The organism is Acinetobacter sp. SK-43, assembly GCF_015351505.1.
Lineage (GTDB): Bacteria > Pseudomonadota > Gammaproteobacteria > Pseudomonadales > Moraxellaceae > Acinetobacter > Acinetobacter junii.
Map to the genome: position 1 here is coordinate 1 of NZ_JADKPY010000085.1, position 57,671 is coordinate 57,671.

The following is a 57,671-nucleotide window of genomic DNA, read 5'->3' on the forward strand; positions in this document are numbered from 1 at the left end:
TATGTTTTATTGCGGAAACACCGCTCCATGAAGTGATTGCGCACCTTCAGGCACAGCACATTAAAATCATTGAAGGTCCAATCGAAAGAACAGGTGCGATGGGAAAAATCCTTTCGATTTATTTTCGTGATCCAGATCAGAACTTGATTGAAATCTCAAACTATCTTTAAAGCCTGATCCATGACTTTTTACCCAACAAGCATAGCCAACCTAAGCCACAAACGCTACACTAACGGCTTTCCACTCAATGGATTTTTCACTCATGTCAAACTGGTTAGATGAAGTTAAATTTGATTCCAATGGTCTTGTTCCAGCCATTGCCCAACATCATCAAACTGGTCGAGTGTTAATGGTTGCATGGATGAACCGTGAAGCATTACAACTGACGGCTGAAAAGAATCAAGCGGTGTATTACTCACGTTCACGTCAAAAATTGTGGCACAAAGGCGAAGAATCTGGACACTTCCAAACAGTGTATGAAATCCGTCTAGATTGCGATGCTGACGTTATTATTCTACAAATTGAACAACATGGTGGTATTGCTTGTCATACAGGTCGTGAATCTTGTTTCTATCGCAAACTGACCCCTCAAGGTTGGGAGATTGTAGATGCCCAGCTGAAAGATCCAACGGCGATTTATGGTGTATCAGCGAAAGTAGAAACTCACGAGCATAACCACAGTGAACAAGTCGATGTACTTGCGTATTTAGGTCGCTTGATGCAAGAGCGTAAAAATGCTGCCGCAGATAGTTCTTATATTGCAAGTCTATACAAAAAAGGCATCAATAAAATTCTAGAGAAAGTCGGTGAAGAAAGTGTTGAAAGCATTATTGCAGCCAAAGATTATGCCGCACTAGCCTCTCTCGAAAACAAACATGACCTCATTTATGAAGTTGCCGATTTATGGTTCCACAGTATTGTCATGTTGGGCTATTTCGATCTTGATCCGCAAGAAGTTTTAGATGAACTTGCTCGCCGTCAAGGTCTATCTGGTTTGGTTGAAAAAGCAAATCGTAGCAAAGAAGCGTAATTAGAGCCTGTGTCAAATCACGAGAAACCCAAAGCTACCTACGAGCAAGCGATTGCCATAGATAATGCTCGTTTAGGACAATCATTTAAAGTGATTGCGTATGCTGGCACAGGTAAAACCACGACATTACAAATGATCAGTGATGCCATGCCTGAACGGCGTGGTATGTATTTGGCATTTAACAAAGCCATCGCATCTGAAGCGCAAAATAAATTTCATGGCAATGTGAATTGCAGAACCTTTCACTCCCTTGCCTTTCGCAGCGTTCCTCGTGGCGTGACTGATAAATTACGCTTACCACGTTTAAGCCCAAGTTTTATCGCTAAAGAATATCGTCTTGAGCCGATTACATTACGTCGCCTTATGGGGGGACGTTATGAAAAATATGTACTCATGCCTAGTCGACTTGCAAGTTTAGTGGCAAATGCGGTCAGTTATTTTTGCTCGACAAGTTCGCAATATCCTGCGCCTCGTCACATTCAAGCACCTAGCTGGTTGCACCAAGATGATATTGAGTCGTTACAACAACACCTTTACCCTGCAGTAGAAAGACGTTGGTTAGAATCGATTGATCCAAATCATCAAGCAGGTATTGGGCATGACATTTATTTGAAATTATGGGCTTTATCAGAACCCAATATTCCAACAGATTATGTCTTGTTTGATGAAGCACAAGATGCAGATCCTCTGATGCTTGGCATATTACTTCGTCAAAAAAGTACCCAAGTGATTTATGTTGGTGATGCACATCAGCAGATTTATGCATGGCGTGGCGCAGTCAATGCAATGCAGCAAATGCCCTTACATGAAAGTCGCTTGACGACTTCATTCCGTTTTGGTGATGCGATTGCTGATGTAGCAAACTCCATACTAGGTGCGTTGAATGAAACTGTCCCTTTACTCGGCAATCCAAATGTTAAGTCCAATGTCGTCAACAAACCGCATACCAAAATGCGCGATGCGATTTTATGTCGGACGAATGCACGAGCGATGGAGTTATTACTTTCAGGTTTAGTCCATGGCGATAAAGTCAGCTTACAAGCTGATCACCAAAAACTGAGTCGTTTTGTTGATGCTGCCAGTTTACTCAAACAAGGTAAACGCATCACCGATGTACCAGAGCTTGCTTGGTTTAACTCATGGCATGATGTACATGAATACTGTGAAACGAATGATGGCAGTGATATCAAACCCTTAGTGAAACTAGTTGATGATCATGGGACTGAGCCACTCAAACGCGCTTTAGCTAAAATCACCCCGATTGAACAAGCTGATTATGTCATTTCAACCGCTCATAAAGCTAAAGGCTTAGAGTGGAATCGCGTACACATCGAAGATGACTATCAATTTAAAATAAATGGCTTGGAACATAAAATTACAGATGAAGAGCTGAGATTACTTTACGTTGCGTGTACACGTGCTAAAGTAAGTCTAAATATTCATCATCTATATGACTTAATACAACAATTAAAACGATGCGCTCCCTCAACTCTTCGCCAGTCCGCAGGATAAAGCGCTCAGGATTGAGGTGAGCTTATGCAACTCGAGTCGGTTCAATTTAAACATGTCGGAATGTTCCGAGATTTAACTGTTGAATTTCACCCTGCAAAACGCCCAATTACCTTAATCCTTGGTGATCAGGCGACAGGCAAAACCACAGTTTTAAAAAATATTTACCAAGCCCTGACTTGGTTTTCAGCACGTTTCAAAGATATTCGAACCGCAGGCGTAGTGATCTCTGATCAAGATATTATGCTGACTCGACTTCAAGCAAAAGTTCAAGTCAACATTAGGATCAGTTCTGAGTTAAATGGTGCTCTTGCTGAAAGTAGTTCTGCTCTAGAAACAGATACGTATAGTTGCTCATGGAAATTATTTAAAACATTTAATAGTCAAGGCGTTGGTATCAGTCAGGTTGAAACTCAACAACTAGATCAAGTGGTGAATCTTTATCAGAAAACCAGCCTGCAAGATCCTTTGTTCGGCTTACCCCTGATTGCCTACTATCCTGCTGAACGCTTCGTCCAAGAAGTCAATCTACAAAGCAAAAATGTTCCAGGTATTTTGCAAGAAATTGCGGCATATGATTTAACAGCACTTCCCTACACAACCTTTGCACGTTTTTTTGAATGGTTACGAGAAATCAGTGACGTGGAAAATGCGCACTCTGCTCATATTGTTCGACGCTTAATGGGGAATGATTTCAAACAACAAAATCAGTCTGAAATTTTACAGCAGCTTCAACAAGAACTTGCCAATCATCCCAAACAACTATCTGCACCAAACTTATATGCTCTGAAAAAAAGTCTACATACAGTTTTCCCAGAAGTTACTGATTTATTTATACAATATGTACCAAAACTGCAATTGATGGTGCGCTACAAAGAGCAACTCATTCCATTTCAACAATTATCAGCCTCCCTCAAAACATGGATCGCACTGATCGGTGATGTGACACGTCGCTTATGTTTGCTTAACCAACATTGCTTCGATCCATGCTTAGAAGGTGATGGGATTTTATTAATTGATCAGGTTGATCATCAACTTGATCAAAACTTCTCAGCAGAAATTCTACAGCGACTACATCTTGCATTCCCTAGACTACAAATCATCGTAACAGGTAACCGAGATGAGCTTTTAGAACATGCGCTTGATTATCAATGTTTACGTTTGGATGCCAACGAAATCTACGAAATCAATCTTGCACAATCTCAAAACCAACTCTCGCAACTTTATAATCAACTGGTATGGAGTGAAGGAACTAACGTTGCTCATACGCATAATTTGTTAGAAACAGAAACCCTTGTAAGTAAAGTGGATGAGTTATTTCATCAAATACAGGAACTTAATCCACAAGAAAAAACTGATTTATTCAATCTGTTAAAAATAGATGATACCCCTCAAGAGACTTCACTTTAATTGATTGTTTTGGTGAACGATTTTTGGCTTTTGAGTTGCTAGAATGTTGTTACTTCATGTAATACCATCGGGTTTTTGTTGATGTTTTATAGTAAGATAAAACTCATTTTTTATTTTCAAGTTGTGCAATACAACTTGCTGCCTCCGTTAACTTGATTGGGTTTCGAGATTTGAAACTTTGGCAATCTCTTTGAATGCCTGTGAATCTTGGAAGAAAATTCACCCTTAGGTCCTTTGATCTAAATCATCGACATGGATACCAGTGTGCTACCGATTATTATCTTATTACCGCTTATACTCGGCACCACCCTTGTCTCACAGCTGCAACGTTTTTCACGTGGTGTGACGGCACTAGGGGCGATAGGCATTAGCCTGAGTTGTTTTTTATTACTGCTAACTCAAGCAGAAACGGTTCTTCAGGGCACACCGCTCGTACAAAGCTGGGACTGGCTTCCGCAATTTGGGATCAATCTAAGCTTTCGTTTAGATGCTTTAGGTTTATTGTTTAGTTTACTGATTAGCGGTATCGGTACGCTTATTTATATTTATGCCTATTATTATTTAAGTCCTAAAAACTCGTTAGCTAAACTGTATCAACTTTTGATGTTGTTCATGGCAGCGATGCTCGGGATTTCACTCTCAAACAACTTGATGATCCTTTTAGTTTTTTGGGAGCTTACCAGTATTTCATCATTTCTTTTAGTGGGTTACTGGAGTCAGTACGATGCTGCTCAACGTGGCGCACGTATGGCACTCACCATTACAGGGATGGGTGGATTAGCGATGCTAGGCGGATTTGTTCTTTTGGGGCAAATTACAGGGACCTATCAAATCGATCAACTGGTGTTGATGAAAAATGAAATTCAACAACATGCCTTATTCGTTCCGACACTATTATTAATTTTATTAGGTGCATTTACCAAAAGTGCCCAGTTTCCATTCCACTTTTGGTTACCAAATGCGATGGCTGCACCAACGCCTGTTTCTGCATATCTACATTCAGCGACTATGGTAAAAGCAGGTATTTTTCTACTTGCTCGTTTAGCACCTATTTTTATTGGTGCTGCGCTTTATCACAATATCGTAACTTTTGTTGGTCTGTTTACCTTGTGTATGGCAGCAGGTTTTGCGATTTTCAAAGAAGATCTCAAAGGTTTATTGGCTTATTCAACAATTAGTCATTTAGGTTTAATTGTTTGTTTACTTGGTATTGGTTCTCCTCTTGCTCTAGCAGCCGCAATCTTCCATATCATTAACCATGCCACCTTCAAAGCTGCATTGTTTATGCTAGCTGGCATTATTGATCATGAAAGCGGCACACGAGATTTACGCAAGCTTAGTGGTCTTTGGCAGTTATTACCATTCACTGGCACATTAACTATGATCACAGCTGCCTCAATGGCAGGTGTTCCACTGACCAATGGTTTTATTTCCAAAGAAATGTTCTTTACCGAATTGCTCGCTAATTTGTCAGGACCCGTGATGGTCATTTCAGCTATCGTTGCAACTTTGGCAGGCATATTTGCAGTCAGTTACTCGATTCGTCTAGTTCACGGGGTGTTTTTCGACGGCGAGCTTGGGAATCAAGTCTCGAATAAAGATGCGCATGAACCACCTTTAGGTATGCGTTTACCTGCAATTTTTCTTGCGACTTTATGTATTTTAGTCGGTATTTTCCCTGCCCTTCTTGCAGGTACGATGGTCAACAGCGTGACACGTGCTAGTCTCATGCAACCAAATTTTGAAGGTACACATCTCGCGATTTGGCACGGCATCAATGCTCCATTGCTAATGAGTGTGGTTGCATTAATTGGCGGTGCAATTTTCTATTTTAGCCTCGCCAAAGATGGTCGCATTCGTAAAATCGATTTAGATCCGTATTTAGGCAAGTTTCAAGGAAAGATTTTATTCGAGTTATTCCTTAAACATTTATTATTGAATAGCCGCAAACTTAAGCAAAAAACTGAAAATGGTTCATTACAAAGCTATTTGCTCTGGATCGTTTTGTTCAGCATCATCATGGTCGCCTTACCTTTGTTCAATCAAGGCTTAACCACTGGTACTAGAGAACTTACACATGCACCTTGGATCGCAATCGTTCTTTGGCTTACTCTATTCTCAGCATGTTGGATGATGCTGTGGTTCCATCATGAACGTATCAAGGCAGTGTTAATCAGCGGAGCCGTTGGTTTAGTCGTGACTATGGTTTTCGTGACTTTATCTGCTCCAGATCTTGCATTAACTCAGATCACAGTTGATGTTGTCACCACTGTATTGCTTCTCATGAGCCTATCATTACTTCCGCAATTAACACCATACGAATCAAGTCGTCCTCGTCGTTGGCGTGATGCAAGCTTGGCAATTGCTGGAGGTTTTGGCATCGGTTGGATTACATGGTTAATCCTAACCAGAGACCATAATTCTATCTCTTGGTTCTTCTTGCAACAGTCAATTCCATTAGGCGGTGGCTCAAATGTTGTCAACGTGATCCTAGTTGATTTCCGTGGTTTCGATACTTTTGGGGAAATTGCAGTACTTGGTATTGCTGCAATCGGCGCCCTATGTCTAATGGATGGTATGCGTGCTCATGGTACGACCATGACGCAAGGTCTTAGCTATCGTTTTAATCCGTCACCGTTAATGTTACGTATTACTGCTTCGTGGGTACTTCCTCTTGCATTAGTGGTTAGTGTTTATATTTTCTTGCGTGGTCATAACTATCCTGGTGGTGGCTTTATTGCAGGATTGATTACTTCGATGGCATTGATTATTCAATATATCGTTTTAGGTCAAGATCAGGCAGAGCAAATGATCAAAGCTAAATCTGGTCGCCTTTATGAGATATGGATTGGTTCTGGACTCACGATTGCAGGTTTAACTGGGATTGCCGCGTGGTACTGGGCACGTCCATTCTTGACCAGTGCTCATATTTATGTTGAGCCTCCGCTTCTAGGCAAAATGCATTTAGCTTCTGCGGCTGCATTTGATTTAGGCGTATACATCACTGTTGTGGGTGCCACGATGCTGTTAATTTCAGTTTTAGGTGACTCTCGCCACTCAAGTATGTCGGGTCCAATCCCAAGTGGAGATAAATAAAATGGTAAGTATTGAATTTTTACTCGCATCGGGAATTGGATTACTAACTGCAACAGGCATTTATTTGATTTTGCGTGCAAGGACATTTCCTGTCGTTCTTGGACTTGCCATGATTGGTTATGCAGTGAATTTATTTTTATTTGCAATGGGCCGCTTACAAGTCAACGCGCCTGCTATTTTAACTGAAGCAACCAAAGTAACCGACCCACTTCCTCAAGCATTAGTTTTGACAGCAATTGTAATTGGTTTTGCAACAACCGCATTTATTGTGCAATTGGCGTTACGCAGTCGTTATGAGTCTGGTACGGATCATGTTGACTCCAAAGAGGAACCAACCTTGACATATGACCCACGCGAGGATGAGCCATAATGTTCAATTTTTCAAATTTTTGGCTAAGTCACGCTCCAATTTTTAGTATTTTAATTCCTGCATTTACAAGTTTCCTTCTATTAATTTTAGGAAATCCTGGTTCTGGTTCTTTAAAACAAGATTGGCGTCAACCATGGCGACGGAGTATTAGTTTAGGTTCAATCACTTTGGGGCTGATTACTGCAGTGAGCTATTTACTGTTAGCGAGCACAGGTCAGATAACGGTTTATCAACTCAGTGAGTGGTCTGCACCTTTTGGTATTGTTTTAGTCTTAGATCGACTTTCAGCTTTCATGCTGGTATTAACTTATGGTTTGGCGCTCCCTATACTTTGGTATGCCAGTGATAATTGGGATACTCGTGGTCGCTATTTCCATGCAATGTTCCACTTCCTACTCATGGGATTATCTGGTGCATTCTTAACAGGTGACTTGTTCAACCTATTCGTATTTTTTGAAATCTTGTTGATGGCATCGTACGTATTATTACTGCATGGTCAAGGTCGTCCTCGCTTTCAACTTGGCGTTCATTACGTCACGATTAATTTACTTGCCTCGGCGCTTTTCCTCATCGGTTTAGGCATGATCTATGGAAGTGTCGGTAGTTTAAACATGGCTGATGTCAGCCGTCTTGTCCCTACCCTAGACAATGATCAGCACAAACTCGCGATTGCTGGTGGTTTTTTGTTATTCGTTGTCTTTGGTATCAAAGCCGCAATGTTGCCCGTGGGTTTTTGGCTACCGAAAACATATGCTGTAGCGAGCACGCCTGTTGCAGCGATTTTCACAATCATGACCAAAGTAGGTATCTATGCCATATTACGTGTCAATGGAACGGTATTCGATGATGCGATGGCAAAAGACATCTTAAAGCATGTCTTACTGGTTATTGGATTAATGACATCTCTATATGGTGTAATTGGTGCGCTTGGAGCAGATCGCTTACGTCGTTTTGTTGGGTTTATGGTGCTATCGTCAATTGGAACATTACTGATTGCGATCGCTATGCTAAACACCCAAGCTTGGGCAGCAGGTCTTTATTATTTAGTGCATAGTACATTAATCGCTGCAGCATTTTATCTATTCTGTGGCTGGATGACTTCACAACGTGGCGAGTTTAAAGATCATTTAAAAATCGCACCAAAAATAAAGCAAGAAAAAGCAGCTGCATTTACCTATTTCACCATCGCACTTATGATGGCTGGATTACCTCCGTTTAGCGGTTTTTTAGGTAAAGTCTTTATTCTTCAAGCAACAGCTGAAACAGCTTATCAAGGTTGGATTATTGCTGTGATTCTAGTTGTCAGCTTACTGAGTATCATCGCATTAACACGTGTAGGTTTTATTCTGTTCTGGCGAGCGACCTCACCTGAAGACAATCCTGATGAAGCAGCATTTGCTACTTATCAAGATTTACCTGAAAAAGCACCTAATCGTAATGACACCGTGATTTATGTCATTTTATTCGGCTTGATGAGTTATGTCGTTTTTGCTGCCCCAGTACAAAATTATATGACTGCGACTGCACAGCAAATTCAAAATCATGCACTTTATAATGAAGCAATATTAAAACTTGATGATCAAGGTCGCCCTATTAGCGTACAACCTTATGATCCTAGCTATTTGCCAGAAACGAAATATGGTGGTGAAGTAAAAGATCACAATGCCCTGTTGATTCCAAATGTGATTTCTAAACCAACATTGCAAGGTGAGCACATTTCGGAATACAAACAACGTCAGATTGCAGAACAAACACTTGAAGCACCAACAATTCCAAATGCCAGTCAATTAAAACCGATGGAGGAACACTAACATGCAAAAAATCGCTTTGCTTGATCGGTGGTTTCCACACCCATTTGTTTCATTTATGGTATTTCTCAGTTGGTTAATGTTGTCAGGAAGCGTTGAACTATCAACATTATTTCTAGCTACCTTGTTAGCCATTATTATTCCACGATTAGTACGCCCTTTCATCGCACGCACACCACATATACATTGGATACCTGCTATCAAATTATTCTTTGTTGTGTTTTGGGATATCGTGATTTCAAACTTTCGTGTTGCACGGATGGTGCTTGGACCAATAGATCACTTACAACCTAAATGGTATCGAGTACCGCTTGAAACGGAACATGAAGAAGTTAATACATTACTTGCGATGATCATCACCACAACACCAGGTACAGTTTCAGCAGGTATTGATCAAGAGCGAGGTGATATTCTAGTTCATGCACTCAGTTCAGATAATGCAGAACTTGATATTCAAGAAATCAAAAATAGATATGAAACACCTTTATTGGAGATTTTTAATGTCAAGCCAATGCAAGGAGTAGAACAATGACAATCTTGCCTTATGCTCTTGGTATTTGCTTAGTTGCGATTACGATCTCTATGTTTCTTTGCCTAATTCGCTTAATCATAGGACCATCAGTGATTGATCGATTATTGGCGTTGGATACGCTTTTCCTGAACGCGACTTGTCTGATTATCGTTTTAGGTGTGTATTGGGTCAGCACGAATGTCTTTGAAGGCGCACTACTGGTTGCCATGTTGGGCTTTGTGTCAACTGCGGCTCTTGCTCGTTACTTTACAACGGGTCATGTGATCGATTAAGGAGATATATCATGCAATTTGTTTTTGAAATAATTATTTCCTTCTTTTTGATTTTTGGTGCATTTTTTATGCTGGTGGGTTCCATCGGCATGATTCGTTTACCTGATTTATTTATGCGCCTACACGCACCCACAAAATCAAGCACACTAGGTTTAGGTAGTTTCTTAATTGCTGCGATGATCTTTGGTGCAACTCAAGGAAAGTTTGGCTTTGCAGAATTACTTATCACTCTATTCATCTTTATCACAGCGCCAGTTTCAGCCAATTTGATGGCACAAGCTGCGATACATTTACGATTACGTTCTATGAGTGGTGATGTGCCAGAAGCATTAAATCGTCCTCTACCGTGGCAACGTTATCGTCGTACAGCAAATAAAGAAGATCAAAACTAAACCTTGTGATTTAAACAATATATTCTCATCGTAAAAAAGCCACCCGAAGGTGGCTTTTTTAAATTTATTCTTTATCCTCTTGCCTTTGTTCAGGCAGATCCTTGACAGCTTCCGCGATCAAACCAAACATGTAGTTACCGTATGCATTGGTTTTATCATAATGGAAACGCAATCTAGGGGTAATACGTGTCTTAATACGACGACTTAGCTCATGACGCAGAAAACCAGATGCTTTATTTAACACATCTAAAGTTTCTTTATTTGCTGCTTCACTTTGCTCATCACCAAGCTCACGCCCCATCACGGTTACATAAACTTCAGCATATCCTAAGTCAGCACTGACTTTGACCGCAGAGATGGTCACTAGACCACCTAAGCGTGGATCTTTAAGCTCCTGACGGATCAACTCTGACAACTCACGTTGTACTGAATCCGCCATGCGCTTTAAGCGTTGGCTACCCGCCATTAAAGACTCCGTTTAACCAATTGAACATCATAAACTTCGATTTTATCAAGTTCTTTGATGTCGTTATAACCTTTAACCGCAAGACCACATTCCATACCAGCACGAACTTCTTCTACTACATCTTTATAACGACGTAATGACTCAAGCTCACCTTGGAATACAACCACATCATCACGTAAGACGCGGATTGGTTTGTTACGGTGGATTACACCTTCCATTACCATACAGCCTGCAGCAGCACCAAACTTACTTGAACGGAACACTTCACGAACTTGAGCAACACCCAAGATTGTTTCACGATGTTCAGGAGCAAGTTTACCGCTCATTGCTGCTTTCACGTCATCAATTAATTGATAGATAACGCTGTAGTAACGAATGTCGATACCATCTTGGTCAGATTTTTGACGCGCTGTGTTATCTGCACGAACGTTAAAGCCTAATAATACAGCTTCTGAAGATTCTGCAAGAGTAACGTCAGATTCTGTAATCGCACCAACACCTGAACCAATTACACGTACTTTCACTTCATCAGTAGATAACTCATCAAGTGCAACATGTAATGCTTCTAAAGTACCGCGTACATCAGTCTTAAGTACAACATTCACAGTCGGAACATCTTTCTTACCCATAGACGCCATGATGTTTTCAAGACGCATAGAGCTTGCACGTTCAAGACGTTTTTGACGTTCACGATCTGCACGAGCATCAGCAACTTCACGTGCTTTCTTCTCGTCATTTACGACTAGAACTTCATCACCCGCCATCGGTGCTTCAGGTAAACCTAAAATTTCAACTGGAATTGATGGTCCAGCCGAAGTAATACGTTGACCATTCTCATCTGACATCGCACGTACGCGACCATAAGATGAACCAGCCAATACAAGATCACCAATATTCAAAGTACCGTTTTGTACTAGGATAGAAGTAACTGCACCACGACCTTTATCAACACGCGCTTCAATTACTACACCTTGTGCCGCGCCTTCTGCTGAAGCTTTAAGCTCCATCAATTCTGCTTGGATCAAGATAAGGTCAAGTAAGCTATCGATACCAGCACCTGAATGCGCAGATACTTTCGCAACTGGAACATCACCGCCCCATTCTTCAGGCACGATACCTTTTGTAGTCAACTCATTAAGTACACGGTCAACGTCAGCTGATTCTTTATCCATCTTGTTGATTGCAACAATGATCGGCGTACCCGCTGCACGAGCATGATCAATCGCTTCCGCTGTTTGTGGCATTACACCATCATCAGCAGCAACTACTAGTACTACGATATCTGTTGCTTTCGCACCACGAGCTCGCATAGACGTAAACGCTGCGTGTCCAGGTGTATCTAGGAAAGTAATAATACCTTTCTCAGTTTCAACATGGTAAGCACCAATGTGCTGAGTGATACCACCCGCCTCACCAGCTGCCACTTTAGAGCGACGAATACGATCTAATAATGACGTTTTACCATGGTCAACGTGACCCATAATTGTTACAACAGGTGGACGAGTTGTTTGCTCACCACGTGCTTCTTCAGCAGCTTCAAGTAAGTTGTCTTCTGCTTGAGTATCAGAAACTAGTACTGGATTATGACCTAATTCTTCAACGACCAGTACAGCTGTATCTTGATCGATTGCTTGGTTCTGAGTAACTAACTCACCCATTTTCATGAGTGTTTTGATTACTTCACGGACTTTAACTGCCATTTTTTGAGCAAGATCAGCAACAATGATTTTCTCACCGATCTCAACATCATAAATCTGCTTCTTAACAGGTTTTTCAAAACCATGTTTATTCGCTTGGCTCGTTTTCAAACCACGCTTGTGATGGCTCTTACTGAAACTTTGCTCTGCTTGAGCATCGCCACCACGACCGCTTTTCTTACCAGCACGCGGATTTGCAGTTGCACCACCACGTTTGATTTCACGGTCTTCTTTGTTGAATGAATCTTCATATGCTTGACCAACAAGACCAGCAGCTAAAGGAGAGTCATCAATCACGCGAATCGTAGTCGTAGCATCATCATTTGAATATTTTGATGCCATTTTACGCATTTGCTCAAGTGTACGCTGTTGTGCTTCTTCAGCAGCTTTACGACGTACAGCTTCTTCAGTAGCTTTTAACTGAGCCGCTTGAGCTTCACGAGCTTTTTTCTGTTCTGGCGTTTCTGTTGGCTTAACAACAGGTGCTTTAATAATCTTGTCGCTGTTACGTTTTTTAACGACAACAGCTGTTTTAGCTGGTGCTTGTGTTGAACTGTCAGAAGTATGCTCTGCACGCATTGCTTCTAAAGTTGCATTAGCTTTTTGCTCAGCACTATCACGGGCTTTCTGTTCAGCTTCAACACGTGTTTTTTGTTCAACACGTACTTTCTGATCAGCTTCAGCTCGCGCTTTTACTTCTGCTGCAAGTAACTCAGGGCTCGGTTTCGCAAATACTTGTTTTTTGCGCACTTCAACATTAATGTTTTTAGCTTTACCCGATGTACTTGTTACTTTAGCAGTACTCGTTGTTTTACGTTTCAACGCAATTTTTCCTGTGTTACCACTTTCCTGACCGTGTACTTTTTTCAAATAATTGACCAAAGTATCTTGCTGTTCAGTGGTAATGATGTCATCTGCTTTACGCTGTGGTAGACCTGCATCGCGAACCTGCTCTAGGAGTTTCTCTACAGGACGTTCTACGCTGAGCGCTAACTCTTGAATCGACTTGTCCGTCATCTATTATCTCCTAATTAAACCATGATTCACGTGCTTTCATAATTAACTGACCTGCTTTGTCATGACCTAAACCTTCGATATCTGAGATATCGTCAGTCGCTTGGTCAGCCAAATCATCAATCGTAATCACACCACGCGCCGCCAATGCATATGCAATCTCAGTCGTCATACCTTCCATACCGAGAAGTTCTGCACTTGGCTCTTGAATATTTTCTTGCTGTTTTAACGCATCCGTCAATGCAGCTTCTTTCGCACGACTTTGTAACAATTCAACTAAATCAGCCTCAAGCTCGATTTCATCAAATGTTTCAGCTGGGACATAAGCAATTTCTTCTAATGAAGTAAAGCCCATCTCAACCAATGCCATTGCTAAATCTTCATCAATATCAAGACGAGAAACAAACATATCGAGATATTGTTGAGCTTCATTTTGCTGACGAGCACGATACTCTTCTTCTAACATCATGTCGAGTTTATAACCCGTCAATTCAGATGCCAAACGAACATTTTGCCCTTGTGAACCAATCGCACGCGCCAATTGATCATTTGTCGCAAAAATGATGTCTGCACTGCGTGCATCTTCATCTAATACGATACCAGATACATCTGCTGGCTCTAAAGCACTTGCGATATATTGTGCTGGATCATCAGACCACACCACAACATCGATACGCTCGCCATTTAACTCTTGTTGTACTGCTTGGATACGTGTGCCACGCATACCAATACAAGCACCAACAGGATCAATACGGTGATCGTTAGTTTTCACTGCAATTTTAGCACGAACGCCTGGTTGACGTGCTGCTGCTTTAATCTCAATGATTTCTTCTGAAATTTCAGGAATTTCTTTTTTCATCAATGCAATTAGCATCTCTGGACGTGAGCGAGACAACAAAAGTTGTGCGCCACGACCTTCACGATTCACGCTATATAAAATTGCATTGATACGTTGCTTAGGACGCAAAATTTCTTTATGGATCGTTTCTTCACGCGCCAAATAAGCTTCTGCGTTGTCGCCCAGATCAATGATAAAGCCATCTTTCGTTTGCTTTTTCACTTCACCGTAAATCAACTCGCCGACTTTCGATTCATAAGCATCAGCAACCAATGCACGCTCAGCTTCACGAATCTTTTGTACAATCACTTGTTTTGCGATCTGTGCAGCAATACGACCAAACTCGATTGACTCAACTTCAAGTTCGCGCACATCACCAATCGACCATTTCGATGGATCTACATCTGAAATTGCATCTTGGCAAGCTGGCATTTCATGATCTTCGTCCGCAACAACAGTCCATTGACGGAAAGTACGGTAATCACCTGTTTTACGATCAATCTCAACGCGAAGTTGAGCTTCTTCTGAATGTGTACCTTCGTAAAACTTTTTCTTCGTTGCTGCAACAAGGGCTTGCTCTAACGCTTGGAAGATCGCTTCACGACTAACACCTTTTTCATTACTAACCGTTTCTGCAACGGTAAGAATTTCGCGGCCCATAAGTCACCTACCGATTTCTTATAAAATTAAGTTAATATTAGTCTTGATAGATTAAATTTGCTTTATCAATGTTATTGCTATCAATTTCAAGCACGTGTTTACCTTCTACTTCAACTTGGATCAGTTCATTTTCCAAATCTACAGAAAGCAATTTCGCCTGAAACTTACGACGGTTTTCGACGGCAGCAATCAAGCGCAAAGCCACTTGTTGTCCAATATATGCTGGTAATTGATTTAATTGGAAAAATGGTCGATCCCAACCAGGTGATGATACTTCAAGAGCATATTCACCAGAAATAGGATCATGAACATCAAGCATTGCACCCACTTGTTGTGTAACGAGCACACAATCTTGAACGCCAATACCACGCCCTTGTTCTAATTCACCATCTTCATTCAGAATAGGTTCTGCGTTCTCATCGACAGGTTTATCGATATAAATACGTAATAAAGAACGCTTTCCTTGTGGAAGGAATTCAATCCCCCACAGATCTACACCACACGCAGCTACAGCTGGCGCGATAAGATCATGCAATGCTTGAGATTTATTTGATAATTTCATTTACTCTCGTCGCTCTCATGCGAGCCAATCAATCTTAACCGTATAGTGAAGCACGACTATTTGACCAATTGATGTCGAACACTACACGATAGCTAAACAACCAATAAAAAAGGGCGTAAATCGCCCCTATGTTACACAGAAAAGCATTGCCCACTGTGCAAAAAGGCCCACCTTATTGTGAGCCTCTTTTAAGAAACTTGGTAGCGGGAGCTGGATTTGAACCAACGACCTTCGGGTTATGAGCCCGACGAGCTACCAGACTGCTCCATCCCGCATCAACGTGCAAAAATTATATACAAATATGAAAAAAAGTCAATTCAAGTTTTCATACTTGCTTGATTAAGTTGCACCTTAATCAAATGGTAGCGGGAGCTGGATTTGAACCAACGACCTTCGGGTTATGAGCCCGACGAGCTACCAGACTGCTCCATCCCGCATCAACAAAACACTGCATACACCAAACTTACTGGTTATTAAGTTTGGTGCGGAAGGGGGGACTTGAACCCCCACGCCCGAAAGCACTACCACCTCAAGGTAGCGTGTCTACCAATTCCACCACCACCGCAGCTTTGTGGGACGCATTCTATTCGTTTAAAGCGAAAAAGAAAAGTCCTAAATCAACTTATTCAGTTGTTTTTGGCGCGTTTGATGAAGTTTCAGACGATGAGGCAGGAGCTGTTGTCGTCGTTTGAACTGATTTAAGCGTATATGCATCTGTCGTTTGTTTTTTAGCAAACACAGCCAAGGTCAAACTAGTTACAAAAAATAATGCAGTAAAAATAGCAGTTAAACGGGTCAAGAAGTTACCTGCACCCGAAGCACCAAATACTGTGGCAGCACCGCCACCACCAAAAGATGCGCCAGCTTCAGCACCCTTACCTTGTTGTACAAGAACCAGAGCAATAATCAAAATTGCCAAAATGATATGTACAACGAGTATAAAACTATACATTTCTATTCCTCGTTATTTGCTTTGAGCAAAAGCTTTTGCGATTTGGAAGAAGGATTGCGCATTGAGTGATGCACCACCAACAAGAGCGCCATTAATATCTGGACATGCAGCTAATTCAACAGCATTCTCAGCTTTCACACTTCCGCCATACAAAATAGCAATATTTGCTCCGAAAGGTGTGATTTGTTTTAAACCTTCACGAATTTTTGCATGCATCATTTGCGCATCAGCAGGAGAAGCAGTCTTTCCAGTGCCAATCGCCCAAATCGGCTCATAAGCGACCACAATATGCTGCCATTGATCAGGCTTCACAATCGCTGCGATATCACAAATTTGTTGTAATACAACTTGTTCAGCAGCGCCCTGCTCGCGCTGCTCTAAACTTTCACCAACACAATAAATCACAGTCAATCCTGCATTTAAAGCATTGTTGAGTTTAGCCTTGATGATTTCTACATTATCACCGAATAACTCTCGACGCTCAGAATGTCCAATCAGTACAAATTCGATTTGACTATCTTTTAGCAATTCAGCACTGACCTCGCCTGTATATGCCCCTGTGCCAGCAATTTTGGAAACGTCCTGAGCGACCGTATAGATTGTTCGATTAAATTCAGCTAAATGTGCTTGTATATTTGTAAGCGCAATCGATATTGGAGAAACACCAATATGACATGCCGCTTGAGAAATAGGTTCCTGTTGTAGTAACAGTTTAAATTCTTCTACTAATTTTAAAGCGTCAGCATGCATTGGATTCATTTTCCAATTGCCAACAACCCAAGGGGTAATGGTCGAATTCGACATACTCCGCCAACCTACGAATAAATTCTAAAAAATGCTGCATATTTTACACAGTTTTTTAGAAAATTCAGTTTTTTTATATCGTTTGAATTTAAAGCAGTGACTATGGGATGAAAAAGAGTATTATCAGTTTAACCAAAGTGGATTTGGTTGGCTGAGACATTTATTTATTCAAAACATCATAACTACAAGTTTATGATAAAAATAAATTTGCAAAAGATTCGATCAGTTCAAAGTTTTAAAGCTTAATCAAGTCAAAAACGACACTTTCAATGGTAGTAATTTTACGTAACGAAAGTATAATTTTGATATATAGCTATTATAACCATATTGTCATAAGGCGGACAGATGTCAGGAATACATACGTCTCCAAAATTTTCGGGGTTTATTCGACGCATAGTCGATGATGGTCACATTGCTGCATCAAATATGCAGAGTGCGATTGATGCTGCAAAAAAAGCACAACAAGATATTGTTGCTCACTTAATTGAACATCATCGTCTATCACCTCTGACAATTGCGGAAAGCATCTCTTTAGAGTTTGGTGAGCCACTCTTTGATCTTGCTGTATTTGATACAGCTCTATTACCTCGTGAAATAACTGACAGCAAACTGATTCAAAAACATCGTGTTGTTCCACTCATTCAACGTGGTCAGATTTTGTATGTTGCGACCAGTAACCCGACGAATATTGATGCATTAGACGCAATCAGGTTCAATACCAAATTAAATATCGAACCTGTGATTGTTGAGCACAATAAACTCGAAAAACTGATTGATCAGCAATTTGGAGATAGCGGCAGTTTTGATTTTGGGGAAAATGACGACTTTGACTTAGATAATGTTGATGTTGCATCGACTGATACAAACAACACGACTGAGGATGATGATACAAACCATCAAGATGAATCACCTATCGTCAAATATATCAACAAGTTATTGATTGATGCGATTCGCATGGGAGCCTCTGACTTACATTTTGAACCTTATGAAAAAATGTATCGCGTGCGTTATCGTGTGGATGGTGTACTCAGACAAATTGCAAACCCACCACTACAACTCGCAACTCGTTTAGCGTCTCGTTTAAAAGTCATGTCTCAAATGGACATTTCTGAGAAGCGTATGCCTCAAGATGGTCGCATCAAACTTAAACTATCTAAGACTAAAGCGATTGATTTTCGTGTTAACTCACTTCCAACTTTATTTGGAGAGAAACTGGTTCTTCGTATTTTAGATCCTTCAAGCGCAATGTTAGGTATTGAAGCATTAGGCTATGAGGATGAACAAAAAGAACTCTTTATGAGTGCATTAGAAAAGCCTCAGGGTATGCTTCTGATTACAGGTCCAACAGGCTCAGGGAAAACTGTATCGTTGTATACAGGTTTAAATATCTTAAATACAGAAGATACCAATATTTCGACCGCAGAAGATCCCGTCGAAATTAACTTAGAAGGTATTAACCAAGTTAACGTCAACCCTAAAACAGGTTTAACTTTCTCAGCAGCATTAAAAGCATTTTTACGTCAAGATCCTGATGTCATCATGGTCGGTGAGATTCGTGATCTCGAAACAGCTGAAATTGCAATTAAGGCAGCTCAAACAGGTCACATGGTGATGTCAACCCTACATACCAACAGCGCTCCTGAAACACTCACACGACTACGCAATATGGGGGTTCCCTCTTTCAATATTGCAACCTCGGTTAATCTAGTGATTGCTCAACGTTTAGCCCGCCGCCTATGCTCGGAATGCAAACAACCTATCGAGATTCCTAAGCAAAGCCTTTTAGAAATGGGCTTCACTGAACAAGATTTAGCCAACCCTGACTTTCAAATTTTTCAACCTGTCGGCTGCGATGCTTGTCGTGAAGGATATAAAGGGCGTGTCGGTATTTATGAAGTAATGAAAGTGACACCCGAGATTTCCAAGATTATTATGGAAGATGGAAATGCACTACAAATTGCAGCAGCATCTGAAAAGGCTGGTTTCAATAATCTACGCCGTTCTGGTTTAAAAAAGGTAATGCAAGGGATCACCTCTTTGCAAGAAGTTAACCGAGTAACAAGTGAATAAAATCAATAAAAAGGATTAATGGTCATGGCAGCGAAAAAAGCGCAAATGATGCCTACTTTTGCCTATGAAGGGGTCGATCGTACAGGGGCAAAAATTAAAGGGGAACTTCCAGCACGTAATATGGCTTTAGCAAAAGTCACCTTACGTAAACAAGGTGTGACAATTAAAAATATTCGAGAAAAACGTAAAAACATTCTCGAAGGTTTTATGAAGAAAAAAGTAACGACCTTAGATATTACGGTTTTCACACGCCAATTAGCTACAATGATGAAAGCGGGTGTACCCTTGGTACAAGGTTTCGAGATAGTTGCTGAAGGCTTGGAAAACCCATCCATGCGTGAGGTTGTCCTGGGATTAAAAAGCGAGGTTGAAGGTGGTAATACTTTCGCTGGTGCTTTAAAAAAATATCCTCAATATTTCGATACCTTATTTTGTTCACTGGTTGAATCAGGTGAACAATCTGGCGCGCTTGAGACCATGCTAGATCGTGTCGCTGTATATAAGGAAAAAAGTGAGTTACTCAAACAAAAAATTAAAAAAGCAATGAAGTACCCGATTACAGTGATTGTAGTTGCTGTGATCGTTACAATTATTTTGATGGTTAAAGTAGTCCCCGTTTTCCAAGACCTATTTAGTTCATTTGGTGCAGACTTACCTGCATTTACCAAAATGGTTGTCGGCATGTCCGAATGGATGCAAAAGTATTGGTTCATTCTAATTATCGTTATTGGTGCAATTATTGCGGCATTCCTAGAAGCTAAAAAACGCAGTAAAAAATTTAGAGATGGCTTAGATAAACTTGCTTTAAGACTGCCAATCTTTGGTGATCTCGTATACAAAGCAATTATTGCTCGTTACAGTCGTACACTAGCAACGACATTTGCGGCGGGCGTGCCATTAATTGATGCGCTTACATCTACAGCAGGTGCAACCAATAATGTTGTTTATGAAGAAGCTGTACTTAAGATTAGAGAAGATGTTGCGACTGGACAACAACTTCAATTTGCTATGCGTGTTTCAAACCGCTTCCCTGCTATGGCAATTCAGATGGTCGCAATTGGTGAAGAGTCAGGTGCACTTGATTCGATGTTAGATAAAGTCGCGACACACTATGAAAATGAGGTCGACAACGCAGTCGATGGTCTGACTTCGATGATGGAACCTCTTATTATGGCAATACTTGGTGTGTTAGTGGGTGGTCTCGTTATTGCCATGTATCTACCAATCTTCCAAATGGGTTCTGTAGTGTAATGCAATCTTTTTTCCTTTACTTTTTAGAAAATCCAACTGCACTTTACCTTGCAGTTGGATTAATCAGCCTGTGCATCGGCAGTTTTTTAAATGTTGTGATCTTTCGCACTCCAAAAATGATGGAGCAAGAATGGCATCAAGAATGCCAAATGCTTTTACACCCTGAACAACCGATCATAGATCAGAGCAAGTTAACATTAAGTCAGCCAGTTTCTACCTGCCCTAAGTGTCAAACGCCAATTAAATGGTTCCAAAACATCCCCCTTATTAGTTGGTTAGCGCTACGTGGTAAATGTGGCACTTGCAAAAATCCAATTAGCATTCGTTACCCGTTGATTGAACTACTTACTATGATCTGTTCATTGATCGTTGTAGCAGTATTCGGTGCAACAATTCAGATGCTGTTCGGCTTAATTCTAACGTGGACACTTATTGCACTCACTTTTATTGATTTTGATACACAATTACTACCTGATCGATTTACGCTACCTTTAGCAGCATTAGGTCTAGGTATTAATACTTTTGCAATCTATACAACGGCTAGTGCTGCGATCTGGGGCTATTTAATCGGTTTTCTATGTCTTTGGATTGTGTATTACCTATTTAAAATCATCACCGGCAAAGAAGGCATGGGCTATGGAGATTTTAAACTGCTTGCCGCCCTTGGTGCATGGATGGGTCCGATGATGTTACCCCTCATCGTATTACTCTCTTCTATGGTAGGTGCAATTATTGGTATTATGCTGATGAAAATGCGCGGTGAAAATCAACCTTTTGCATTTGGTCCTTATATTGCAATTGCTGGTTGGATTGCCTTTCTATGGGGTGAGCAAATCATGAAAGTGTATCTTGGGGGTTAATATGACATTTATCTTGGGGATTACGGGTGGTATTGGGAGTGGTAAATCTGCTGCAACCCAATGGTTTGAGTCCCAAGGTATTGTTGTAATAGATGCAGATATTGTTGCTCGAGAAGTCGTAGCACCAAATCAACCTGCTTTAAAAGAAATACACCGTGCTTTTGGAGATTGGGTTCTATTAGAAGATGGAACTTTAAATCGTCGAGCCTTGAGAGAACATATCTTCAGCCATCCTGAAGCACGTATGACATTAGAAAAAATCACACATCCCGCTATTCGCCAATCTATCATTCAACAATTACAACAAGCTGAAAGCCCCTATGTCATTTTAGTCTCACCGCTTTTGTTTGAAACTAATCAACATGAACTCGTTCATCATACTTTATTGATCGATGCAAGTGAGCACGTTCAATTGGAACGCGCAAGTCAACGAGATGGGCAAAGTGAAGAGCAAATTCGTCATATTATTGAAGCACAAATGTCTCGCTCTGAAAAGCAACGTTTGGCAAATGACATTGTGGTAAATGATGGGTTACTAGAACATCTACACCAACAATTAAAACCATTACATCTCAGTTATCTGCAACGCGCTGAATATTAATTTTTGTTTTGTTGTTCGAGCTGAGCCTCTAAGGTGTCTTTTTGAAACCATCGCCACGGTTGAAGTGCACCAATCGCCATTCCAATCAAACCACTGATAATGGCGAGATTGATTGGTTCATCTAACAATGGAACAGCGACAACAGCTGCTATAAATGGTGCTAAAGTTACAATACTTCCCGTTTTAAATGCGCCTAATCTTTGAATAGCTGCAACATAAGTCAAAGTCGCAACGATCACCACCAACACACCATGAAAAAGCCCTTGGATCAAGAGGTGAAGAGGTTCTGCATCTTGAAAATGTTTTGGAATAAATAAAATATAGATTGGTAGATAGATGATCGCAGACCAAATTACTACACCCGCTGTTGAATGCCAAGCAGATAGCTTCCATTGCTTTAGGAGAACGGTAAAAATACCCCACCACACCGCACTAATAAACAGCAACAGATCCCCCCAACCCAATACAGCACTTTGATCATGCAGCATTAAATAACTCATGACTAATAATGCACTCATCATAATTGCAATACTGAACCACGTATGTTTATCAAAAGGCTGTCTAAATAATAAATATGCAGCAATAGCAGTACACAAAGGGATACAACCATTTAAAAAAATAGCAGCATGTGCAGCTGGGGCATGCAGAAAAGCGGTATATACGGTAAAACAATAGCCTAGACCGCCGATCAGTGCCAAAATCAAAGGGCGTGGATGCCATAAAAAGGCAAAATCTTTTTTATAAATTAAAACAGGCACTAAAATAACAGAAGCAATTGCAAAGCGCATCGCAACCAAATCCCACATACTGACATGCCAATGCGCATTAAGTCGGGAAAAAATAGTAAATCCGCCCCATATACACATCGTGATCAGGACAAAAAGATAACCTTGCGAGCGAACTGTCATTTTTCAATTTTGAATAGAGCGTAACGATGATTATACAGTAGTACGCTGTCGACATGCCTCATAAAGTGCCATACCTGTTGCAACACTTACATTTAAACTCTGCAAATCACCTGCCATTGGGATAAACACTGTTTGATCACATTGCGATTGGGTAATTGGTCGAAGTCCTGTGTCTTCAGCGCCCATCACTATCACAACCGAACCACTAAAATCACATTGCTGAATAGGCAAAGCCTTCTCATCAAGCATTGTACCAATCACACGAGTATGAGTAGTCTCTTTTAAATGCGCTAAGGTACGAGCAAGATTAGTGACCTGAATAAACTTAACCTTTTCTGCACCACCTGCTGCAACTTTACGTGCTGTTGGCGTCAAACTTGCTGAACGATCTCTAGGTACGATGACTGCTTGAACTCCCATTGCGGCTGCAGTTCTGATGCAAGCACCTAAATTATGTGGATCAGTCACTTGATCAAGTGCCAACAATAACGCATCGGGATGCTGCTGCATTAATTGATCTAAATCTTTTTCATTAAGCGTTGGATGAGGACGTACAGCAGCAACAACCCCTTGGTGGAATGGCATTCCTGCTAGTTTTTCCAGACTGTCACGGCTTGCCTTTTGCACACTAATCCCGAAAGGTTCCGCAAGTGCTAAGATTTTTTGTAAACGCTGATCATCTCGACCTTTAAGCGTAAACAATGTGAGTACTCGCTCAGGCTCCAATTCTAATAATGACTCCACGGAATGAACGCCATAATAATATTCAGGTTTTGCCATGAGCGACCTCTTTTCTGCATTCCCACTTAAAGCAGGATATTTGGGGGGATTTTGAAAATAAAAAATCCTGTAAATGACTTTACAGGTGAGGAGCGAATAGCTCCGCAAGGGAATTTAATAAAAAAATCCTGTAAATGACTTTACAGGATTTTCTTCAGATATAGTGTACTCGATTTATGAAGGAAAAGGTTAACCTTCTAAATGACACACATAATCAAGTACTTCATCTGCTTCAATATGGAATACACTGTTTCCAGGGACATAGAATGACTGCCCCGCACGGAATAATTCACTTTCTGTACTATCTGCAATTTTTACACGACACTCACCAGAAATAATTTCCATACGCTCTGGGACGTGTGTTTCAAAAGTCAAAGGTTGTTCAGTAGGTAAAATAACGCCTAAAGTTTTTTTTGTACCATCTTCAAATTGTACTGTATGGCTAATACATGCCCCGCCAAAATACACATTCGATTTCTTAATGACCGTTACATGATCAAACTGCACTGAACTCATGCGTACTCTCCAAATTCTGCCGCATTTATATTAGGTTATGCTGGACGTAGTTTAATTGTGCCTTTACAACTAATCAATCCATTTTCTGGCGTAAATACAGCAATTTTCATACCTGAACGAGGAAAAAACAAAGCGAAGCTTTGTCCGAGTGCTAGACGAGTAGTTATGTTACGAGTGGCGAAAAAGCACAAAGTGTAACTTTGCCTGAGTGCAAGGCGAACAGCTATGCCAAATAAAGAAAAACTAGCAAAGGAACTTTTGCCCAATCACAAGGCAAACAACCATGTTACCAGTGGACAGAATGATCTTCGTTAATTTTGCCAAGCACAAAGTAATTTGCACCGCGATGAATAATGAATATTAAGAAAATCAAACTTCAATATATGATATCGACTTCAGAAATAAACCATCTGAAGCACTTAAAAAAACAACACCGCTAAAACATTATTAGTTTAAATTATGGATCAGCTTGAAATCATGCACTTTCAGCTCTTTGCTTATCAAACAATATGACTTATTCATTTTTCCAAATTCCAATAAATCGTTTTGTAGTGAAAGCAACAAAATAGGTGAATCACGACTTGTCGCCACTATAAAAACTCTCTATCTTTAAGCAAAACAATCTGTGCATTGGATGCGTTTATGCTCACCCATTTAACTTTAATTAATTTTGCACTCGCTGACCACTTAGCTTTAGATATTGAACAAGGCTTTAATGTTCTCACAGGAGAAACAGGCGCAGGAAAATCTTTATTGTTAGATGCCTTATCCGCATGTTTGGGTGAACGCACAGATACAAATTATGTCCGATATGGTGCAGATAAAGCTGACGTTACGGCTATTTTTAGCTACCAAGCTGATAGTGCTGAAGCCAATTGGCTCATAGATCATGAGCTTGATGATGAATCAGGCGAGATTCATTTGCGTCGCGTCATATTTGCAACTGGCCGTAGTAAAGCTTGGATTAATGGAAGACCTAGTAGCCTTGCTGAACTTAAAGAAATCGGGCGATTATTAGTCCAACTCTACAGCCAGCACAGCCAGCAACAACTTCTAGAACCACCTTATCCAAAACACTGGTTAGATCGTTATCACAATTTTGGTGATCAAGCACAAGCAGTTCGTGAATCGTATAGCATTTGGCAGCAAAATATTCGACAACACCAAGCCGCGTTAGATGCGCAAGCCACTCGCCTGCAAAAGATACAAAGCTTAGAAGCACAATTAGAGGAACTTGAAGAAATCGTACAAACAGACTATCGAGAAATTGAACAAGAATTTGATCGCTTAAGCCATCACGAACACATCATGCAAGACTGTGGTTATAGCCTAAATGTATTAGATGTAGCTGAACAAAATATTACTCAAGAAATCTCATCGATTATCCGTCGGTTAGAGTCTCATGCTGGACGCAGCGAACTGCTTTCAACCATTTATAATTCTTTATTAAATGCACAAAGCGAAATTGAAGATGCCACAGCAAGCTTGCGTCAGTTCATAGATCGCCAAAGTTTCGATCCTGAACGCATGGAGCAATTAAATTCTACACTTGAAATCTTCCATCGTCTGGCACGTAAATACAGAACTCAACCAGAGTCCCTCAAACAAGATTTTGAACAATGGCAACAGGAATTAGAACAACTTCATCAACTTGAAGATCCTGAAACTTTGGCTGAACAAGTTGAAATTGCCTATCAATCCTTTATTGAAAAAGCACAGCACTTAGATGATATTCGTCGCACCGCTGCGATTCCACTAGCCAAACAACTGACGGAACAAGTCAAACCTTTGGCTCTTCCTGAAGCTCATTTTGAATTCAAATTCGAACCATTAGAACAAGCATCATCAGAAGGCCTAAGCTTTATTCAACTGCTATTCACTGCAAATAAAGGAATTCCTCCACAACCATTAGCACGAGTTGCCTCAGGTGGTGAGCTTTCTCGTATTGCTTTAGTCATGCAAGTCATGAATGCTGAGAAGACCGAAGCAGAAGTTCTAGTATTTGATGAAATTGATGTCGGAATTAGTGGTGGAACTGCAGAAGTTGTAGGACGATTACTGGCTGATTTAGCACAGCATGTTCAATTACTATGTATTACTCACCAAGCACAGGTTGCGGCGCAATCCGATCAACATCTACTGGTCAAAAAACAACAAACTGATCCAGCTAGCAGTACCATCATCGAACTCGACGAAGAACAGCGTATTCTAGAACTTGCTCGTATGTCTGGTGGTGTCGAAATTAGTGAGACAACTTTGCAACATGCGAAGCAGTTGCGACAGCTTAAGTTTCAGCCTGCCTGATTTTTAGGGCAAAATATCAGAAAATGATTGGCGAAATCCGATTAACTCTTGTATGTTGATATAAAGAACCTATATAGATAGAAACGTACATTCTTTTGATGGAGAACCGCCTAGGTGACGAAACAATACTTAACTCACCGTTGTCTCATCGCTCCACCAGACATGGCAGATGACTTCTTTGCAAATACTGTCATCTATGTTGCGCGCCATGATGAAGACGGTGCACAAGGCATCATTATCAATCGTCCGTCTGATTTACAAATCAAAGAACTTCTCAATGATTTGGAGATTGATGCTGATAATGTTCACCCTCACGCGGTCTTGCAGGGCGGTCCTTTACGCCCAGAAGCAGGCTTCGTTCTACATACTGGTCAACCGACTTGGCACTCCTCTATTGCGGTAGGAGAAAATGTCTGCATTACCACCAGTAAAGATATCTTAGATGCGATTGCTCACAATGAAGGCGTTGGTCGCTATCAAATTGCTCTAGGCTATGCGAGTTGGGGTAAAAATCAACTTGAAGATGAAATCACTCGTGGTGACTGGTTGATTTGCGATTCAGATATGGATCTTATTTTTAATCTTCCATACGGCGATCGTTGGGATGCGGCTTATAAAAAAATCGGTGTAGATCGTACTTGGTTTGCTTCTGAGATTGGTCATGCCTGATATAGAAACTTCCCAGTCGATTATGGCATTTGATTTTGGTACACAAAAAATGGGCATTGCGATTGGTCAATCCGCGATTGAAAGTGCCAATCCACTGCCTTTATTTATAATGAAAGATGGCATCCCTGACTGGAACCAATTACTCAAACTTGTTAAAGAGTGGCAACCGAACTTATTTCTAGTCGGGCTACCTTTGAATATGGATGATAGTGAATCCGAACTCTCTGTACGCGCTCGTAAATTCGCTCGTCGTTTACGTCACCAGACAAATATCCAAACGTGGATGGTGGATGAACGCCTAACAACTCGTGAAGCGAGAGAAGAACTCGAATCTTATCAAAGTAAAGGTCAAGCAAAACGCTTATCAGCAGATAGCTTTGCAGCAGCGTTGTTGATACAAAGCTGGTATCGCGATCCTACAGGCATCACACCTTAATCAGACATCTTAGATATAAATGAATATCTTGGCGGGCGATATCCATATCGCCTTTTGAGCTGAATTAACATTGAAGGCGGAACGGAATAACAACGTTGAATTGAGCTTATGAGCTTTCCTAACCAATATCACTCTACAGGTTTCATTTATTAACAACTTCAAAGCTTATTTCTCAATCACTCTCACCGTTGCAGTGCGTCCAGAAACGAATGCCAATGGATTTTGTGGTGGTTCATCTAATACAATTTTCACAGGCACTCGTTGAGCCAATCGTACCCAACTAAAAGTTGGATTTACATTTGCCAATAAGTTTGAACTGCCCGAACGCTCGCGATCTTCAATCCCAGATGCAATACCTTGCACATGACCACGAATACGTTGTTTGTCCCCCATCAATTGAACTGTTGCAATATCTCCAACATGAATACGGTCAAGTTTTGTTTCTTCAAAATAACCAACCACATAAAGTTGCTGACGATCTAAAAGAGCTGCTACAGCTTGTCCAACTTTAACGTAATTACCCACACGTAAATCAAAATTTGATAAAGTTCCATCGGCAGGAGCAACAACTTCTGAACGATGTAAATTCAATTCTGCCAAGTGCAAATTACTTGTCGCCACATCCAGTAACGCATGTTGCTGTTCAATCGCAGCATTGGCTTGTTCAATACTTGCTTTTAATTGTTCGCGTTCAGCAAAAGCTTGATCACGTGCAGCAAAAACTTGATCTTGTTCCTGTTTGGAAATTGCACCATCCATAAGACTGGTATATCGAGCTGCATTCTTTTCGGCAAGTTTCATATTGGCTTCGGTCTTTACTAAGCTAGCTTTGGTACCCGCGAGAGTCGCTTGAGCTTGTGCTAGACCTGCTTTAGCTTTCGCAAGATCAGATTTGGCTTGCTCCACATCCAATGCTTGACGTGCGACATCAATTTTAAACAAGACCTGTCCTTTCTTTACAGTTTGGTTGTCTTGTACCAAAACCTCAGTCACCAAACCATTGACATCTGAAGCCACTTGAATGACATCGCCACGGACACGACCATCTCGCGTCCAAGGTGCCGCATTATAGTAATTCCATAAATGCACAACCGTGTATATCGCCACAATAATGGCAATGAAAAGAACCACGGGTCGTATGACTTTTCGCATATCAAATGCATTCATGTTCTTCACCTTTACTACTCATTTTTAAATCAGAGAAATTTAAACAATCAAAAATTTAGCTCAAATCCAAAGTCGGACAAAAATCTCATGCACACAAAGCATCAAAGCTAAATAGAAGCAGAGATTAAAAATACTGGGTAACCCGATCCATCCCATCTGAGCGAAACGGTCTACAAATGGACTCAACATCTTAAACAGCACATAAGCAATCACGGCTTGCACTAACAACGTTGGAATATAAATTCCATATAGATTGATTTCACCCATGAGCAACCTCAACGTTATTCATATTTAAATTCACCTCTAAATCTGAAGCATGCCCTATGCTTTTGAGAATATTATTCAGTGAAATCAATAATCTTTAATACAACTCATCTTCACTAATTGGCGTTGCAAGATGCTTGACCACTTCGATTTGCTGAAGGATTTTCGTTGGAAAAGTTTGAAGTGAAAGTTGCTCTGATTGTGTTTGAAAATATTCAGCAAGCTGCTGCTCTAAAAGAGCAATTTGCATTTGCAAGTCCACATAATGTGGAAGCTTTTGGCGGATTTCCTGTAATCGCACAAGATCAACAATCGATGCACTTTCAATTAAGGCATTTTGGATGGCATATTTCAGTTCAGCATTTTGTACCATCTTGCTATTTAGAACCCCAACTCGATCAAGCATGCTGCGTAAATGAATTTTGAAATCAATCCCATAACTCAGTGTTAAAGCTTGACGCATCGCTTGGTAATGCAAACTTAAAATACGTGTTGCGCTTGTATCGGGTGAAACAGCACGAACCAAATCAATCACAATTAATGAGACCAAAACACCTAAAATCATGGCAAAGGAGCTGTCTAAATAAGACACCGCATCCATTGAATATTTATTGTGTAAATTCAGCCCCATCATGGTATTAATGCCTAAAACCATACCAATCGGCATTAGCATTTGATTTGCCATCATGCTTACAGCCACAAGGAAAATTGGAAAAAGTACCAGTGCTAACTGCCAAAAGTGCGTAATGTGGGGAAAAATTCCAAACGCATAAATAAAAACCAATCCCGCTGAAACGATGCTCCCCCAGATAAATATGCGCAACACAGGCACAGGATTATCCAAAGCAGTCAAAATACACGCTGTGATCGCACCCATTTGCGCCATCATAAATCCAGCTTTCCAACCTGATAAAATCCACGCTCCTGTCACGATGAAAGTGATGAGAACCGCACTGATTCCACCGCGTACCGCGATACCATGATCACGGTGTAAACTTGGATATTTGGTGGTGATCGTAGTTATCTCTGATGGGATTTCTTTATAACCTTTCTGGATCTGTTGCCAAAGTAACTTCACTGCCAACATATTGGCGATAAAATGACGTACATCCATTTTTAAGGCAGCCAACACAGTCTTTTGTCCAGACGAAGCCATCGCAATCAATTCGCTAAAATCTTGTTCAAACTGTGGTGGTAAATCACGTAAGTTATCGGCAGTTAATTGTTTTTCTTGATTTAAAAACTGTAAGGTCTGTTGTCGTAGTTGGCTTAACCTTGGAGCTAATGTAGTTAATGGCATTTGCTCTAATTGTTTAATCCGTTGAGACATGGCAACTAGATTGGCTACAACAAGCGAGACCTGATGCAGCATTTCTTGTAGAGGTTTGGTCATACCTTGCAACTCGCCTTTTTCATAAGCGAGATGAACTGCTAGAGCATGAATATCTGATGCATCACGAGTGATCACCCCTAAAATTTGTGTGTAATTTTGGTTTGTATCTTGGGCTGAAATGAGTTTTTCAAAAATATTTTCCAGATCCTGCAAAATTTTGATGACACGTTGTTTAATCATGGCACCTACATGAACAGGAAAAAAAGTTGCTGAAACGACAGCGGTTGAAATCACACCTACAGAGATTTCTAAAACTCGTGCAAGAGCAATATCAAAAATATTATAGCTATCAACATAAGTGATGGCGTTATACACAATCATTGCGGTGGAATATCCAGCCAACATAAATACATAGCTACGTGGAGTACGATCCAAGAGCGATATATACAGTGCAAACCCGACCCACAGTGCCAAGATGATCGTAAACAACCACGGCGTATTGATAAAATGTGGTGTCAAAAGCAACGCGATAATTGCTCCTGCAGCCGTACCAACCAAGCGATAAATACATTTGGAAGAAACCATTCCAGAGTAAGGACTGGCAATAATTAATACCGTCCCTATCGACCACATTGGGTTAATCAAATCAAGCTCAAATGAAATAAACAGTGCCAACATCCCTGCGACAAAGGTTTTGCACGCAAAAATAATATCAAGTCGACTCGGCCTAAAAGCCAACAACTGTTTAAATAACATGAACTTTTCTCAATACTAACCGCGTTAGGAAACGCAAATTCACAACACAACTCAGCTGCATTTAGCTTCTTGATAGAGACTAAAAGAGCATTCAATTGACCGTGAAATAGAATGAACTGATCGGAATGGCAAACATTTCAGGGATAAATTTAAAACAAATTATCCAATGAAGAAATTGTGCTTATAATTTTTTCAAAACTAAGCAATTTAGTCAACATAAATTATCACAATTTGATAATTATTTAATTAAATATAAAATATATCATGCAAAAAATATCATTTTTCTCATCAGAGAACTTATTCATACGTTTTAGAATCAACTACGCTAAAAGTGCATACCCGCTGAATGACTTTTCTGTTATAAAGCAAATAAAAGCCACAGCTTTAGACTATTTTTAAGGAGTAAACAGCTCATCATGGCAATTTCGAGTTTTGGTAAAATTCTCACTGTACTGGACTTATTTTCAGTTTCTCGCCCGATTATCAACGTTGATATCATTTGTGATGAGCTCAATCTCTCAAAACCCACTGCATATCGCTATTTAAAGGAACTAGTATCAACTGATATCTTGAAACGTATTAGTGGAACATCTGGTGACTACACTTTAGGCTCTAAAATAGCGGTTTTAGACTATATTTCGCATAGTACAGATCCTTTAGTACAAATCAGTATTCCGTTCATGCGAGACATCGTAGATCGTACAGAACTTTGCTGCTTACTCACCTATTTGAATCATGATTACTGTATTGATTTACATCATGAAACCTTCAAAGCAGCCGAGCTGCTTTCATACGGACGTGGCTGTCCTCGACCTGTATATGTGGGGGCATCACCTAAAATTGTGATTGCTCATTTAACCAAACAAAGAATTCAGTCTTACTATGAGCAATTCTCAAATGAGCTTGCCAAAGTTGGCTTTGCCCATGATCTAGATGAATTCGCTCAACAGATGAAAAAAATCAAAAAGCAGGGATTTTATTTATCTCAAGGTGAAATTGATCCACAAGTTTGCGGTCTGTCTGTACCGATACGTTTTTCCACAAAGGAAGCACCGATCGCCTTGACCTTAGTTGCATCAAAAAATCGTTTTGATTTTCTGAATATTCAGAAGCTTATCGAAATCTTACAAAGCAATGCAGCTCAGATCGAATATAAATTTGCAACACTGACTGAAAACCAAGCAAATCAAAACTGAGAATATTAAAAAATCTTTACACTTTCATGCGTTGTAAATATCAGTATATTCTCATATTATGATTATGTTCTTCAGCATACTCTCCCAAAAAGAGCATGACTTTCCTCAGAGAACTAAGCTCATATTCGTTATGGGCTTTTTTCTTGAGCTGTATATGAGGCAATAAAAAAGCCCTCTAGTTAGAGAGCTTCTTAGATTTGATGCTATTAGATTGATGAGAGCAATTAGGGCTGTTTTAAATAAGGCCATGCAGCTCGTAGATATATAATCATCGACCACAAGGTTAATATCACCGCAGCATACAATAAAGCATACGCCCAGATTTCTAATGGCTTCCAGTTCAACAAAAATACGCTAATCGCAATCATTTGAAAGGCAGTTTTATATTTACCTACGGTTGAAACCGCAACATTGGTTCTTGCACCCAATTCTGCCATCCATTCACGCAATGCTGAAACTGTAATTTCACGAGAAATAATCACAATCGCAGCAAATGCCATGGAAATTGTAGGTTGCCATTGAACCAAAACAATCAAAGCAGCAGCGACCATCAATTTATCAGCGACAGGATCGAGAAAGCGTCCAAAAGCCGATGTTTGATTTAATGTCCTTGCGAGGTAGCCATCAAACCAATCTGTTACAGCTGCAAGGACAAAGATCGCGGTCAAAATCAAATGTCGCATCATCCCACCATGATGCTCAGCAATTCCAATCGCTGGTGGCCAATAGGCAATCACCAAAAAAACAGGAATAAAGGCAATACGTGCCAATGTTAGAATATTAGGAATGTTCAGGATTCGCCCTGTGCTCATAAACACCGCCATGTTGGTCGCATCAAATATGCATATTGCACAAAGGTTGTGCCGAGATTGTATCCATCTGTAAGCAACTTTATACGAAATACGAGGAAGTGTCGACTAGGCAAAAATGGCAACCGTCTGCCTAAGGATCGCAATTAATCGATTTTCACTATCCCAAAGATAAGCATATTCTGTTGAATAACCGTGTTCTGCAAACTCAGTAACGACTTTATATTTAAACCAGTCATGCAGTTGATTTTCAATCGGGTGTATATATGTAATGTGCCAACTTAAAGAGCTCGCTGGTGCTGATGTTTTAAACATTGGCAAAACACCTGGCGGCCACACATCCATTAAAGAAAATAAATCACCCAAATATAAATCACGATTTGAGTGTAATTGAGGAGAAAAACGACACCATCCACCAAAATCAGGTGTCTTACTACCTGCCATTGGATAATGTCCTTCAGCCCAACACAATTCGAACTGTTGTAAGCATTCAGGCATCAAACCTTCAAGATAAACCATTTTTTCCAGTTGATCTGCTGTTACGTAGTCAGGAACTGTTGGTTGGTTATTCACCACAATTCTCGACTCTCGCCCCAAACCGAAGCTTGCGACTAAAACACTTTGCACTGCATCGTCTTGCCAAAGACGAATTTCAAGTGTCGTCACTGATTTCCCTTGTCTCAATACTTCAGCCGTCAATTTGGCTGCACCTTGCTGTACAGGTCCAACAAAGCTGACACTGCAACTTAAAAGCTGTTTTTCTGAATCATTGACTGTAAGAATTGCTTTTTGAATGAGCAGACCTGCGATAAGACCACCAAATACCGTACGCCCTTGCAACCATCCTGATGGAATATCAATCCATTCTTGTTGTTCTAGCTGTTGATACAATCCAAGCAGTGACATTATTATTCCTTAAAGAGCAAATTCACTTTATCTTTCAACGTTTCTTAAGTTTTGTGAATGATCATTTATCCACAACTCTATGAAAGATTCGGTCAATCCTCCCTTTTATTCATGAAGAATTTTATAAATCGTCCTTGCCATCACTTCTCCCAAACCAGGAACAAGCATTAATTCTTTTTCTGAAGCTTTTAGCACGCCTTGTATACCGCCAAAATGAGTCAATAAATCGCGTCGACGTTTAGGTCCTAAACCTGGGATTGCTTCCAATACAGAACTACTACGTCGTTTATCTCGCTTGGCTCTATGTTTGGTGATGGCAAAACGATGTGCTTCATCTCGAACTTGCTGAATCAAATGCAAAGCTTTGTGGTCTTCAGGCAATTGGATCTTTGTACCATCAGTAAAATGTAAGGTTTCTAAACCTGGTTTTCGCCCTTCGCCTTTAGAGACCCCAATCATAAATGCATCTAGACCAAGCTCTTGCATGACATCCATAGCCATATGCAACTGCCCTTTACCACCATCAATCAGTAAAAGGTCAGGTAACATATTCTTCTTATAACGACGAATCAGTGCTTGACGCATCGCTGCATAGTCATCGCCACCTGTAATGTCCTGAATGGCGAACTGACGATAATCTCTTTTCCGCGCCCCACCTTGATCGAACACCACACAGGAAGCGATTGGTGCTTCTCCCATCGTATGACTAATATCAAAACATTCAATCCGATCAATCGGACGTCCCGCAACTTGTTCAAGTTGATGAAAACGCTCATTCAACTCTAAATGATTACTCAACTTCCCTTTAATTGCATGCTGCACGTTCATTTGTGCAAGCTCTTGCCACTCAGCCCGTGTTTCTCGAACTTTGTGCTTGATCTGAACTTTCTTCTCAAAGGTTTGTTGTAACGCTTCTTCGAGTTGAACTCGATCAGGAAGTTCGACATTCACAATCAACTCAGAAGGGATTTCATCTGCCACTTGGAAGTAGAAGTTAGCAATAAAATCACTGAGCATTTGTCCAAGATCATCACCCAACATATCTGGAAAATAGCTTTTTCCTCCCAGCATACGACCATTACGCACATACATGATTTGTACGCAGGTGACGCCCGCTTGATAGGCAATGGCTAGAATATCAGCCTCACCTTTTATTTTAAACACCGCTTGTTGGGCTTGAACTTCACGTAATAAAGACAACCGATCTCGATAAAACACCGCTTTTTCGAACTCAAGAACATCTGCCGCTTGCTCCATTTTGCCGATTAATTCCTGATTCAACTCTTTAGTATCGCCTTGTAAGAAGCGAATTGAATTATCAACATCTTCTTTATAGTCTTCGGGGCTAATTAACCCCACACACGGTGCTGTACACCGTTTGATTTGATATTGTAGACAAGGGCGTTTGCGTTGAGAAAAATAGCTATTTTCACACTGTCTTACATTAAATAGTTTTTGTAAGGTTAAAAGAGTATCTCGCGCGCTGTACGCACTTGGATAAGGACCAAAAAATTTTCCGATTTGATGCTTACCTTTACCTCGCCCACTGGCAATACGAGGATAAGGTTTATCTGCGGAAACAAAGATATAGACATAAGACTTATCGTCCCGCAGCATGATGTTATATGGCGGACGATGTAATTTAATAAGATTTTGTTCTAATAGTAGCGCTTCAGTTTCAGAACGAACAATCAATGTCTCGATATCATAAATACGTGCAACCAGAGCTTGTGTCTTGGGATGCTCAATCGTTTTAACAAAATAGCTGGAGACACGATTTTTTAGATTCTTCGCTTTACCGACATATAGTAACTCCCCATCTTTGCCTAGCATTTTGTACACACCAGGCAATTGGGTCATATGAGTCAGTATTTTTTCAATGTGTTCACGCGCGTTTGGATTCACAGCCAGCCTGTTATCTTTATTTACATCACATGATGTAATGTTTACGTAAGCTTTTTCAAGTTGTAAATCGTGAAATATAGCGGATGAATAAATATACCCTTACGCAAAGGCTCTTCTCTAACTCTGTCATTATAAAATGCATAGCTTACTGGTACGCAGGTTCAAGCAATATCGGGGCTGCTGTCGTGCAACCCACAAACTTCCATAACGCAGGTTTAAAGGTAATCACTTCTTCGGCATACCAATTTTCTTTTGAATAGTCTTTATCTGGATAATATTGATCACCTACCCGAAATTCTGCCACTTGTCCTTTTTGACAGCGGATGTTTTTGCGTGTTGAGTCCAACACCCATCCACCTTTATGATCATTCATATAAACAGGAGCGATTACCTGATCCTGTGCCAATTGTAATAACTGCACAAAAGCAGACTCCTCCTTGTACGCATCTACCCAAACACCTGCAATATACATGGGTCGTGGAAATTGTGCAGCCTGCAAACCATATAGACTTAAAGGACGAAAATCCTCTCCTGCATCATGCACGTTATAGAGATTAATGAGTGTACCTTTTGGAAAAAGTTGCTGATCAAATTGAAAATCCTGATCCAAAATAAAGCGACTGCGTTTTGCCTTATTTTCATCCTTTTGTGCTATTTCTTGTACAATTTGATAGAAAGAATATGACAAATAAAGACTCCAACTATTCATTAAGATGACCACAAACAGGAGCAGTTTCATGCTTCGAGTAAAGAATACAACCTTTTGTTTTAATTTATATTTCCTATATATAAAACCAATAAAGCAGCCTAAAAAAATATAGAGTAATATCCCACCCAAAAGCGGGCAAATCAGCAGCAGAAAGAAATGAAAAAAACTCCATGTTCCAATTGGAATCATTTGTATAGATGCTCTATTTTTTATTGATATTTAAGATGCCCTTGCGGGCATCTTTGTTAAAAAACATACGGTCTTATAAAAATCAGGAAGAAAATCCCTAACATGAGGAACCATTTTAAAAAATAATATAACTGACGGTTACTGGCTTTTAAGGCTTTGGCTTTTAAACGAAACTGATAAACATAACCAAAGACTTTATTTAAGCCACCTGTTTGATCGCCTGCCTCATTAGGTGAACTGGCTGCGGTCATGACACTTTTTCCAAACCAATGGTTAAACTTTTCCATAAAACGGGTTTTTAATGGGCGTTCTACATCAGCGAAAAAGATAATACGGTTTTGATCTGTTTTATTTTCAGCATAGTGAATGTAGGTTTCATCAAACACAACGCTTTCACCATCACGCCATGAATAACGTTCGCCATCCACATCAATAAAGCAACGGTCATCATTTGGCGTAATCAAACCTAAATGATAACGCAACGAACCTGCATAAGGGTCACGATGTCGTACTAAACGACTATCTGGTGCCAACTCGGTAAACATCGCAGCTTTAATACTTGGCAATGTTTTCAACAAAGCCGTCGTTTTTGGGCAAAGCTCAGCAGCTGACGGATGTGCTGAATCGTACCATTTAAGATAAAAACGCTTCCAACCTGTTTTAAAAAATGAGTTAAAACCTAAATCATCGTAACTACTTGAAGCTTTAATCCCACCCTTGTCGTATAAAGCTTTCGCCTCATCACGAATCATTTCCCAATTTTCATCTAAAATTTTTAGGTCTTTGAAATATTGAGTATCGATATAAGGTTGATTCGGTACTTTAGAAAACATGTACATTAAGAAATTAATCGGTGCGAGCACAGTAGAATGGTCAAAAAATTGACGATAAAACGAATGCTTAACTTTACCACGACGCTGAATATACAACGCCGAAATGATAAAGATCGCTAATATGATCCATTTAATCATTGATATCGGCACTTAAAAATTAATCGCCAAATTTTAACACCATCCCTCACAATTTCTAGCCGCTTTTACTCAAACTCCGACTTGGATAGCGAGTTAATTTTTTTTAATTCTATTTTTCAAAAACTTAATAACTTTTTTTAAAACTATATTTTTGTTTTACGCTCTTTTTTCACCTGATACATTCTTGCATCGGCTTCATGGATTAAGGTTGTTGCATCAATATACCCTTCAACATGATCGGTTTGTTTGACACCGATACTCAAGCTAATTGAAGGTTCTATTTGGCGAATATATTGCTCCAAACGAGGTACAAAACTCTCTATCGCTTGAGATTCTGTACATCTTGGGAAAATGATACAAAATTCATCACCTCCGCATCGAAAACAATGATCATCAAGTCGAGCAACATAGCGGATACCATCTGCCACTATTTTTAAAATTTGATCGCCACGTGGGTGCCCAAATGTATCGTTGATCATTTTGAAATCATTAATATCAATAAATACCACCGTCACAGGTTCTAAAGTATGTTCAGCCGTACATATAGTTGCATTCAAAATACTATTTAAATGTCGAACATTCAGTAAACCTGTCAGAGGATCAGTTTGTGACAATGCTTCCATTTGTTGTGCGCGATCTTCGAGGACATTGGCATATTGTTCAATTTTCTCTTTAGACGATTTGATTTCACTGACTAAACTCCAAACATAGGTTTCAACAACTAAAGAAATATCAAACATGAATAGTTTTTCTAGAGTTTGCACAACTTGATGATATTCATCTGTATGTCCAATTTGCTCATACACCAAAGTCATTAATCTAGTTTTGAGATGATAAATCGCCGATAAATATAATTTGGGTTCTACACCGATCCGCTTATGCACTAAACCAATCCTTAGACGGTTGTTAACGTAATTGGCATCATAAGTCCCAGAAAATAACTCAGTGACGTATTGTCGTTGCGCACGTTGTAAACGAGATAAGGTATCTACATCTCCAATCAAAGTTGCAATTTCGGCTACTGAAGTTTGTTGTTGATAAAACTCCATCACAACTTGATCAAATAAAGGCTCAAGCTTTATACCTAATTGAACCAACTGGAGAAGTTCTTTATTCGTCAACGACAATAAAGATTTTCGATATTCTATTTCCTCTGAGGAAATATGCATTTGTTGCATCAAGGTTTGGTCTGTTGGATTCATCCTGACACCTCTCATCCTCAAACAAGATTATCGAGAATCGGATTGGATTGATTTTTCAGTTCTATCTTGTTCTAAGTGTGCAAACCATCTTCAGTTAAATTCTAGCCTTTATTTTCACTTTCCACTTCAAGCATTAACTAACATTTTTTGTCAGCTGATGACGGTGTTTAAATATGAAAAATAAATGCTGTGAATGTTTAAAAGAACCACAGCTTCCCTATTTCAAGGTTCTAGCGCTAAATGTGATTTTCTTCTAAAAATGCAGCAAGAAATAGACCAAAATAAAGAATTTGCCTTTGAACAAATAAAATTTAATATCTATTCCTTTAAGAAAGCACATATTCCACAGTAAATGAGTGTTCTAGATAAATTTATTGTTGTAAGTACTTATGGATATTATTTTATTCATTTCAGCATTTTTTATTTACAATCATCATTATAAACAACAATAAACCATTGATTTAAATTAATTAAAATAATAAAAAATGATCCATCAAAACAATAGATGACCCTAGCGTCACGGCTTGATACAACTTGTTATGTTCTTTTTGGATATAGTTATCGTAAGATTAGCGAAGCATTTTGTGTGCCTATATCCACACACACGCTTTTATGACATCAACTCAGAATCCTCCACAACAAGGGAGATCAGGCATGATCCACGCTGGCAATGCCATTACCGTCCAAATGCTTGCGGACGGAATTGCAGAATTCCGCTTTGACTTACAAGGTGAGTCGGTTAATAAATTTAACCGTGCAACCATTGAAGACTTCCAAGCAGCAATTGCTGCAGTTAAAGCCAATAACGATATTAAAGGCTTAGTTGTTACTTCTGGAAAATCAACATTTATCGTTGGTGCTGACATTACTGAATTCGGCGACAATTTCGCTGCTGGTGAACAAGCAATCATTGATTGGCTTATGCCTGTTCACGAAATCTTCAATAGCTTTGAAGATTTAGAAATGCCTAAAGTTGCTGCGATCAATGGCATGGCGCTTGGCGGCGGTTTTGAAATGTGCTTAGTGTGTGACTACCGTGTCATGTCTGAACAAGCACAAGTTGGCTTACCAGAAATCAAACTTGGTATCTATCCTGGTTTTGGTGGTAGCGTTCGTTTAAGCCGTTTGATCGGTATCGACAATGCTGTTGAATGGATGGCAATGGCGAATCCTAAGAAGCCAGCTGCTGCGCTTAAAGATGGTGCTGTAGATGCAGTTGTTGCTGCTGACAAACTTCAAGAAGCTGCTGTTGACTTAGTTAAACAAGCACTTGCTGGTCGTTTGAACTGGAAAGCAAAGCGTCAAGAAAAATTAGACGCAATTAAATTGAACCCACTTGAACAAATGATGGCGTTCAATACAGCGAAAGGTGCGGTTCTTGCTAAAGCAAACCCTGCGCAATACCCTGCTCCTAAATTATTGCTTGACTCATTACAAGCAGGTGCAAGCTCAACTCGTGACGACGCATTAAAAGCAGAAGCTCAAGGTTTCGCTAAAGCTGCGATTACACCGCAAGCTGGCGCACTTATCGGTTTATTCATCAACGATCAAGTTGTGAAGAAAACTGCGAAAAAATATGAAAAAGGTGCTCATCCTGTAAACCAAGCAGCTGTATTAGGTGCTGGTATTATGGGTGGTGGTATTGCTTACCAAGCGGCAAGCAAAGGCACTCCAATCATCATGAAAGATATTGGTAATCCACAACTTGCATTAGGTATGAAAGAAGCGAATGGCTTGCTAACGAAGCAAGTTGAACGCAAGAAAATGAAACCTGCGCAAATGGGTGAAACCCTTGCTCGCATCCGTCCTACTTTAAGCTACGATGAGTTTAAAGAAGTGGATATCGTGATCGAAGCGGTAACTGAAAACCCTAAAGTTAAAGAAATCGTACTTGCAGATACAGAAAAGCATGTTCGTGAAAACACGATCATTGCATCTAACACATCTACAATCTCGATTACACGCCTTGCGAAAGCATTACAACGTCCTGAAAACTTCGTTGGTATGCACTTCTTCAACCCAGTACACATGATGCCATTGGTTGAAGTTATTCGTGGTGAAAAAACTTCTGATGAAGCAATCGCAACAACTGTTGTTCTTGCTCAGAAAATGGGTAAAACACCTATCGTTGTAAACGACTGCCCAGGTTTCTTGGTAAACCGCGTATTGTTCCCTTACTTCGGTGCATTCGACCTACTCGTTAAAGACGGTGCTGACTTCCAGCAAGTTGATAATGTAATGGCGAAATTCGGTTGGCCTATGGGTCCTGCATACTTGATCGACGTTGTTGGTATCGATACAGGTGTACATGGCGCAGAAGTGATGGCTGAAGGTTTCCCTGACCGTATGAAGCCAGATTACAAAGGTTCTATCCAAGCGATGTACGAAGCAAAACGTCTTGGTCAAAAGAACGATGTTGGTTTCTACAAATATGTGTTAGACAAGAAAGGTAAGAAAGCGAAAACTGTTGACCCAACAGCTTACGAAATCATTGCGCCTTTCGTGACTGGCGAAAAACGTGAATTTGATCCACAAGAAATCATTGACCGTATGATGCTTGCTTTCTGTAACGAAACAGTTCGTTGCTTAGAAGACAACATCGTTGCAACTGCTTCTGAAGCAGATATGGCGATGATCATGGGTGTAGGTTTCCCTCCATTCCGTGGTGGTCCATGCCGTTATATCGACCAAACTGGTGTTGCTGAATACGTTGCGCTTTGCGACAAATATGCACACTTAGGTAAAGCTTATGAAGCGCCACAAATGTTGCGTGACATGGCTGCTAACAACAAAAAATTCTACGGTTAAGGAGCGACGTGAATGGCTACTTTAAATCCACGTGACGTTGTGATTGTTGATGGCGTTCGTTCTGCCATGGGCAAATCACGTAACGGTATGTTCCGCAATGTACGTGCCGACAGTTTATCTGCTGAATTAGTACGTGCACTTGTTGCTCGTAACCAGTTTGATACCAACGAAGTTGAAGACATCATTTGGGGTTGTGTAAACCAAACTTTAGAGCAAGGTATGAACATTGCTCGTAACATTGGTTTATTAGCTGATATTCCAAAGACTGCTGGCGGTCAAACCGTTAACCGTCTTTGTGGTTCTTCTATGCAAGCACTTCATACTGCTGCTGCACAAATTGCGACCAACCAAGGTGACATCTTCATCATCGGTGGTGTAGAGCATATGGGTCACGTAGGTATGATGCACGGCATCGACCTTAACCCTGAAGCATCTAAACACTATGCAAAAGCATCTAACATGATGGGCTTAACGGCTGAAATGTTAGGTCGTATGAACGGTATCTCTCGTGAAGAACAAGATGCGTTCGGTGTTGAATCTCACCGTCGTGCATGGGCTGCAACACAAGAAGGTCGTTTTAAAAACGAAATCGTGGGTGTTGAAGGTCATGATGCAAATGGTTTCAAAATCCTTTGCGACATCGACGAGGTGATTCGTGCTGACGCAAACCTTGAAGCATTCAAAGCGTTGAAACCAGTTTTCGATCCTAAAGGTGGTTCAGTAACAGCAGCAACTTCTTCTGCCCTTTCTGACGGTGCTTCTGCAATGTTAGTTATGTCTGCTGAACGTGCTCAAGCGCTTGGTTTAAAACCACGTGCTGTGATTCGTTCTATGGCTATTGCAGGATGTGATGCTGCAATCATGGGTTACGGTCCAGTTCCAGCAACTCAAAAAGCGCTTAAACGTGCTGGTTTAACGATGGCGGATATCCAAACTATCGAATTAAACGAAGCATTTGCTGCTCAAGGCTTATCAGTAATGAAAGGCTTAGGCATCTATGATAAACAAGACATCATTAACTTGAATGGTGGTGCGATTGCATTAGGTCACCCATTAGGCTGTTCTGGTGCTCGTATCACTACTACATTGTTGAACGTGATGGAACAACAAGATACACAAATTGGTCTTGCGACTATGTGTATCGGTCTTGGTCAAGGTATCGCGACAATTATCGAACGTGTTTAATCGACACTGAGATAAAAGAAAAATCCCCGCCATGTGCGGGGATTTTTTTATAACCAATTCTATTTATTAGAGAATTTAAAACAGCGATCAACCCAAATAAAGTCTATAGACAAACAAAGTGGCATCAGATTAATATCGGATTTCCAAAAATTATAAGGCTTTAACAATGTTTAAAAATATGGCAGCAGATTTAATGGGGACAAGCGACATTGGTCGGATCATCGAACCAAGAGACTATGACAAAACTGATATTGATGACTATATTTTTCATGAAGATAACGAAAAAATCTTTTTCCTGATCAAAGCCAAAACTGATGAATATTGTTTCACAAACTCTGCTTTCATCCATCTCGATGGTACAAGTGCTGTAAGTAAAAAACGTACTTTAAACCGATATCCCTACAAACATTATCAAATCAGTCATGTTCAGCTCGAAACTGCAGGTACAGTAGACCGTGATGTAGAACTCAAGTTCCATCTAGGCGGTGCAGCATATTCAATTGATATTGAAAAATCACAAATTGAAAAAGTGCGCGATTTATATAAAGCACTGTTTAGCATTGGTGAGGCTTGTAAAGAAATCGAGCGCCAATCATCATTGCTTTTTTCAACACAACAAGCTGTAAATAATATGTTCTCGTTACGTGAACTTCCTGAGCAAGTGTTATTAAATTTACCAAGTATCATTTCGCAAACAACGATTCAAGTTGAAACAAAACTGACGGAGCATCGTAAAAAGATTGAAAACTATGATTTTGCTGCAATTTTTGAGCGATATATAAAAGAATAAATAAAAAAATCCCCGTACCATTACGGGGATTTTTTATCTCAACATATGATTTAAGTTAACGTGTTAGAAAGTTCTGAGGTGTTTTCAAACCCGCCTCAATTTGTTGTTGTAATTTTAATAGATCATCCAAACTTACTTTTATTGTGCCTTCACGAAATGCATTCGCATTATCCCGATTAATATTGAGGGGTTCTAACATTTTGAAGACCCCATTACTTGGATTAGATGACTGAAAGCCCATCGCAACAGCCATAATGTAATCTTCTAAAAAAGGTGAAACTTGAGATAAATCAGGCTGTACGGTTCTCGGCTGATAATCCATCGAAGTTGTGACTTCGGTGAGTTGAGCATTTTGAATATCAGTCTGCTGCTTGTTTATATAATGTTGTAGGGCTTGGCGGACTTTGATATCTTCCTGAAAAGGAACCAAACCAACCTCTTCACGTAGCTCTGATTCTGCCATGATACGAATCGTAGGCAAAGAACCTACCTGTTCTTCGGCTTGAACAGTGGCAATACCGATATAAGTTAACATCGTAATCAGCAATGATCGTTTGAGTAAGTTCATTTCTGCTCCAAAACTCAGTCATCAAATCCGTGATGAGATTAAATAAAAGCATCTACCCTATAGGCTACAACAAAGTGCTGTTTTATTCAGCAGAGGTCAGATAAACGGTAAATTTCATTAAAATTTTAAACTTTAGATAAAAAAAATTAAAATAGACTCATCTGTTAGATGTTTGTAAAAAATCAAATTTCAACGCCAAAAAAACCTCGCATATATCGTCTTTTTTGATTATTGTCCTAAGAGCTATTTTCATTTTTTTGTTCTTTTTTAAATTTAAAATTCAAAATATTAGGAGTAAATGGATGTCGTCAACATCAGCAAAAATAACAATGATCTGCATGCTAACAGGCGTTGCTTTAACTGGATGTGCAACTAAAACCCTGATTACTAAAGACAGTAAAACATATACCCGTACTGAACGTGTCATGTTAGTTGAGGACAATGTCGTTGCATTCGGACGACCTGCGCAAGCATCTGCGAACTTACCGAAAGACAGTATTGTGATTGCAGGTCAAAAAAACAGTTATATCCTGACGCAAGGCGGCACTCAGTTTGTCACTTTGATCAATAAACTTGATCCTAAAAATATTCAAATCACCAGAGAACTCAACTTCTATTCGGAAAAGAATGATGGAAATTTCTCAGGTACATTGCCGCTGTCTTATGTAAAACTCAAAGAAGACCTGAACAAAAAGGACTTAGAGTTTTTCATAGAGAATGGTGCCAAAGAATGTTCATCATCTAGTGACGAACGTATGCAAGCTCAACGCTTTTGTTTTGATATTAAATTGGCGGGCGTAGTCTACCCTGCTGCAAATAATCTCAGTTCATTAAAAGCATTGAGTAAACCTTATCAAGTCTCGATTTATACCCACAAACAAGAAACTTATAGCTCTAAATCAGGTATGAATCCTTTTGAAAAACTCGTTTTGTTGCCATTTGCCGTGGCGATTGACGTAGTGAGCTTACCGTTCCAAGCAGCTGAAAAGATTTTTGATTAAATAAAAAATAGGTCTTTGATCATTGTTCTGAAAGATGCTCAAAGACCTTCCTACTATGTTGATTCTAAATCAATGCGTCATATCAACTATGTGTTTCTTCTTCGCCTTCATTATCAAAAGTTTTAGCGATCTTTTCGATATTTAGGCTTTTAGCCATCGCATCAAAAATATCTTTATATACACCCTGTTGCTGATAAAGTTGATGATGTTCACCATGCTCAACTATGGCACCATCTTGCATGACATAGGTGTAGTCAGCATCAATGATCTGAGAAAGACTATGAGAGATAATAATCACGGTTCGCCCTTGTTTGATTTCATCTAAACTGTGCTTAATCTGCTCTGTTGCGATTGCATCCAAACTCGCTGTCGGTTCATCTAGAAAAATAATCGGCGGATCTTTCAGAAACATACGTGCTATTGCGATTCGTTGCTGTTGTCCACCAGACAATAACAATGCATCAGATTGATAATCTTTAGGTAACTTTAAAATTTGTTCATGGATTGATGCTTTTTTAGCAGCTTGGATAATTTCGTCTTCACTGGCATCCATTTTTCCATAGCAAATATTATCTTGTATCGTGCCCTGAAAGATATGATTTTTTTGCAGCACTAAACCAATATGATCTCGCAAATATTGAGTATCCATATCATTCAAATCAATACCATCCAACAGAATTTGTCCTGTCTGCGGTAAATAAAATTTATCCAATAAGCTGATTAAAGTCGATTTGCCTGCACCAGATAATCCCACCAGTGCTGTAATTTTATTGGGTTGTATGGTCATACTAATTTCTTTAAGCGCATGATGACCATTTGGATAGAAGAAATCGACCTGTTTTAACTCAAACTTTCCACTGAGTTGTGAAGGTTTCTGCTGTCCTGAGGTTTCAATCTGATTATCCGCTTCAAGAATCTGAAAAAAACTTTCCGCATAAATCATGGCATCATTGACCTCATCATAAATACGATGCAATGAACGAATAGGAGCTGAAACATTATTGAATAGTAAAATATGAAACATAATCATCCCGATACTCATGTCGCCAATCAACACAAAATATGCGGTGAGGATAATGATAAAAACGATCCCAATTTGCTCAGTAAAAGTTTTAACGCCATCAAAAATAAAACTAATTTGACGCGTGTGCATCTGATTGTCGGTAAGCTGCTTTTGTAAGATCAGTTGTTTTTCAGCTTCAACTTGTTCACGGTTAAACGACTTAATGACTGTGATCGAATTAATAATACTCAGAATACCCTGACTTTTCCGCTCACGACCATCTCTTAAACTCCGTCTTACTCCACCTAATTTCTGCGCTTGTTTAAAGGTCAACCAAAAATAAATCGGCACGATACTTAGGGCGACTAGTCCGATCCAAAAATTAGCATAGAACATCAAACCCAATGCGAGAATCGCGCTACTGAATAAAGGCAAAATGTCGATAAAGAAGATTTGAATCAAACGTGTAATCGAACCAATACCACGATCAATACGGGTTTGTAATTTTCCCGCTTGGTTGTCATCTTGAGTGAAAAATGAAAGTCGATAAGTCAGAAATTTCTCAATAATTGCTTGGGCAACATCTTGTGACACCATGATTCTGAGACGTTCACCAAATAACTTTTGCCCAAACTGAATCAAAGTACTGATAATTTCTTTACTAAGTAAAATAACACTGATCGTTACTAAAATATGCCAACCTTGAGCAAGACCATCTCCCGCTTCTACTAAACGATTGATTTGATCAACAGCATATTGCAGCGTTAAAGCATTAACCTGAGCGGTCAATGCTCCAATCAACGTCAGGATTAAGGTGATTATCACCAATAGTCTGTAAGGCTTCACAAAAGGTCGAACTTTGCTAAAAAGTTGCCATAAATTCATGTTTTTAACGTCAACTCTCCTCAAAAACTTTTAATTTAGTTCAAACCAGTATCGTCTAAATAACCTAGAGCTCTTTTTCTAAAACAGCAACATTGTTATTTTTAATTTTCTCTATTTGAGCATTTAGCTTTAAAACATCTTGGTATAACGTATTGAATTTGCGGACTTGGGCAGATTCATGAAATAAAATAAGTTTTCCTTGTCGCTGCCATTCATATTTTTTTAACAAATCAAACATCGCTTGGGCTTTTTCAATGATTTGCTGTTCTATAGCAAAAATATCTTGAGCTGGATCAACATGCATATTCTTGGCGAGTTTCTGTTGTAGGCGTTGCTGTAAGTCAGCATCTAGAGAAAGTTCTTTGGCATCAGCTAAAGCTTGAGATTGTATCTGCTGACGTTTTTTATCGTACTCTAATGATGCACGGCGAACATCGCTAAACATTTGCTCTGTTTCTTTATAGTTTGATTTACTATCACGCTCCAATCTTTCTACATCTAAAAATGCATCCCACTGCGCTGCTTTTAATTGACGTAAATAGTGATTACGCGCCTCAATATTCTCCTTCCAATAATTCAGTAGAAACTCCGACATCAACTGATAATCACCAGATAGCCGATCATCTTCAACCTCCAATTGTACGGGCGTTGACCAATCCTGTGCTTGGATATACAGCTCACGCATTTTTTCTGCCATCACGACATCAAACATTTTCTGATTTTGAATTGTTCGCTGTTTTGAATTATTTTGATAGATGAAAAATGCCCCTATACATACCACGATCACACCGAGAATCATTAAAATACGGCGCATAAAGCCTCCCTAGCTTCATTTTATTTTTTGTTGTTAAAGTCAGTTTAATCAATAAGAAAACAATATATATAGTTTTTATTTCACTTCTCGTAACGGAGCATTACATTTTAATCGCTTTAAATTCAGCAACTACGCCCCTATTATCTCTTTTAACGATAATTGAAGAGAAATTTTATGCGCGTTGATATTTGGTCAGATGTAGTTTGTCCTTTCTGTTACATCGGAAAAAAGCGTCTTGAACATGTAGCTGAACAAGCAGGCATTGAGCTAGATATTCATTGGCATAGCTTTGAACTTGATCCTGACGCCCCTGCAAAACACGAGGTTTCAAATACTCAACGTCTCGCGCAAAAGTATGGACGTAGTTATGCAGAGATGGAAGAAATGGAGCGTAATGTCGCCGCTATGGCAGCGACTGAAGGCATCGATTTCCAATGGCAAAAAGCCAACTCTGGGAATAGTTTTAACGCTCATCGCATCATTCATTTGGCACAAAGCAAAGGTTTAGGTAATGAAGCAAAAGAAGCTTTTTTCCATGCTTATATGACTGAAGGTTTGGCGATTGGCGAGCGAGAAGTTGTTGAGGAAATTGCTTCACGTATTGGTTTAGACAATGCTGAAGTTGAATACGTGTTAGATTCAGATGAATTAGCTGACTTTGTACGTCATGATGAAAAAATTGCACATGAGCAATTGAAGGTCACAGGCGTTCCTTTCTTTGTTTTTGATCAGAAACTTGCACTTTCGGGCGCACAGCCTCGAGAAATCTTTTTACAAGCACTTCAACAAGCACAAACCACATCAGTAGAAAGCATTGAGCAGGACAACTCAGCTCAATGTAATGATGAATCTTGTGAAATCAAACATTAAGACATCATTCATCACATAGGTTTCGGTTCACCCCGAAACCTATGCGCTTCACGCATGTAAAAATCAATACAATTCCAATCATTATTGATCACAAATCAGGCATTTTTATTGCACTAAATAATATGAAACAAATCCTGTAATTACTTTGATCAAGTTTTGACTACAGGCTTTGTGATGAAGCTCACATAAAGAATTTAAATTTATAGATATCTTTGTGTATAGCCATCTAATTATCCGATTCTATCTTTTAATACGTAGCAGTTTTAAAGCCAAAAGTATGATCTAAATCTCGATTTAGCAAATTTAAATACAGAATTTGAATAACTTAGGCACTATAGATTTTACGCATTTTTCTTCTATAATCGTCATAAAGTGACAATCTTTTGTTATGGAAATGCAAGAGTTACAAGCCTTAATAAACGGTCAGATTCAACCAGAACAAATATGTGTAGAACAGCTTGTAGCATTGGCAAAACAGCACACTTTGACAACCACGACTGAATACAAATTGCTTGAAGATGCTGTCAATGTTGTACTTACTTATTATTTAAAACAGGCTCAAGCCTATCTCTAAGGAAATAAGCAATGGACGTATTAGAGAAAGCATTATTGGTTGATGAGCTCAAACATCTTATTGTTGGGCTTAATGATAATAAAGCTTCGCTTTTTGAAATTGCCAAATCAAAAAAAAGAATTAAAGACATTTGTGCATCATGTAATGACCCTCTTTTTCAAGAAGAATTAGCGCAGTTCAAACAATATATACAACAAGAAGAAGTCCCATCAGAGGAACTTGCTGCATATGGTTTTTCGATGACTTATTACGGCACATATAACTTCTCAGAAAAAATTGAGCATGCTTTATTTGCTGCTCCTGATATGGGATGGGCAACCTTACGCCAAGCTAATCATTGGCAGGTATGGGTGGTTCGTCCTGCTTTGTCATTTTTGAAAAGTCCGTGGATGGACTCAAGTAAAGAAGCTTTAGAATGGTTAACTAAACACGCTAAGCAATATGTCAAAACTGATGAGCAGCTAAAACAAATCATTCCAATCTTAGAACCAATCAGTGAAGCTGGGTTAGATTCAACAACAAAGGCAACTCAAACTGAAACCAAGGATGTGTTAACGGTGCTTAAAGAGAAAACTGCGAATTTCGATGCACAGCTTGAAGCGATTATTCAAGAAAAATTACAAACTGCACCACCAATTGCACCTTCGACACCATCAGTTGCGAGCAGACCAAAACCAAGTTTTAAATCCGCTTCTCGACCGACTGCGAATCTAGAAAAAATTAAACCTCTAAATACAGAATTTAATCTAGATGGTTTAGTTTGCCGACTTGAACGTGTAGATCCAAAAGTTTTTCCATCTTTGTATCATGTAGATCTACATGATGAGATTAATCAAAACATTAAAATTGATTGGTTATATTTAAAAGCCGAAAATGATGAACAGCCAATTTGGGAGACAGCGCAAATCTTTTTAGCTGAACAACTCTATGCACAAGGTCAATTTTCACATTATGTTGTCTTAATTGGTACACACAGCGTTGAATATGCAACGAGTGTTTTACAAACCTACACTGATCAACGCCATACGCGTACCAGCTCCATACATCAGACACATTGGACGACCTTTAAACAGCACTATCATCAACATGAAACGTTGTTTAATGAATGCATCATGAATGGTCATACAGTTTGGCAACGTGATGAAGATGCTTATCCATATATTCCAGCATCATTTATCAATACACAGAAGTTCATTCCTTTTGATGAAACAGCGGCTAATTTCCTTACACCAATTATTCTGTTAAAAGAACGTCAAAAAATTCGTGTGATACATGGCTTAGAACGCATCAAACTTTCCTCTGAAGACCAAGCCTATCCATTCTTATTACTTGATCGTACAAATGGCTATACATGGCAATTGATTCGACAAGTGATTAGTAGTTTAGCTCAACCGATCTCAGTCCACGCCTTGTATGATGCTTTAGCTAAGGCGGACGTTTCAGCATAACAAAAATCTATCACAAGATTTATATAGCCACATTCATCTCAGAATGTGGCTTATTTTTTTAAAGTTTATTTGTATAGCTCTCTGATAAATTGCTGTTTTTTGTGTCTAAATATTGATTTTAATAACGAAATAATAAAGAGTGAAAAGAAGAACAATATATAAGCTTAAATTATGAATACTTTTTTAAAAACGGTCCCTATCGCCCTTGTTCCAACACTTTTGGCTCTTCCATTCGGCGTAATAACTCAAGCCACTTACGCCACTGAAGAAACATCCGTTCAGGGTGAACAAGCTCATGCATCAGAGTCGTCAAATCTATTAAATTATATACCTAAATGGGTCGATGCTACACCTACTATACTTCCTGAACAATCTGATCAACCTATCGTTCCACCAACTTCAGAAACAGAAGATAGAACCTGGATTGATCGCAAACAAAAAGATATTCGGAATTGGGCAGATCGAACTTCTGTCAAAATTGATGATTGGTTTGGAGATGTAGATCCAGAAAAGCCTGCTTCAGCTACCATTCGGGTCTTGGTTGATAATTATTGGAATAAATATGATCAATATGAGGTTAAACCTCGTATTCGTGGAAAAATCAAACTACCAACATTAGAAAAAAAATTCAGTGTGGTTTTTGGTGATGACTCCCTTGATGATGAGTTTGACAACAATGTTGCCAATACCAACACTCAACCGAATCAAGATCCTGATAAAAAATTTGATTCAAAACAAACTAGAGACAGTAATGGATCAATCGCATTACGTTGGTCAAATTTCTCCAAACGACTACCATTTGATACCGATGCAGATATCGGTATTCGCTCTGGTGATGATGTTTATTTACGTTTGAGAGCAAAAAAATATTGGGATTTAGATCATGACTTTAATTTCAATGCTGAACAAATCTATCGCTATGGCAGTAAAAGTGAAAACTATCTTCGAACAAATTTAGAACTGATTCACGCACGCCCAAACCAACCTTTTTTATCAAATCAACTCAGTTTGACCTATGCTGATACACAAGATGATGATCTACGATGGGACAACCGTACATTCCGCCAACACCAATTTTTCGCACACAATAGTTTTAAGTACGGTATTTACACGGGTGGCTATTACGATAACAACGATTTACGTCTAAATAGTTGGGGACCTTTTGTATCTTGGCGACAACCTCTTTGGCGCGAATGGTTCTATGTACAAGGAGATCTCAATTATTTTAACGACCACCGTGAAGATCGAAGCCATTACGTCAGTACATTTGTTCGCTTTGAAAGTTTGTTTTGATGAAATTAACAGCGATCTTGTGGGTAACTTTAAGTTTATCCATAGCAAAAAACCTCTAATCACTTAGAGGTTTTTTGCTATCAGATGAGATAAAACTACTTCAATAGTAGGCTATTGATTCGTTTTACATATGCTGCTGGATCTTCAGGTAAACCACCCTCCGCAATAACAGCCTGATCAAAAATCACATTCGCTAAGTCATCAAATTGCTCAGAACTTTCTAACTTTTTCACCAGTGGATGTTCAGGGTTAATTTCAAGGGTAGGCTTAATCTCTGGAACTGCTTGCCCTGCTTGTTTAAGCATTCGTACCAACTGAGGTGAGAGTTCAGCCTCACTAGTGACTAAGCATGCTGGAGAATCCACCAAACGTGTAGTCACACGGACTTCTTTAGTTTTTTCTTTGAGTGAGGCACTCAACCGATCGACGACAGGTTTAAACTGCTCAGCTGCCTCTTCAAGCGCTTTTTTCTCTTCAGCATCTTGTAAATCGCCTAAGTCAACAGCACCCTTTGAAACATTCTGTAATGGCGTACCATCGAACTCATGGACAAAATTCATCGCCCAATCATCAACACGATCTGCCATCAGCAATACTTCAATGCCTTTTTTCTTAAATACTTCAAGCTGAGGAGAGTTTTTAGCAGCACTCAAACTTTCAGCCGTCACATAATAAATAGCTTTCTGACCTTCTTTCATACGCGACTTGTAGTCAGCAAAAGACGTAACAACCTCATCATTAGTCGACGTTGCGTAACGCAATAATTTTAAGATGCGTTCACGATTACCAAAGTCTTCGCCTAGACCTTCTTTTAGTACAGATCCAAATTCCGCATAGAATTTTTTGAATTTCTCTTGATCTTTTTCATCTTCAGATTTAGCTAAACCATCTAATAAGGTTAATACACGGCGTGCATTCCCTTCACGAATCGTTTTAACATCACGGCTTTCTTGCAATAACTCTCGGCTGACGTTCAATGGCAAATCAGCACTATCCACGACACCTTGTACAAATCGTAAATAATTTGGAATCAAATTATCTGCTTCATCCATGATGAAAACACGTTTCACATATAGCTTAATGCCAGCTTTTGCTTCACGGGTAAATAAATCTTGTTTCGCTTGACTTGGGATATACAACAATTGCGTATATTCAGTACTTCCCTCAACTCGGTTATGTGCCCAAGCCAATGGTTCTGCAAAGTCGTGACTTAAATTTTTGTAAAACTCGATGTACTGCTCTTCAGTAATTTCACTCTTGCTACGTGTCCATAATGCACTCGCAGAGTTAATCGCTTCCCATTCATCTGTTTTGACCATTTGACCACCTTTAGGCTCTTCGCCCTCAGCAGTCTCTTCCTCTTGCCAGACTTCTTTTTGCATTTCGATTGGCAAGCTAATATGGTCAGAATATTTATTAACGATTTGTTTTACTTTCCAAGATTCTAAATAATCCAGTGCATCATCACGTAGGTGCAAGATGATATCTGTACCGCGTGTTGCTTTATCAATGTTTTGAACCTCAAACTCACCGGTTCCACCACTAATCCAACGTACCGCTTCTGTTGAAGCTAAACCAGCACGACGAGATTCGACAGTGATTTTATCCGCAACAATAAAACCTGAATAAAAACCAACACCAAACTGACCGATCAATTGCGCATCTGCTTTCTGATCACCAGTCAGCTTAGACATAAAATCTTTTGTACCTGATTTTGCAATCGTACCTAAATTATCAATCGCTTCTTGTTGGCTTAGACCGATACCATTGTCTGAAATTGTAAGCGTTTTATTTTCTTTGTCTAAAGTCAGACGCACTCGTAAATTTGGATCATTTTCATAATATTCGGGATGATTAATTCCCTCAAAACGTAATTTATCACATGCATCTGATGCATTCGAAATGAGTTCACGTAAGAAAATTTCTGGGTTTGAATAGAGAGAATGCGTCACTAAATGCAATAACTGAGCAACTTCAGCTTGGAAACTATAATTTTGTGATGCTTGTTCACTCATAAATCACTCCTTATTTGTGAGGCTTATCAATTTGGAATGATCTATGAATGGTGTATAACTAAAATTTTTCAATCCTTAAAATGCAATTTTTTATCTAAATCACTCAAATTTACCTGAGCTAAAAAGGTCCTTGACTCAACACGCGATCTTGTAAGATACGATCAAGTTGTTGTTGTCTTTGTAAATACGCTTTACTCAAACATAATGTTTTGGCACCGCAACGATTACGCTGTTTCAACCATTGAAACTGCTTATCTTTTTCAGCATCACGCCCTCCCATTGAAAGAGCATGCAAGATAATTTGATAAGTTGTTGCCAACTTTACATCGGCATCATTTAATTCTCGTTGATTACAAATCTGATGTTCAACCGTTGATTTTGCTTGATGGCATGGAAAACTAGCAGCTTCCACAGATGACATAAATAATGGAAACAAAATAAATCCAATACACCCTAATTTAAATTTCATATCAAATCACACATAAATATAGTGAATTCTATTTATCATACGAGCAGTTTTTTTATTTTTATGTAGGTTTTTAATATAAAAAAGCCCCACATAATGTGAGGCTTGCACAACTAGATGACTTAGAATTTATAGCTATAACCGAGGGTATAGACCATTGGATTCAAGTCTAATTTAAATTTAGTACCATCAACTAATTTAACTTTAGGGCTAATGTCTGCATAACGTGCATCAAAGTACACACCCCAGTTTTTCGCATCAGCAGGTTGGAAATTGAAACCTAACTGACCTGCAACACCGTATGCATTTTTTACGTCATCTGCCACGCCTTTTTCATGCCATGCAATAAATGCTGTACCACCGACACCGATATAAGGCGTGAAACGAGTTGAATTTTTAAAATTATATTTTGCTGTAATTGTTGGTGGTAATTGGCGCACACTTGCAACCTTTTCACCATTTAATAAAACATCGTGATTAATAGGATTAGCTAATAACACTTCAGCAGAAAACGGTGTATCACCAAAGAAATATTCAACTGACGGTGTAAATGCAAATTCATCATCCCCTTTTACCGTAGCACCAGGTGCAAGCGTTGTATCTGCTGTTGGGTCAATTAAACTCGCACCCACTTTAATTTGAAAACCTCCTGCAAATGCAGTTGAAGATAACCCCAATAATGCGACCACTAAAACTTTCTTTAACATTTAAATAACCTCATTTAAAAAATTATGTTCTTGTCCAATATAATAAACACCAGTTCAAATTATTATACAATAGAGATAAAATCCGACTATTTTAATTATTTATCTAATCCATTGAATAACAAAAAAATATAATTGTTAAAATATGTAATATAACTTTAATCCAGACCATTTAGGTCAAGATAAACACCTATAAAACCAAGCAATTTTATCAGAATTAACCATTAATAAAGACTGGTAAATTTATTTAAAAAATAGAACTTAATTTTACTTAAAAATAATGAAACCACAATTTTTAATATAAAGTCATCATTATTTGAATAGAATAAAAAAGAGACGAAAAATATCACATGATTATTTTAAAATCAGTTAACCAAGATATTAAATAAATAAAATACGTAATTTAATTCACAAAAAATAAGGCCCTTAATCAGGACCTTTATTTAGAAAGATTATTATAGAATCATGGCTGCAATCCAGCCAAAGATCAAAAGAGGAATATTAAAATGAATAAATGTTGGAACGACCGTATCCCAAATATGATCATGTTGACCGTCCACACCTAAACCAGCCGTTGGTCCCAAAGTTGAATCCGATGCTGGAGATCCTGCATCTCCCAAAGCTGCGGCTGTACCGATCAATGCAATCGTCGCCAATGGTGAAAATCCAAATTGCACACACAACGGTACATAAATAACAGCCAATACAGGCACACTTGAAAAAGATGATCCAATCCCAATCGTAACAAATAAGCCGATAAATAACATCAGAAATGCAGCTAATGCATGATTATCACCAATGATATTGACCACACCATTTACCAATTGATTAATATCGCCTGTGTGCGTCATGACTGATGCAAATCCAGCAGCAGAAATCATGATGAAGCCTACCAATGCCATCATCCGCATGCCTTGCACAAAAACATCATCCGCATCTTGCCATTTAAAAATTCCAGAAGCGGATAGCACAGCAAATCCAACCAATCCACCTAGAATCATAGAACCAGAATACAGTTGTGCAACCAGAGTCAGCACAATTGCAAGCAAAGCCATAAACATGGTTTTCTTAGAAATTGTCGGTACATTTTCTGCTTCATGTCGAAGCTCTTCAGCATCGGCTTTGGGATCATGCTCAACTTGAGATGTTGTACGCAATGGTTTATCTAAATCAATAGTTTTTACCGTTGTGATTGTAAGATCTACGTATTCTCGTGGCTTACGGTAACTCACAAACACTGCCACAAGCGTACCAAGAACCATTCCTAAAACAGGAATAGCCATTCCAATCGGCATCATACTGCGTTCGACATGCAAACCATACGCTGCACCAATTTTGTTAATATTTCCCATCAAAATCTGTTCAAGGAAAATCGCACCAAAACCAACAGGCAGGAAAATATATGTTCCCACTAAACCAAGCGTTAGCACACATGCTGCCGCACGACGATCCAATTTTAGATGGTTCATGACTTTCAGTAATGGAGGTACCAGTACAGGGATAAAGGCGATATGAACTGGGATTAAGTTTTGCGAAAAGATTGCTGCAATTAACAAAATGGTTAATAAAAGATACTTCACCTTTTTTTCTTGATTTTTACTTGCTTCAAAGCCCAGTAAACCAATCAATTTATGCGCAAGTAAGTCAGGTAAACCTGATTTAGAAAGTGCTAAAGCAAAAGCACCTAATACTGCATACGCTAAGGCAACTTCAGCACCATCACCTAAACCAGCATTAAATGCTTCCACAGTTTGGGAAAGACTCAAACCTGCAACTAAACCACCAATAATGGCTGAAATCACTAAAGTGAGAACAACAGAAACTCGTGCCAGTGACAGTATAAACATCACGGCAATCGCGATTACGACAGCATTCATGAAAAAAGTAGGAGCAAAAGAAAGGCGACATTCTAGCAGATTCATTGAGATGAAGCTGAAAATATCGCCGAATAAAGTGCGTAAATCTTATGTGATTTTTATTGTTAAATATCGTTCAATCTTAAGCAGCCTGACGCTGAATAAAATCACGAATAA

General features: G+C 39.4%; 51 protein-coding genes, 3 tRNA genes and 2 pseudogenes (1 of these 56 running past the window's edge). 26 read left to right on the forward strand and 30 right to left on the reverse strand.

The window, feature by feature from the left end:
* From IRT38_RS16820 to IRT38_RS16865, 10 genes and pseudogenes are all read left to right on the forward strand, one after another.
* A pseudogene (locus IRT38_RS16820) lies at positions 1 to 170 on the forward strand (VOC family protein); the annotation flags it as partial.
* Between the two features lie 92 nt (positions 171 to 262).
* Positions 263 to 1,030, forward strand: coding sequence for a bifunctional phosphoribosyl-AMP cyclohydrolase/phosphoribosyl-ATP diphosphatase HisIE (gene hisIE, locus IRT38_RS16825; protein WP_005403584.1), 768 nt, complete (start codon positions 263 to 265; stop codon positions 1,028 to 1,030).
* A gap of 9 nt (positions 1,031 to 1,039) precedes the next feature.
* On the forward strand, positions 1,040 to 2,542 hold the full coding sequence (locus IRT38_RS16830) for a UvrD-helicase domain-containing protein (protein WP_004916813.1): 1,503 nt from the start codon (positions 1,040 to 1,042) through the stop codon (positions 2,540 to 2,542).
* Positions 2,543 to 2,566: 24 nt separating this feature from the next.
* Positions 2,567 to 3,949 (forward strand): AAA family ATPase, encoded by a 1,383-nt coding sequence (locus IRT38_RS16835; RefSeq protein ID WP_194598302.1) that lies wholly within the window; start codon positions 2,567 to 2,569, stop codon positions 3,947 to 3,949.
* 252 nt (positions 3,950 to 4,201) lie between these two features.
* A complete protein-coding gene (locus tag IRT38_RS16840) occupies positions 4,202 to 7,045 on the forward strand; it encodes a monovalent cation/H+ antiporter subunit A (RefSeq protein WP_194598303.1) in 2,844 nt (947 codons plus the stop codon).
* A gap of 1 nt (position 7,046) precedes the next feature.
* On the forward strand, positions 7,047 to 7,415 hold the full coding sequence (locus IRT38_RS16845; RefSeq protein WP_004876507.1) for a Na+/H+ antiporter subunit C: 369 nt from the start codon (positions 7,047 to 7,049) through the stop codon (positions 7,413 to 7,415).
* Positions 7,415 to 9,226 (forward strand): monovalent cation/H+ antiporter subunit D, encoded by a 1,812-nt coding sequence (locus tag IRT38_RS16850; protein ID WP_194598304.1) that lies wholly within the window; start codon positions 7,415 to 7,417, stop codon positions 9,224 to 9,226. Before IRT38_RS16845 ends, IRT38_RS16850 begins: the two co-directional genes overlap by 1 nt.
* A 1-nt stretch (position 9,227) precedes the next feature.
* Positions 9,228 to 9,755 (forward strand): Na+/H+ antiporter subunit E, encoded by a 528-nt coding sequence (locus tag IRT38_RS16855; protein WP_099949289.1) that lies wholly within the window; start codon positions 9,228 to 9,230, stop codon positions 9,753 to 9,755.
* Positions 9,752 to 10,027, forward strand: a complete 276-nt coding sequence (locus tag IRT38_RS16860; RefSeq protein ID WP_151830101.1) for a monovalent cation/H+ antiporter subunit F — start codon at positions 9,752 to 9,754, stop codon at positions 10,025 to 10,027. Before IRT38_RS16855 ends, IRT38_RS16860 begins: the two co-directional genes overlap by 4 nt.
* Positions 10,028 to 10,038: 11 nt before the next feature.
* A complete protein-coding gene (locus tag IRT38_RS16865) occupies positions 10,039 to 10,419 on the forward strand; it encodes a Na+/H+ antiporter subunit G (protein ID WP_004916830.1) in 381 nt (126 codons plus the stop codon).
* 64 nt (positions 10,420 to 10,483) lie between these two features.
* On the opposite strand, the gene IRT38_RS16870 is transcribed toward IRT38_RS16865, so the two are convergent.
* The 9 genes from IRT38_RS16870 to tpiA form a co-directional block, all read right to left on the reverse strand.
* Positions 10,484 to 10,885 carry a ribosome-binding factor A gene (locus IRT38_RS16870; protein ID WP_194598305.1) on the reverse strand — a complete coding sequence of 134 codons (402 nt, stop codon included), beginning with the start codon at positions 10,883 to 10,885 and terminating at the stop codon, positions 10,484 to 10,486.
* On the reverse strand, positions 10,885 to 13,599 hold the full coding sequence (gene infB, locus IRT38_RS16875; protein WP_112987098.1) for a translation initiation factor IF-2: 2,715 nt from the start codon (positions 13,597 to 13,599) through the stop codon (positions 10,885 to 10,887). The genes IRT38_RS16870 and infB overlap by 1 nt, the downstream gene beginning before the upstream one ends.
* Before the next feature lie 10 nt (positions 13,600 to 13,609).
* A complete protein-coding gene (gene nusA / locus IRT38_RS16880) occupies positions 13,610 to 15,094 on the reverse strand; it encodes a transcription termination factor NusA (RefSeq protein WP_004916840.1) in 1,485 nt (494 codons plus the stop codon).
* A gap of 37 nt (positions 15,095 to 15,131) precedes the next feature.
* A complete protein-coding gene (rimP, locus tag IRT38_RS16885) occupies positions 15,132 to 15,656 on the reverse strand; it encodes a ribosome maturation factor RimP (protein ID WP_004916844.1) in 525 nt (174 codons plus the stop codon).
* 198 nt (positions 15,657 to 15,854) lie between these two features.
* Positions 15,855 to 15,931: transfer RNA gene (locus tag IRT38_RS16890), tRNA-Met, on the reverse strand.
* An 85-nt stretch (positions 15,932 to 16,016) separates the two neighbouring features.
* Positions 16,017 to 16,093, reverse strand: a tRNA-Met gene (locus IRT38_RS16895).
* A gap of 43 nt (positions 16,094 to 16,136) precedes the next feature.
* Positions 16,137 to 16,221: transfer RNA gene (locus IRT38_RS16900), tRNA-Leu, on the reverse strand.
* A 57-nt stretch (positions 16,222 to 16,278) separates the two neighbouring features.
* Positions 16,279 to 16,608, reverse strand: coding sequence for a preprotein translocase subunit SecG (gene secG, locus IRT38_RS16905; protein ID WP_004916847.1), 330 nt, complete (start codon positions 16,606 to 16,608; stop codon positions 16,279 to 16,281).
* Positions 16,609 to 16,620: 12 nt separating this feature from the next.
* Entirely contained in the window at positions 16,621 to 17,412 is a 792-nt protein-coding gene (tpiA, locus tag IRT38_RS16910; protein ID WP_194598306.1) for a triose-phosphate isomerase, read from the reverse strand.
* 345 nt (positions 17,413 to 17,757) lie between these two features.
* Here tpiA and pilB point away from each other — a divergent pair, with 345 nt between their 5' ends.
* Genes pilB through coaE form a run of 4 tightly spaced genes read left to right on the forward strand, consistent with a single transcriptional unit; the run spans position 17,758 to position 22,194 of the window.
* On the forward strand, positions 17,758 to 19,482 hold the full coding sequence (gene pilB, locus IRT38_RS16915) for a type IV-A pilus assembly ATPase PilB (RefSeq protein ID WP_194598307.1): 1,725 nt from the start codon (positions 17,758 to 17,760) through the stop codon (positions 19,480 to 19,482).
* 24 nt (positions 19,483 to 19,506) lie between these two features.
* Entirely contained in the window at positions 19,507 to 20,733 is a 1,227-nt protein-coding gene (locus IRT38_RS16920) for a type II secretion system F family protein (RefSeq protein ID WP_194598308.1), read from the forward strand.
* On the forward strand, positions 20,733 to 21,593 hold the full coding sequence (locus IRT38_RS16925) for a prepilin peptidase (protein WP_194598309.1): 861 nt from the start codon (positions 20,733 to 20,735) through the stop codon (positions 21,591 to 21,593). Before IRT38_RS16920 ends, IRT38_RS16925 begins: the two co-directional genes overlap by 1 nt.
* A 1-nt stretch (position 21,594) precedes the next feature.
* On the forward strand, positions 21,595 to 22,194 hold the full coding sequence (gene coaE, locus IRT38_RS16930; RefSeq protein WP_194598310.1) for a dephospho-CoA kinase: 600 nt from the start codon (positions 21,595 to 21,597) through the stop codon (positions 22,192 to 22,194).
* On the opposite strand, the gene IRT38_RS16935 is transcribed toward coaE, so the two are convergent.
* The 4 genes from IRT38_RS16935 to IRT38_RS16950 form a co-directional block, all read right to left on the reverse strand.
* Complete coding sequence (locus IRT38_RS16935) at positions 22,191 to 23,102, reverse strand: DMT family transporter (protein ID WP_125298856.1); 912 nt, start codon at positions 23,100 to 23,102, stop codon at positions 22,191 to 22,193. The genes coaE and IRT38_RS16935 overlap by 4 nt on opposite strands.
* Before the next feature lie 30 nt (positions 23,103 to 23,132).
* Positions 23,133 to 23,882, reverse strand: coding sequence for a 23S rRNA (guanosine(2251)-2'-O)-methyltransferase RlmB (gene rlmB / locus IRT38_RS16940; protein WP_004916859.1), 750 nt, complete (start codon positions 23,880 to 23,882; stop codon positions 23,133 to 23,135).
* Between the two features lie 189 nt (positions 23,883 to 24,071).
* Positions 24,072 to 24,398, reverse strand: a complete 327-nt coding sequence (locus IRT38_RS16945) for a pyrimidine/purine nucleoside phosphorylase (RefSeq protein WP_004958605.1) — start codon at positions 24,396 to 24,398, stop codon at positions 24,072 to 24,074.
* Positions 24,399 to 24,433: 35 nt separating this feature from the next.
* Complete coding sequence (locus IRT38_RS16950) at positions 24,434 to 24,589, reverse strand: hypothetical protein (protein WP_194598311.1); 156 nt, start codon at positions 24,587 to 24,589, stop codon at positions 24,434 to 24,436.
* A gap of 451 nt (positions 24,590 to 25,040) precedes the next feature.
* Between IRT38_RS16950 and recN the strand changes: the two genes are divergently transcribed.
* The 3 genes from recN to ruvX all read left to right on the forward strand — a co-directional run bounded on the left by recN (position 25,041) and on the right by ruvX (position 27,807).
* Positions 25,041 to 26,702: a DNA repair protein RecN gene (recN, locus tag IRT38_RS16955; RefSeq protein WP_194598312.1), complete on the forward strand. Its 1,662-nt coding sequence runs from the start codon at positions 25,041 to 25,043 to the stop codon at positions 26,700 to 26,702.
* A gap of 114 nt (positions 26,703 to 26,816) precedes the next feature.
* Positions 26,817 to 27,371 carry a YqgE/AlgH family protein gene (locus tag IRT38_RS16960; protein ID WP_004916866.1) on the forward strand — a complete coding sequence of 185 codons (555 nt, stop codon included), beginning with the start codon at positions 26,817 to 26,819 and terminating at the stop codon, positions 27,369 to 27,371.
* Positions 27,364 to 27,807, forward strand: a complete 444-nt coding sequence (ruvX, locus tag IRT38_RS16965; protein WP_194598313.1) for a Holliday junction resolvase RuvX — start codon at positions 27,364 to 27,366, stop codon at positions 27,805 to 27,807. The genes IRT38_RS16960 and ruvX overlap by 8 nt, the downstream gene beginning before the upstream one ends.
* 165 nt (positions 27,808 to 27,972) lie before the next feature.
* Here ruvX and IRT38_RS16970 read toward each other — a convergent pair whose 3' ends face one another.
* From IRT38_RS16970 to IRT38_RS16980, 3 genes and pseudogenes are all read right to left on the reverse strand, one after another.
* Positions 27,973 to 28,974 (reverse strand): HlyD family secretion protein, encoded by a 1,002-nt coding sequence (locus IRT38_RS16970; RefSeq protein WP_194598314.1) that lies wholly within the window; start codon positions 28,972 to 28,974, stop codon positions 27,973 to 27,975.
* 60 nt (positions 28,975 to 29,034) lie between these two features.
* Positions 29,035 to 29,241, reverse strand: a complete 207-nt coding sequence (locus IRT38_RS16975) for a DUF1656 domain-containing protein (protein ID WP_004916871.1) — start codon at positions 29,239 to 29,241, stop codon at positions 29,035 to 29,037.
* Positions 29,234 to 31,327: pseudogene (locus IRT38_RS16980) on the reverse strand (FUSC family protein). Before IRT38_RS16980 ends, IRT38_RS16975 begins: the two are co-directional and overlap by 8 nt.
* Positions 31,328 to 31,743: 416 nt before the next feature.
* Between IRT38_RS16980 and IRT38_RS16985 the strand changes: the two are divergent.
* Positions 31,744 to 32,523 carry an IclR family transcriptional regulator gene (locus IRT38_RS16985; RefSeq protein ID WP_004958594.1) on the forward strand — a complete coding sequence of 260 codons (780 nt, stop codon included), beginning with the start codon at positions 31,744 to 31,746 and terminating at the stop codon, positions 32,521 to 32,523.
* 224 nt (positions 32,524 to 32,747) lie between these two features.
* Here IRT38_RS16985 and pgsA read toward each other — a convergent pair whose 3' ends face one another.
* From pgsA to IRT38_RS17015, 6 genes are all read right to left on the reverse strand, one after another.
* A complete protein-coding gene (gene pgsA, locus IRT38_RS16990; RefSeq protein WP_004916874.1) occupies positions 32,748 to 33,335 on the reverse strand; it encodes a CDP-diacylglycerol--glycerol-3-phosphate 3-phosphatidyltransferase in 588 nt (195 codons plus the stop codon).
* A gap of 105 nt (positions 33,336 to 33,440) precedes the next feature.
* Positions 33,441 to 34,238, reverse strand: a complete 798-nt coding sequence (locus tag IRT38_RS16995; RefSeq protein WP_194598315.1) for a thioesterase family protein — start codon at positions 34,236 to 34,238, stop codon at positions 33,441 to 33,443.
* A 105-nt stretch (positions 34,239 to 34,343) separates the two neighbouring features.
* Positions 34,344 to 36,143, reverse strand: a complete 1,800-nt coding sequence (gene uvrC, locus IRT38_RS17000; RefSeq protein WP_194598316.1) for an excinuclease ABC subunit UvrC — start codon at positions 36,141 to 36,143, stop codon at positions 34,344 to 34,346.
* A 145-nt stretch (positions 36,144 to 36,288) separates the two neighbouring features.
* Positions 36,289 to 36,831: a hypothetical protein gene (locus IRT38_RS17005; protein WP_112987185.1), complete on the reverse strand. Its 543-nt coding sequence runs from the start codon at positions 36,829 to 36,831 to the stop codon at positions 36,289 to 36,291.
* A gap of 266 nt (positions 36,832 to 37,097) precedes the next feature.
* Positions 37,098 to 38,012 carry a lipid A hydroxylase LpxO gene (gene lpxO / locus IRT38_RS17010; RefSeq protein ID WP_194598317.1) on the reverse strand — a complete coding sequence of 305 codons (915 nt, stop codon included), beginning with the start codon at positions 38,010 to 38,012 and terminating at the stop codon, positions 37,098 to 37,100.
* A 143-nt stretch (positions 38,013 to 38,155) separates the two neighbouring features.
* Positions 38,156 to 39,214, reverse strand: a complete 1,059-nt coding sequence (locus tag IRT38_RS17015) for a diguanylate cyclase domain-containing protein (RefSeq protein ID WP_194598318.1) — start codon at positions 39,212 to 39,214, stop codon at positions 38,156 to 38,158.
* 654 nt (positions 39,215 to 39,868) lie between these two features.
* On the opposite strand from IRT38_RS17015, the gene fadB reads away from it, so the two are divergent.
* The 3 genes from fadB (at position 39,869) to IRT38_RS17030 (ending at position 43,997) form a co-directional block, all read left to right on the forward strand.
* Complete coding sequence (gene fadB, locus IRT38_RS17020; RefSeq protein ID WP_004957445.1) at positions 39,869 to 42,022, forward strand: fatty acid oxidation complex subunit alpha FadB; 2,154 nt, start codon at positions 39,869 to 39,871, stop codon at positions 42,020 to 42,022.
* A gap of 12 nt (positions 42,023 to 42,034) precedes the next feature.
* A complete protein-coding gene (gene fadA / locus IRT38_RS17025) occupies positions 42,035 to 43,207 on the forward strand; it encodes an acetyl-CoA C-acyltransferase FadA (RefSeq protein ID WP_005403562.1) in 1,173 nt (390 codons plus the stop codon).
* A 166-nt stretch (positions 43,208 to 43,373) separates the two neighbouring features.
* Entirely contained in the window at positions 43,374 to 43,997 is a 624-nt protein-coding gene (locus IRT38_RS17030; protein ID WP_194598319.1) for a PH domain-containing protein, read from the forward strand.
* A gap of 55 nt (positions 43,998 to 44,052) precedes the next feature.
* Here IRT38_RS17030 and IRT38_RS17035 read toward each other — a convergent pair whose 3' ends face one another.
* Positions 44,053 to 44,565, reverse strand: a complete 513-nt coding sequence (locus IRT38_RS17035) for a hypothetical protein (protein WP_004916891.1) — start codon at positions 44,563 to 44,565, stop codon at positions 44,053 to 44,055.
* 302 nt (positions 44,566 to 44,867) lie between these two features.
* On the opposite strand from IRT38_RS17035, the gene IRT38_RS17040 reads away from it, so the two are divergent.
* The gene (locus IRT38_RS17040; RefSeq protein WP_125297390.1) at positions 44,868 to 45,566 is read left to right on the forward strand and encodes a hypothetical protein; all 699 of its coding nucleotides are present in this window, start codon (positions 44,868 to 44,870) and stop codon (positions 45,564 to 45,566) included.
* A gap of 82 nt (positions 45,567 to 45,648) precedes the next feature.
* Here the strand turns inward: IRT38_RS17040 and IRT38_RS17045 are convergent, their stop codons facing one another.
* Positions 45,649 to 47,454, reverse strand: coding sequence for an ABC transporter ATP-binding protein (locus IRT38_RS17045; protein WP_194598320.1), 1,806 nt, complete (start codon positions 47,452 to 47,454; stop codon positions 45,649 to 45,651).
* Positions 47,455 to 47,518: 64 nt separating this feature from the next.
* Entirely contained in the window at positions 47,519 to 48,268 is a 750-nt protein-coding gene (locus IRT38_RS17050; protein ID WP_099949306.1) for a hypothetical protein, read from the reverse strand.
* Positions 48,269 to 48,442: 174 nt separating this feature from the next.
* Between IRT38_RS17050 and IRT38_RS17055 the strand changes: the two genes are divergently transcribed.
* The 4 genes from IRT38_RS17055 (at position 48,443) to IRT38_RS17070 (ending at position 52,453) form a co-directional block, all read left to right on the forward strand.
* Complete coding sequence (locus tag IRT38_RS17055; protein ID WP_112987529.1) at positions 48,443 to 49,138, forward strand: DsbA family oxidoreductase; 696 nt, start codon at positions 48,443 to 48,445, stop codon at positions 49,136 to 49,138.
* A 388-nt stretch (positions 49,139 to 49,526) separates the two neighbouring features.
* Positions 49,527 to 49,712, forward strand: a complete 186-nt coding sequence (locus IRT38_RS17060; protein WP_194598321.1) for a hypothetical protein — start codon at positions 49,527 to 49,529, stop codon at positions 49,710 to 49,712.
* Between the two features lie 11 nt (positions 49,713 to 49,723).
* The gene (locus IRT38_RS17065) at positions 49,724 to 51,160 is read left to right on the forward strand and encodes a hypothetical protein (RefSeq protein ID WP_004916908.1); all 1,437 of its coding nucleotides are present in this window, start codon (positions 49,724 to 49,726) and stop codon (positions 51,158 to 51,160) included.
* 171 nt (positions 51,161 to 51,331) lie between these two features.
* Entirely contained in the window at positions 51,332 to 52,453 is a 1,122-nt protein-coding gene (locus IRT38_RS17070; RefSeq protein WP_194598322.1) for a hypothetical protein, read from the forward strand.
* Between the two features lie 95 nt (positions 52,454 to 52,548).
* Here the strand turns inward: IRT38_RS17070 and htpG are convergent, their stop codons facing one another.
* From htpG to IRT38_RS17095, 5 genes are all read right to left on the reverse strand, one after another.
* Positions 52,549 to 54,468 (reverse strand): molecular chaperone HtpG, encoded by a 1,920-nt coding sequence (gene htpG, locus IRT38_RS17075; protein WP_194598323.1) that lies wholly within the window; start codon positions 54,466 to 54,468, stop codon positions 52,549 to 52,551.
* Between the two features lie 118 nt (positions 54,469 to 54,586).
* Positions 54,587 to 54,937 (reverse strand): lysozyme inhibitor LprI family protein, encoded by a 351-nt coding sequence (locus IRT38_RS17080; protein WP_194598324.1) that lies wholly within the window; start codon positions 54,935 to 54,937, stop codon positions 54,587 to 54,589.
* 119 nt (positions 54,938 to 55,056) lie between these two features.
* Complete coding sequence (locus IRT38_RS17085) at positions 55,057 to 55,641, reverse strand: OmpW/AlkL family protein (RefSeq protein ID WP_194598325.1); 585 nt, start codon at positions 55,639 to 55,641, stop codon at positions 55,057 to 55,059.
* A gap of 452 nt (positions 55,642 to 56,093) precedes the next feature.
* The gene (locus IRT38_RS17090) at positions 56,094 to 57,515 is read right to left on the reverse strand and encodes a Na+/H+ antiporter family protein (RefSeq protein WP_194598328.1); all 1,422 of its coding nucleotides are present in this window, start codon (positions 57,513 to 57,515) and stop codon (positions 56,094 to 56,096) included.
* Positions 57,516 to 57,636: 121 nt separating this feature from the next.
* A protein-coding gene (locus IRT38_RS17095) for an alpha/beta fold hydrolase (protein WP_194598326.1) crosses the window boundary here: on the reverse strand, positions 57,637 to 57,671 show its 3' portion. The gene runs 841 nt beyond the window's last position; 35 of the gene's 876 nt are visible here — the last part of the coding sequence; its start codon lies off the right edge, out of view; the stop codon is at positions 57,637 to 57,639.

Bases quoted from the DNA above. Each gene is read 5' to 3' on its own strand.
- hisIE (WP_005403584.1), top strand. From the start codon at position 263: ATGTCAAACTGGTTAGATGAAGTTAAATTTGATTCCAATGGTCTTGTT.
- IRT38_RS16835 (WP_194598302.1), top strand. From the start codon at position 2,567: ATGCAACTCGAGTCGGTTCAATTTAAACATGTCGGAATGTTCCGAGAT.
- IRT38_RS16840 (WP_194598303.1), top strand. From the start codon at position 4,202: ATGGATACCAGTGTGCTACCGATTATTATCTTATTACCGCTTATACTC.
- IRT38_RS16845 (WP_004876507.1), top strand. From the start codon at position 7,047: ATGGTAAGTATTGAATTTTTACTCGCATCGGGAATTGGATTACTAACT.
- IRT38_RS16850 (WP_194598304.1), top strand. From the start codon at position 7,415: ATGTTCAATTTTTCAAATTTTTGGCTAAGTCACGCTCCAATTTTTAGT.
- IRT38_RS16855 (WP_099949289.1), top strand. From the start codon at position 9,228: ATGCAAAAAATCGCTTTGCTTGATCGGTGGTTTCCACACCCATTTGTT.
- IRT38_RS16860 (WP_151830101.1), top strand. From the start codon at position 9,752: ATGACAATCTTGCCTTATGCTCTTGGTATTTGCTTAGTTGCGATTACG.
- IRT38_RS16865 (WP_004916830.1), top strand. From the start codon at position 10,039: ATGCAATTTGTTTTTGAAATAATTATTTCCTTCTTTTTGATTTTTGGT.
- IRT38_RS16870 (WP_194598305.1), bottom strand. From the start codon at position 10,885: ATGGCGGGTAGCCAACGCTTAAAGCGCATGGCGGATTCAGTACAACGT.
- infB (WP_112987098.1), bottom strand. From the start codon at position 13,599: ATGACGGACAAGTCGATTCAAGAGTTAGCGCTCAGCGTAGAACGTCCT.
- nusA (WP_004916840.1), bottom strand. From the start codon at position 15,094: ATGGGCCGCGAAATTCTTACCGTTGCAGAAACGGTTAGTAATGAAAAA.
- rimP (WP_004916844.1), bottom strand. From the start codon at position 15,656: ATGAAATTATCAAATAAATCTCAAGCATTGCATGATCTTATCGCGCCA.
- secG (WP_004916847.1), bottom strand. From the start codon at position 16,608: ATGTATAGTTTTATACTCGTTGTACATATCATTTTGGCAATTTTGATT.
- tpiA (WP_194598306.1), bottom strand. From the start codon at position 17,412: ATGTCGAATTCGACCATTACCCCTTGGGTTGTTGGCAATTGGAAAATG.
- pilB (WP_194598307.1), top strand. From the start codon at position 17,758: ATGTCAGGAATACATACGTCTCCAAAATTTTCGGGGTTTATTCGACGC.
- IRT38_RS16920 (WP_194598308.1), top strand. From the start codon at position 19,507: ATGGCAGCGAAAAAAGCGCAAATGATGCCTACTTTTGCCTATGAAGGG.
- IRT38_RS16925 (WP_194598309.1), top strand. From the start codon at position 20,733: ATGCAATCTTTTTTCCTTTACTTTTTAGAAAATCCAACTGCACTTTAC.
- coaE (WP_194598310.1), top strand. From the start codon at position 21,595: ATGACATTTATCTTGGGGATTACGGGTGGTATTGGGAGTGGTAAATCT.
- IRT38_RS16935 (WP_125298856.1), bottom strand. From the start codon at position 23,102: ATGACAGTTCGCTCGCAAGGTTATCTTTTTGTCCTGATCACGATGTGT.
- rlmB (WP_004916859.1), bottom strand. From the start codon at position 23,882: ATGGCAAAACCTGAATATTATTATGGCGTTCATTCCGTGGAGTCATTA.
- IRT38_RS16945 (WP_004958605.1), bottom strand. From the start codon at position 24,398: ATGAGTTCAGTGCAGTTTGATCATGTAACGGTCATTAAGAAATCGAAT.
- recN (WP_194598312.1), top strand. From the start codon at position 25,041: ATGCTCACCCATTTAACTTTAATTAATTTTGCACTCGCTGACCACTTA.
- ruvX (WP_194598313.1), top strand. From the start codon at position 27,364: ATGCCTGATATAGAAACTTCCCAGTCGATTATGGCATTTGATTTTGGT.
- IRT38_RS16970 (WP_194598314.1), bottom strand. From the start codon at position 28,974: ATGAATGCATTTGATATGCGAAAAGTCATACGACCCGTGGTTCTTTTC.
- IRT38_RS16975 (WP_004916871.1), bottom strand. From the start codon at position 29,241: ATGGGTGAAATCAATCTATATGGAATTTATATTCCAACGTTGTTAGTG.
- IRT38_RS16985 (WP_004958594.1), top strand. From the start codon at position 31,744: ATGGCAATTTCGAGTTTTGGTAAAATTCTCACTGTACTGGACTTATTT.
- pgsA (WP_004916874.1), bottom strand. From the start codon at position 33,335: ATGAGCACAGGGCGAATCCTGAACATTCCTAATATTCTAACATTGGCA.
- IRT38_RS16995 (WP_194598315.1), bottom strand. From the start codon at position 34,238: ATGTCACTGCTTGGATTGTATCAACAGCTAGAACAACAAGAATGGATT.
- lpxO (WP_194598317.1), bottom strand. From the start codon at position 38,012: ATGATTAAATGGATCATATTAGCGATCTTTATCATTTCGGCGTTGTAT.
- IRT38_RS17015 (WP_194598318.1), bottom strand. From the start codon at position 39,214: ATGAATCCAACAGACCAAACCTTGATGCAACAAATGCATATTTCCTCA.
- fadB (WP_004957445.1), top strand. From the start codon at position 39,869: ATGATCCACGCTGGCAATGCCATTACCGTCCAAATGCTTGCGGACGGA.
- fadA (WP_005403562.1), top strand. From the start codon at position 42,035: ATGGCTACTTTAAATCCACGTGACGTTGTGATTGTTGATGGCGTTCGT.
- IRT38_RS17030 (WP_194598319.1), top strand. From the start codon at position 43,374: ATGTTTAAAAATATGGCAGCAGATTTAATGGGGACAAGCGACATTGGT.
- IRT38_RS17035 (WP_004916891.1), bottom strand. From the start codon at position 44,565: ATGAACTTACTCAAACGATCATTGCTGATTACGATGTTAACTTATATC.
- IRT38_RS17040 (WP_125297390.1), top strand. From the start codon at position 44,868: ATGTCGTCAACATCAGCAAAAATAACAATGATCTGCATGCTAACAGGC.
- IRT38_RS17045 (WP_194598320.1), bottom strand. From the start codon at position 47,454: ATGAATTTATGGCAACTTTTTAGCAAAGTTCGACCTTTTGTGAAGCCT.
- IRT38_RS17050 (WP_099949306.1), bottom strand. From the start codon at position 48,268: ATGCGCCGTATTTTAATGATTCTCGGTGTGATCGTGGTATGTATAGGG.
- IRT38_RS17055 (WP_112987529.1), top strand. From the start codon at position 48,443: ATGCGCGTTGATATTTGGTCAGATGTAGTTTGTCCTTTCTGTTACATC.
- IRT38_RS17060 (WP_194598321.1), top strand. From the start codon at position 49,527: ATGGAAATGCAAGAGTTACAAGCCTTAATAAACGGTCAGATTCAACCA.
- IRT38_RS17065 (WP_004916908.1), top strand. From the start codon at position 49,724: ATGGACGTATTAGAGAAAGCATTATTGGTTGATGAGCTCAAACATCTT.
- IRT38_RS17070 (WP_194598322.1), top strand. From the start codon at position 51,332: ATGAATACTTTTTTAAAAACGGTCCCTATCGCCCTTGTTCCAACACTT.
- htpG (WP_194598323.1), bottom strand. From the start codon at position 54,468: ATGAGTGAACAAGCATCACAAAATTATAGTTTCCAAGCTGAAGTTGCT.
- IRT38_RS17080 (WP_194598324.1), bottom strand. From the start codon at position 54,937: ATGAAATTTAAATTAGGGTGTATTGGATTTATTTTGTTTCCATTATTT.
- IRT38_RS17085 (WP_194598325.1), bottom strand. From the start codon at position 55,641: ATGTTAAAGAAAGTTTTAGTGGTCGCATTATTGGGGTTATCTTCAACT.
- IRT38_RS17090 (WP_194598328.1), bottom strand. From the start codon at position 57,515: ATGAATGCTGTCGTAATCGCGATTGCCGTGATGTTTATACTGTCACTG.